Source organism: Streptomyces sp. NPDC001606, from assembly GCF_053596835.1.
In genome coordinates, this window is the sequence record NZ_JBSFHC010000022.1 from 55,978 (window position 1) to 110,428 (window position 54,451).

Annotated in this window: 56 protein-coding genes and 1 pseudogene (2 of these 57 running past the window's edge); 34 read left to right on the forward strand and 23 right to left on the reverse strand. The window is 71.5% G+C overall.

Going from position 1 to position 54,451, the window contains the following annotated elements; translation table 11 throughout:
* Positions 1 to 136: the end of a hypothetical protein gene (locus ACWCV9_RS31505; RefSeq protein ID WP_450791673.1), read on the forward strand. Its footprint begins 413 nt before the window's first position; the window shows 136 of its 549 coding nt (coding positions 414-549); its start codon lies off the left edge, out of view; the stop codon is at positions 134 to 136.
* Positions 137 to 187: 51 nt separating this feature from the next.
* Here the strand turns inward: ACWCV9_RS31505 and ACWCV9_RS31510 are convergent, their stop codons facing one another.
* Both ACWCV9_RS31510 and ACWCV9_RS31515 read right to left on the reverse strand, forming a co-directional pair.
* On the reverse strand, positions 188 to 682 hold the full coding sequence (locus ACWCV9_RS31510; protein ID WP_450791674.1) for a hypothetical protein: 495 nt from the start codon (positions 680 to 682) through the stop codon (positions 188 to 190).
* A gap of 95 nt (positions 683 to 777) precedes the next feature.
* Entirely contained in the window at positions 778 to 2,502 is a 1,725-nt protein-coding gene (locus ACWCV9_RS31515) for a chitinase (RefSeq protein WP_450791676.1), read from the reverse strand.
* 332 nt (positions 2,503 to 2,834) lie between these two features.
* Between ACWCV9_RS31515 and ACWCV9_RS31520 the strand changes: the two genes are divergently transcribed.
* The 14 genes from ACWCV9_RS31520 to ACWCV9_RS31585 all read left to right on the forward strand — a co-directional run bounded on the left by ACWCV9_RS31520 (position 2,835) and on the right by ACWCV9_RS31585 (position 14,277).
* Positions 2,835 to 3,704: a hypothetical protein gene (locus ACWCV9_RS31520; RefSeq protein WP_450791792.1), complete on the forward strand. Its 870-nt coding sequence runs from the start codon at positions 2,835 to 2,837 to the stop codon at positions 3,702 to 3,704.
* Between the two features lie 45 nt (positions 3,705 to 3,749).
* Complete coding sequence (gene cpaB, locus ACWCV9_RS31525) at positions 3,750 to 4,457, forward strand: Flp pilus assembly protein CpaB (protein WP_450791678.1); 708 nt, start codon at positions 3,750 to 3,752, stop codon at positions 4,455 to 4,457.
* A gap of 12 nt (positions 4,458 to 4,469) precedes the next feature.
* Positions 4,470 to 5,705 (forward strand): AAA family ATPase, encoded by a 1,236-nt coding sequence (locus ACWCV9_RS31530; RefSeq protein WP_450791680.1) that lies wholly within the window; start codon positions 4,470 to 4,472, stop codon positions 5,703 to 5,705.
* A 7-nt stretch (positions 5,706 to 5,712) separates the two neighbouring features.
* A complete protein-coding gene (locus tag ACWCV9_RS31535) occupies positions 5,713 to 6,090 on the forward strand; it encodes a TadE family protein (protein WP_385840292.1) in 378 nt (125 codons plus the stop codon).
* Position 6,091: 1 nt separating this feature from the next.
* The gene (locus ACWCV9_RS31540) at positions 6,092 to 6,439 is read left to right on the forward strand and encodes a TadE/TadG family type IV pilus assembly protein (protein ID WP_450791681.1); all 348 of its coding nucleotides are present in this window, start codon (positions 6,092 to 6,094) and stop codon (positions 6,437 to 6,439) included.
* 18 nt (positions 6,440 to 6,457) lie between these two features.
* Positions 6,458 to 7,795: a CpaF family protein gene (locus ACWCV9_RS31545; protein ID WP_450791683.1), complete on the forward strand. Its 1,338-nt coding sequence runs from the start codon at positions 6,458 to 6,460 to the stop codon at positions 7,793 to 7,795.
* A 6-nt stretch (positions 7,796 to 7,801) separates the two neighbouring features.
* Positions 7,802 to 8,749: a type II secretion system F family protein gene (locus tag ACWCV9_RS31550; RefSeq protein ID WP_450791685.1), complete on the forward strand. Its 948-nt coding sequence runs from the start codon at positions 7,802 to 7,804 to the stop codon at positions 8,747 to 8,749.
* Between the two features lie 10 nt (positions 8,750 to 8,759).
* Entirely contained in the window at positions 8,760 to 9,647 is an 888-nt protein-coding gene (locus ACWCV9_RS31555) for a DUF5936 domain-containing protein (RefSeq protein WP_450791686.1), read from the forward strand.
* 381 nt (positions 9,648 to 10,028) lie between these two features.
* Complete coding sequence (locus ACWCV9_RS31560) at positions 10,029 to 11,228, forward strand: sensor histidine kinase (RefSeq protein WP_450791793.1); 1,200 nt, start codon at positions 10,029 to 10,031, stop codon at positions 11,226 to 11,228.
* Between the two features lie 14 nt (positions 11,229 to 11,242).
* Positions 11,243 to 11,986 carry a response regulator gene (locus ACWCV9_RS31565; protein WP_450791688.1) on the forward strand — a complete coding sequence of 248 codons (744 nt, stop codon included), beginning with the start codon at positions 11,243 to 11,245 and terminating at the stop codon, positions 11,984 to 11,986.
* A gap of 115 nt (positions 11,987 to 12,101) precedes the next feature.
* Positions 12,102 to 12,293, forward strand: a complete 192-nt coding sequence (locus tag ACWCV9_RS31570; RefSeq protein ID WP_450791689.1) for a Flp family type IVb pilin — start codon at positions 12,102 to 12,104, stop codon at positions 12,291 to 12,293.
* Positions 12,290 to 13,015 carry a pilus assembly protein TadG-related protein gene (locus tag ACWCV9_RS31575; protein ID WP_450791794.1) on the forward strand — a complete coding sequence of 242 codons (726 nt, stop codon included), beginning with the start codon at positions 12,290 to 12,292 and terminating at the stop codon, positions 13,013 to 13,015. Before ACWCV9_RS31570 ends, ACWCV9_RS31575 begins: the two co-directional genes overlap by 4 nt.
* Before the next feature lie 37 nt (positions 13,016 to 13,052).
* Positions 13,053 to 13,643: a hypothetical protein gene (locus tag ACWCV9_RS31580; RefSeq protein ID WP_450791691.1), complete on the forward strand. Its 591-nt coding sequence runs from the start codon at positions 13,053 to 13,055 to the stop codon at positions 13,641 to 13,643.
* A 7-nt stretch (positions 13,644 to 13,650) separates the two neighbouring features.
* Entirely contained in the window at positions 13,651 to 14,277 is a 627-nt protein-coding gene (locus ACWCV9_RS31585) for an OmpA family protein (RefSeq protein WP_450791693.1), read from the forward strand.
* 20 nt (positions 14,278 to 14,297) lie between these two features.
* Here the strand turns inward: ACWCV9_RS31585 and ACWCV9_RS31590 are convergent, their stop codons facing one another.
* Positions 14,298 to 14,690 (reverse strand): DUF192 domain-containing protein, encoded by a 393-nt coding sequence (locus tag ACWCV9_RS31590; RefSeq protein ID WP_450791694.1) that lies wholly within the window; start codon positions 14,688 to 14,690, stop codon positions 14,298 to 14,300.
* A gap of 97 nt (positions 14,691 to 14,787) precedes the next feature.
* Between ACWCV9_RS31590 and ACWCV9_RS31595 the strand changes: the two genes are divergently transcribed.
* The 6 genes from ACWCV9_RS31595 (at position 14,788) to ACWCV9_RS31620 (ending at position 21,841) form a co-directional block, all read left to right on the forward strand.
* Positions 14,788 to 15,279, forward strand: a complete 492-nt coding sequence (locus tag ACWCV9_RS31595) for a GNAT family N-acetyltransferase (protein WP_450791696.1) — start codon at positions 14,788 to 14,790, stop codon at positions 15,277 to 15,279.
* Positions 15,280 to 15,306: 27 nt separating this feature from the next.
* A complete protein-coding gene (locus ACWCV9_RS31600) occupies positions 15,307 to 16,122 on the forward strand; it encodes a class I SAM-dependent methyltransferase (protein WP_450791697.1) in 816 nt (271 codons plus the stop codon).
* Between the two features lie 657 nt (positions 16,123 to 16,779).
* On the forward strand, positions 16,780 to 17,553 hold the full coding sequence (locus ACWCV9_RS31605; protein ID WP_450791699.1) for an isoprenyl transferase: 774 nt from the start codon (positions 16,780 to 16,782) through the stop codon (positions 17,551 to 17,553).
* A gap of 358 nt (positions 17,554 to 17,911) precedes the next feature.
* Positions 17,912 to 19,237 (forward strand): PhoH family protein, encoded by a 1,326-nt coding sequence (locus ACWCV9_RS31610; RefSeq protein ID WP_450791701.1) that lies wholly within the window; start codon positions 17,912 to 17,914, stop codon positions 19,235 to 19,237.
* Between the two features lie 418 nt (positions 19,238 to 19,655).
* Positions 19,656 to 20,357: an aggregation-promoting factor C-terminal-like domain-containing protein gene (locus ACWCV9_RS31615; RefSeq protein ID WP_450791703.1), complete on the forward strand. Its 702-nt coding sequence runs from the start codon at positions 19,656 to 19,658 to the stop codon at positions 20,355 to 20,357.
* 137 nt (positions 20,358 to 20,494) lie between these two features.
* Positions 20,495 to 21,841: an AI-2E family transporter gene (locus tag ACWCV9_RS31620; protein ID WP_450791704.1), complete on the forward strand. Its 1,347-nt coding sequence runs from the start codon at positions 20,495 to 20,497 to the stop codon at positions 21,839 to 21,841.
* Positions 21,842 to 21,866: 25 nt separating this feature from the next.
* On the opposite strand, the gene ACWCV9_RS31625 is transcribed toward ACWCV9_RS31620, so the two are convergent.
* A complete protein-coding gene (locus tag ACWCV9_RS31625; RefSeq protein WP_385840269.1) occupies positions 21,867 to 22,400 on the reverse strand; it encodes an alkyl hydroperoxide reductase in 534 nt (177 codons plus the stop codon).
* Between the two features lie 3 nt (positions 22,401 to 22,403).
* A complete protein-coding gene (locus tag ACWCV9_RS31630; RefSeq protein ID WP_055704786.1) occupies positions 22,404 to 22,958 on the reverse strand; it encodes a peroxiredoxin in 555 nt (184 codons plus the stop codon).
* A gap of 140 nt (positions 22,959 to 23,098) precedes the next feature.
* Here ACWCV9_RS31630 and ACWCV9_RS31635 point away from each other — a divergent pair, with 140 nt between their 5' ends.
* The gene (locus tag ACWCV9_RS31635) at positions 23,099 to 24,037 is read left to right on the forward strand and encodes a LysR substrate-binding domain-containing protein (protein WP_450791706.1); all 939 of its coding nucleotides are present in this window, start codon (positions 23,099 to 23,101) and stop codon (positions 24,035 to 24,037) included.
* Positions 24,038 to 24,043: 6 nt separating this feature from the next.
* Here ACWCV9_RS31635 and ACWCV9_RS31640 read toward each other — a convergent pair whose 3' ends face one another.
* The 5 genes from ACWCV9_RS31640 to ACWCV9_RS31660 form a co-directional block, all read right to left on the reverse strand.
* Positions 24,044 to 26,386: an FtsX-like permease family protein gene (locus tag ACWCV9_RS31640; RefSeq protein ID WP_450791708.1), complete on the reverse strand. Its 2,343-nt coding sequence runs from the start codon at positions 26,384 to 26,386 to the stop codon at positions 24,044 to 24,046.
* A complete protein-coding gene (locus ACWCV9_RS31645) occupies positions 26,383 to 27,072 on the reverse strand; it encodes an ABC transporter ATP-binding protein (protein WP_385840265.1) in 690 nt (229 codons plus the stop codon). The genes ACWCV9_RS31640 and ACWCV9_RS31645 overlap by 4 nt, the downstream gene beginning before the upstream one ends.
* On the reverse strand, positions 27,069 to 27,593 hold the full coding sequence (locus ACWCV9_RS31650; RefSeq protein ID WP_450791710.1) for a PadR family transcriptional regulator: 525 nt from the start codon (positions 27,591 to 27,593) through the stop codon (positions 27,069 to 27,071). The genes ACWCV9_RS31645 and ACWCV9_RS31650 overlap by 4 nt, the downstream gene beginning before the upstream one ends.
* An 88-nt stretch (positions 27,594 to 27,681) precedes the next feature.
* Complete coding sequence (locus ACWCV9_RS31655; protein WP_450791711.1) at positions 27,682 to 27,969, reverse strand: hypothetical protein; 288 nt, start codon at positions 27,967 to 27,969, stop codon at positions 27,682 to 27,684.
* On the reverse strand, positions 27,915 to 28,841 hold the full coding sequence (locus tag ACWCV9_RS31660) for an SPFH domain-containing protein (protein ID WP_450791712.1): 927 nt from the start codon (positions 28,839 to 28,841) through the stop codon (positions 27,915 to 27,917). The genes ACWCV9_RS31655 and ACWCV9_RS31660 overlap by 55 nt, the downstream gene beginning before the upstream one ends.
* Before the next feature lie 242 nt (positions 28,842 to 29,083).
* Between ACWCV9_RS31660 and ACWCV9_RS31665 the strand changes: the two genes are divergently transcribed.
* Positions 29,084 to 31,375: a transglycosylase domain-containing protein gene (locus tag ACWCV9_RS31665; RefSeq protein ID WP_450791714.1), complete on the forward strand. Its 2,292-nt coding sequence runs from the start codon at positions 29,084 to 29,086 to the stop codon at positions 31,373 to 31,375.
* 71 nt (positions 31,376 to 31,446) lie between these two features.
* Here ACWCV9_RS31665 and ACWCV9_RS31670 read toward each other — a convergent pair whose 3' ends face one another.
* From ACWCV9_RS31670 to ACWCV9_RS31680, 3 genes are all read right to left on the reverse strand, one after another.
* A complete protein-coding gene (locus tag ACWCV9_RS31670; RefSeq protein ID WP_450791716.1) occupies positions 31,447 to 33,531 on the reverse strand; it encodes a SpoIIE family protein phosphatase in 2,085 nt (694 codons plus the stop codon).
* A gap of 295 nt (positions 33,532 to 33,826) precedes the next feature.
* Positions 33,827 to 34,516 (reverse strand): cytidylyl-2-hydroxypropylphosphonate hydrolase, encoded by a 690-nt coding sequence (fomD, locus tag ACWCV9_RS31675; protein WP_450791718.1) that lies wholly within the window; start codon positions 34,514 to 34,516, stop codon positions 33,827 to 33,829.
* Between the two features lie 106 nt (positions 34,517 to 34,622).
* On the reverse strand, positions 34,623 to 36,008 hold the full coding sequence (locus ACWCV9_RS31680; RefSeq protein WP_450791719.1) for a class II fumarate hydratase: 1,386 nt from the start codon (positions 36,006 to 36,008) through the stop codon (positions 34,623 to 34,625).
* 83 nt (positions 36,009 to 36,091) lie between these two features.
* Between ACWCV9_RS31680 and ACWCV9_RS31685 the strand changes: the two genes are divergently transcribed.
* Positions 36,092 to 36,796, forward strand: a complete 705-nt coding sequence (locus tag ACWCV9_RS31685; protein ID WP_450791721.1) for a nucleotidyltransferase domain-containing protein — start codon at positions 36,092 to 36,094, stop codon at positions 36,794 to 36,796.
* Between the two features lie 70 nt (positions 36,797 to 36,866).
* On the opposite strand, the gene ACWCV9_RS31690 is transcribed toward ACWCV9_RS31685, so the two are convergent.
* A complete protein-coding gene (locus tag ACWCV9_RS31690; RefSeq protein WP_450791722.1) occupies positions 36,867 to 38,537 on the reverse strand; it encodes a fumarate hydratase in 1,671 nt (556 codons plus the stop codon).
* A 168-nt stretch (positions 38,538 to 38,705) separates the two neighbouring features.
* Between ACWCV9_RS31690 and ACWCV9_RS31695 the strand changes: the two genes are divergently transcribed.
* Together ACWCV9_RS31695 and ACWCV9_RS31700 are read left to right on the forward strand one after the other, a co-directional pair.
* Positions 38,706 to 39,473 carry a DUF1707 SHOCT-like domain-containing protein gene (locus ACWCV9_RS31695; RefSeq protein ID WP_450791724.1) on the forward strand — a complete coding sequence of 256 codons (768 nt, stop codon included), beginning with the start codon at positions 38,706 to 38,708 and terminating at the stop codon, positions 39,471 to 39,473.
* 186 nt (positions 39,474 to 39,659) lie between these two features.
* The gene (locus ACWCV9_RS31700) at positions 39,660 to 40,052 is read left to right on the forward strand and encodes a WhiB family transcriptional regulator (RefSeq protein ID WP_385840251.1); all 393 of its coding nucleotides are present in this window, start codon (positions 39,660 to 39,662) and stop codon (positions 40,050 to 40,052) included.
* Between the two features lie 92 nt (positions 40,053 to 40,144).
* On the opposite strand, the gene glpX is transcribed toward ACWCV9_RS31700, so the two are convergent.
* On the reverse strand, positions 40,145 to 41,179 hold the full coding sequence (glpX, locus tag ACWCV9_RS31705; RefSeq protein ID WP_385840250.1) for a class II fructose-bisphosphatase: 1,035 nt from the start codon (positions 41,177 to 41,179) through the stop codon (positions 40,145 to 40,147).
* A 127-nt stretch (positions 41,180 to 41,306) separates the two neighbouring features.
* Between glpX and ACWCV9_RS31710 the strand changes: the two genes are divergently transcribed.
* Positions 41,307 to 41,834, forward strand: a complete 528-nt coding sequence (locus ACWCV9_RS31710; RefSeq protein WP_450791725.1) for a DUF4245 domain-containing protein — start codon at positions 41,307 to 41,309, stop codon at positions 41,832 to 41,834.
* A 79-nt stretch (positions 41,835 to 41,913) separates the two neighbouring features.
* Here ACWCV9_RS31710 and ACWCV9_RS31715 read toward each other — a convergent pair whose 3' ends face one another.
* From ACWCV9_RS31715 to ACWCV9_RS31730, 4 genes are all read right to left on the reverse strand, one after another.
* Positions 41,914 to 42,504, reverse strand: coding sequence for a malonic semialdehyde reductase (locus ACWCV9_RS31715; protein WP_450791727.1), 591 nt, complete (start codon positions 42,502 to 42,504; stop codon positions 41,914 to 41,916).
* Between the two features lie 139 nt (positions 42,505 to 42,643).
* Complete coding sequence (locus tag ACWCV9_RS31720; protein WP_450791728.1) at positions 42,644 to 42,859, reverse strand: exodeoxyribonuclease VII small subunit; 216 nt, start codon at positions 42,857 to 42,859, stop codon at positions 42,644 to 42,646.
* Positions 42,856 to 44,064: an exodeoxyribonuclease VII large subunit gene (gene xseA / locus ACWCV9_RS31725; protein WP_450791729.1), complete on the reverse strand. Its 1,209-nt coding sequence runs from the start codon at positions 44,062 to 44,064 to the stop codon at positions 42,856 to 42,858. The genes ACWCV9_RS31720 and xseA overlap by 4 nt, the downstream gene beginning before the upstream one ends.
* Before the next feature lie 229 nt (positions 44,065 to 44,293).
* On the reverse strand, positions 44,294 to 45,664 hold the full coding sequence (locus ACWCV9_RS31730; protein ID WP_450791731.1) for an APC family permease: 1,371 nt from the start codon (positions 45,662 to 45,664) through the stop codon (positions 44,294 to 44,296).
* Between the two features lie 91 nt (positions 45,665 to 45,755).
* On the opposite strand from ACWCV9_RS31730, the gene ACWCV9_RS31735 reads away from it, so the two are divergent.
* Positions 45,756 to 46,772, forward strand: a complete 1,017-nt coding sequence (locus ACWCV9_RS31735) for a 4-hydroxy-3-methylbut-2-enyl diphosphate reductase (RefSeq protein ID WP_450791732.1) — start codon at positions 45,756 to 45,758, stop codon at positions 46,770 to 46,772.
* A gap of 59 nt (positions 46,773 to 46,831) precedes the next feature.
* Positions 46,832 to 47,578: a polyphosphate--glucose phosphotransferase gene (gene ppgK / locus ACWCV9_RS31740; protein ID WP_450791734.1), complete on the forward strand. Its 747-nt coding sequence runs from the start codon at positions 46,832 to 46,834 to the stop codon at positions 47,576 to 47,578.
* 28 nt (positions 47,579 to 47,606) lie between these two features.
* Here the strand turns inward: ppgK and ACWCV9_RS31745 are convergent, their stop codons facing one another.
* Positions 47,607 to 48,170: a DUF6542 domain-containing protein gene (locus tag ACWCV9_RS31745; RefSeq protein ID WP_450791736.1), complete on the reverse strand. Its 564-nt coding sequence runs from the start codon at positions 48,168 to 48,170 to the stop codon at positions 47,607 to 47,609.
* 190 nt (positions 48,171 to 48,360) lie between these two features.
* Between ACWCV9_RS31745 and ychF the strand changes: the two genes are divergently transcribed.
* Positions 48,361 to 49,449: a redox-regulated ATPase YchF gene (ychF, locus tag ACWCV9_RS31750; protein WP_450791738.1), complete on the forward strand. Its 1,089-nt coding sequence runs from the start codon at positions 48,361 to 48,363 to the stop codon at positions 49,447 to 49,449.
* A gap of 335 nt (positions 49,450 to 49,784) precedes the next feature.
* Positions 49,785 to 50,210, forward strand: coding sequence for a hypothetical protein (locus ACWCV9_RS31755; protein WP_450791740.1), 426 nt, complete (start codon positions 49,785 to 49,787; stop codon positions 50,208 to 50,210).
* A 166-nt stretch (positions 50,211 to 50,376) separates the two neighbouring features.
* Here the strand turns inward: ACWCV9_RS31755 and ACWCV9_RS31760 are convergent, their stop codons facing one another.
* The 3 genes and pseudogenes from ACWCV9_RS31760 to ACWCV9_RS31770 form a co-directional block, all read right to left on the reverse strand.
* Entirely contained in the window at positions 50,377 to 50,880 is a 504-nt protein-coding gene (locus ACWCV9_RS31760; protein ID WP_450791796.1) for a hypothetical protein, read from the reverse strand.
* A pseudogene (locus tag ACWCV9_RS31765) lies at positions 50,873 to 51,178 on the reverse strand (aminoglycoside phosphotransferase family protein); the annotation flags it as partial. The gene ACWCV9_RS31760 and the pseudogene ACWCV9_RS31765, both read right to left, overlap by 8 nt.
* Before the next feature lie 76 nt (positions 51,179 to 51,254).
* Positions 51,255 to 52,004, reverse strand: a complete 750-nt coding sequence (locus ACWCV9_RS31770) for a hypothetical protein (RefSeq protein ID WP_450791741.1) — start codon at positions 52,002 to 52,004, stop codon at positions 51,255 to 51,257.
* 223 nt (positions 52,005 to 52,227) lie between these two features.
* Between ACWCV9_RS31770 and ACWCV9_RS31775 the strand changes: the two genes are divergently transcribed.
* The 3 genes in view from ACWCV9_RS31775 to ACWCV9_RS31785 are tightly spaced (at most 1 nt apart) and all read left to right on the forward strand, a layout consistent with a single transcriptional unit that may run on beyond the window.
* Positions 52,228 to 53,583, forward strand: a complete 1,356-nt coding sequence (locus ACWCV9_RS31775) for a tetratricopeptide repeat protein (protein ID WP_450791742.1) — start codon at positions 52,228 to 52,230, stop codon at positions 53,581 to 53,583.
* Between the two features lies 1 nt (position 53,584).
* Positions 53,585 to 54,121 carry an NUDIX domain-containing protein gene (locus ACWCV9_RS31780; protein ID WP_450791744.1) on the forward strand — a complete coding sequence of 179 codons (537 nt, stop codon included), beginning with the start codon at positions 53,585 to 53,587 and terminating at the stop codon, positions 54,119 to 54,121.
* Positions 54,118 to 54,451, forward strand: partial view of a hypothetical protein gene (locus tag ACWCV9_RS31785; RefSeq protein WP_450791745.1) — the 5' portion only. Its footprint extends 128 nt past the window's final position; the window shows 334 of its 462 coding nt (coding positions 1-334); it begins with the start codon at positions 54,118 to 54,120; the stop codon falls past the right edge of the window. Before ACWCV9_RS31780 ends, ACWCV9_RS31785 begins: the two co-directional genes overlap by 4 nt.

Consider the following 54,451-nt stretch of genomic DNA (forward strand, 5'->3'; position numbering starts at 1 on the left):
CTTCACGATCACCGTGCACACCCCCGACCGCCGCTGGTACCCCATCGAGATCGAGGCCCCGGCCCGCTCCCGCTTCGCGGAGTGGGACCAGCAGCTGGACGCGGTCCTGGACGCGTACTTCGAGGACGGCGACTGAGACCGGGCCCGTCCCGGGGGCTGCTCCTCGTCCGGTGGCCGGCCTCTGCCCCTACCGCGCGGCGGCGTGCAGCAGTTCGGTGATCTTCGCGAGGGCCTTGTCGGCAGGGTGTTGCCTGATGAGGCCCTCGCGGGCCGCCGCGCGGAGGTCGACCAGGGCGCCCTCGGTGTCCGCGGTCACCACCGCGGTGACGACGGCCGGGTTCATGCCGCCGATGCCGACGCCGATGACGGCGCGTACGGTGACGCCGCCGTCGGCGTGCGCCTCCGCCCCGGTCAGGGTGCCTGCGCCGGCCAGCGTCCGGTGGACCAGGTGGGACGCGGCCGCCACCGGTCCGGGAAGTCTCAGTTGCCCGGTGCCGACATCCTTCTTCGTCCATCTGAAGCCCCGGGCGGCGCCCCGCGCCCCGCCGCGTGCGCCGGCTCCGCCCGTGCCGTGGACGCCGGTGAGCGCGCCGCCGGCCGTGGCGCCCAGCCGGCCGCCCCTCGCGCCGAGTTGCATCATCGCCGCGAGCAGCAGCTCGTCCTCACCGGCCTCGTCGAACACGTCTGTCTCCTCGCTGGCGACCGCATATGGGGGGACAGTCATACCACCGGCGCCCGGACCTCCCAGAGGGCCGGGCGCCGATGATTCACCGGGTGCTAGGGAAGGGCGTGGACATGGGGGGCCACCGTGTTGGACCATGCGTTGCCCGACGCCGCGTCCCAGTTGGTCGACCAGGTCATCGCGCCCCGCAGGCCGGGGTAGGTCTGCGCGGGTTTGAAGGTGCCGCAGTTGGTGCCGGCCGTCAGGCAGTCCAGGGCGTTGTCCACCACGGAGGGCGAGACGTAGCCGCTGCCCGCCGCCCTCGTGGAGGCCGGCAGGCCGAGGCCGACCTGGGAGGGGGCGAGGCCGCTCTGGAGCTGGATGCAGGCGAGGGCGGTCAGGAAGTCCACCGAGCCCTGGCTGTAGACCTTGCCGTCGCAGCCCAGCATGGAACCGCTGTTGTAGTACTGGGTGTTGACGACCGTCAGGATGTCCTTCAGGTTCAGCGCGGTCTGGAAGTAGGCGGTCGAGGTCGACTGCATGTCGATCGTCTGGGGCGCCATGGTGATGACCAGGGACGGGCCCGCCTTGGCCGACAGGGCGCGCAGCGCCTGGGTCATGTAGGTCGCGTTGAGGCCGTTCTCCAGGTCGATGTCGACGCCGTCGAAGCCGTACGTCTGCATCAGCGAGTAGACCGAGTCGGCGAAGTGGGCCGCCGACGCGGAGTCGCTCACCGACACCGTGCCGTTCTGCCCGCCGACCGAGATGATCACCTTCTTGCCGGCCGCGTGCTTGGCGGCGATGTCGGCCTTGAACTGGTCGGCCGTGTAGCCGCCGAGACCGGCCGAGTCCAGGGTGAAGGAGACCGCTCCCGGCGTCGAGGTGGCGTCGGCGAAGGCCACCGCGATGATGTCGTACGACGACGGGACGTCCGACAGCTTCTGCACGGTCGCGCCGTTGTTGAAGTTCTGCCAGTAGCCGGTCACCGCGTGCTTGGGCAGGGAGCCGCCGGTGCCGCCCCCGCCCGTGCCGGAGGAGGCCGTGGTCGCCGTCACCGACGCCGACTTCGCCGACTCGCCCGCCGCGTTGGTCGCCGTCACCTGGAAGCTGTACGACGTCGACGCCGACAGGCCGGTCACCGTCGCGGAGGTGCCGGTCGACGTCGTCACCCTGGTGCCGTTCTCGTAGACGTTGTAGCCGGTCGCGCCGGTGGCGCCGGTCCAGGACAGGGACACGGAGGAGGAGGTCGTACCGGAGACCGTGAGGCCGGTGGGGGCGGCCGGGACGGTCGGGGCCGGGTCGCCGCCTCCGCCGCCGTCGGGGCCGTAGACCGAGATGTCGTCGGCGTAGTAGGCCGCCTGGCCGTACCACCCGTGCGTGTAGACCGTGACGGAGGTGGTTGACGCGCCGGTGGTGAAGGTGGTCGTGAGCTGCTTCCAGCTCGCGGTGTCGGGGGTCCAGGTGGACACGTCGGTCGTGCCGGTGCCGGTGACGCCCAGGTAGGAGTAGCCGCCCTGGACCCAGGCGCTCAGCGTGTACGTCGCGTTGGGCCGGACCGCGACGGACTGGGTGCACTGGGCGTCGTCCTGGCCGGCCGGGGTCGCCTTGAGGGCGGCGGTGCCGGAGTGGACCGGGGAGGAGACGGTCGTACCGCTGCCCGCCGTACAGGTCCAGCCGGAGAGGCCGGACTCGAAGCCGGCGTTGCGGACGTTGTTCACGTCCGCCGCGGACGCCGGTGCGGCGGTGGCGAGTCCGGCGAGGGAGAGGGCCAGGGCGGTGGTGGCGGCCCAGGCCGCACATCGCCGTCCACGGGGTCTGGGTATGCCTGGAGCGCGGTCCACTGGGGCCTCCGGTGGGGGAGTCGACGGGGAGAGGGGGTGCTCGGGCGGTGGCCGCCGTTGGAGGAACAAGTTGGTCCAGACCAATTCCCCTGTCAAGAGGTCCAGACCAAATGGGGAAACGGTTCGCGGAGCAACCTGTCCTGGTTTGAGGACAGTTGTGGCAGGGGAGTTCTACGCGAGCTTCACCAACGCTGTTCTTTGGTCATACGGCCGTGGATACAGTGCTCACGTAGTCACGCAGTGAAGTCGTCCTGGCGCATTGGAGTGACCGTGACACCGGTGGGCCGGCGGCTGTGGAGAGCGGGGAGCTGCGCGTGCCAACTGCCATTGCCGTGACCGGCGCCGACCTGGCACTGCCGGCCCAGGACGAACGCACCATGCCCGCCGTCGTGCTGCACGACCTGGACCGCCGGCCGATCGAGCAGACCCTCACCGAACTCCACGCGCTGACCGAGCAGTACGGCTATGCCGTGGTCGTCTGCTCACCCGTCACCCCCGAGCCGGTCCTGCGCCGGCTGCACACCCTGCGCGCCCTGCTGGAGAGCGACCGCATCGCCTTCTTACGGCCGGAACTGCCCCCGCTGGGCGTCGCCGTACTGGCCCGGCAGCTGCGCCAGCTCGCCTCCTGCGATCTGAGCCCCGGCGTGATCGCCTCGGCGGGGCGGCTGCTCAGCCACTACATCCACGCCGGAGCCGTCCTCGGCTCCGTCGCCCGGCTGGACCGGGTGCCGGTCGGGCTCACCGCCCACGCCAGATCCTGGGTCCCGGGCAGCCAGTTCGCCGTCCTCGCCCACCCCGAGCCGCAGCTCGTCAGGGTCGCCCCCGGGGTCACCCTCAAGGGGCCCGACTTCAACACCTGGCTGCTCGTCGCGAAGAACCAGGCACACGGGCAGGCACAGAGCGACTGGGTCACCGAGCTGGGCGCCCGGTGGGGCGTGCACGGACTGCGCGAGACCCCGCTGCCCGCCGAGTCACCGCTGTGGTGGGGGACCGGCCGGCTGGTCGAGTTCTGCGCCTATCTCGCCGACCTCTCCGTGCTCTACCAGCTCGTCACCTCCGTACGGCAGACCGGCTGCCACTGGTGCGGCCTCGACGTCATCGGCGACCGCTGCGTCTTCTGCTCCGCCGGCCCACCCGTCCCCGAACTCGCCGCGCCCCGCGCACTGGAACAGCGCACCCCCGCCCGATCCGCCCGCTCGTGACCCACGTCCCGCTCGGCCGACTCCCCCAATGAGGTTGCACGGTTCATGAACTCCCGTCAGCGCCGCGGCGTGATACTGCTGATCCTCTCGGTCCTGTGCGCTCTCGGCGCGTTCGCCGGCGTGCTGTCCGTCGTCCACGACGTCAATTCCAAGGTCGGACCCGAGGTCACCGCCTACCGGGTGCGGTCCGACGTCCAGCCGTACACCGCCCTGGACTCCGGGCAGTTCGAGAAGATCGAGATGCCCCGGCGGTGGCTGTCCGGCACCGCCGTCACCGACCTCCGGCAGATCCAGGGCAAGATCGCCGTCACCACGCTGCGCGCCGGGTCCCTGCTCCAGACCGACATGATCGTCGACCAGCCGGCCCTCCAGCCCGGGCAGCAGGAGGTCGCCATCATGATCGACGCGGCGACGGGCGTGGCCGGGAAGATCACCCCCGGCTCGCGGGTCAACGTGTACGCCACCTTCGCGGGCAAGAAGGACGGCGACCCGGACCAGTCGAAGATCATCGTCACCGACGCCCGGGTCCTCGACGTCGGCCGCATCACCGCCCTGGACCCCGACAGCACCAAGAACCAGCAGCAGCCCACCGAGGCCGTCCCCATCACCTTCGCGCTGTCCACCCTGGACGCCCAGCGCATCACCTACGCCGAGTCCTTCGCCCAGCGCGTCCGCCTCGCGCTGGTGGCACCCGGCGGCGACACCGGTGTCCCCGACAAGGACCGCACCTACGAACTCGCCACGGACAAGTGAGAGGCGGCCCGCATGCCCACCAGGATCCTTCCGGCGGGAGCCGACCCGGACGCCGTACGCTCCCTCGTCACCCTGCTCAGCCAGCTGCCGGACGCCGAACCCCAGCTGCCGGTCGCCGACTCCACCCAGCTGGTCGACGGCCTCGCCCGGCTCGCCGCCGAGTCCGTGGAAGAACTCCCCGAAGTGGTCGTCGTCCACGAGCGGATCGGCCCGGTCCCCGCGCTGGAGCTGATCCGCGAGGTCGCGCTGCGCTTCCCGGCCGTCGGCGTCATCCTCGTCACCACCGACGCGAGCCCCGGCCTGTTCGCCGCAGCCATGGACTCCGGCGCGCGCGGCCTGGTCGCGCTCCCGCTGTCGTACGAGGAACTCGCCAGCCGCGTCCAGGCCGTCGCCCAGTGGTCCACCGGCGTACGGCGCCATCTCGGGCACGGCGCCGAGGCGATCGGCGGAGCCGGCGGCACGGTCGTCACGGTCAGCGGGGCCAAGGGCGGCGTCGGCGCGACGCTGACCGCCGTCCAGCTGGCCCTCGCCGCACAGGCCTCCGGGCGGCCCACCGCCCTGGTCGACCTCGACCTCCAGACCGGCGACATCGCCTCCTACCTGGACATCCAGTTCCGCCGTTCGGTGGCCGACCTCGCCGCCATCACCGACATCTCGCCCCGGGTCCTCGCCGACGCCGTCTTCCGCCACGACACCGGGCTCGCCCTGCTGCTCGCCCCTGCCGAGGGCGAACGCGGCGAGGAGGTCACCGACCGCGCCGCCCGCCAGATCGTCAGCGCCCTGCGCTCCCGCTACGAGGTCGTCGTCGTGGACTGCGGCGCCCAGCTCGGCGGGGCCGGCGCGGCGGCCGTCGAGATGGCCGACACCGCGCTGCTGCTCGTCACCCCGGACGTCATCGCCGTACGCGCCGCCAAGCGGACCGTGCGGATGTGGGACCGGCTCCAGATCCGCAAGGCCGAGGAGACGACCGTCGTCGTCAACCGGCACACCCGCAGCACGGAGATCCAGCCCGCGCTGGTGCAGCGCATCACCGGGACCGCGCTGGCCCGCACCCCGATCCCGGCCGGCTTCAAGGAGCTGCAAGGCGTCGTGGACGCCGGGCGGCTGCACGAACTGGACGGCAGGAGCGCGGTGAAGCAGGCGCTGTGGGCGCTCGCCGGGGAACTGGGGCTCGCCAGACCGGCCGAGGGCGCCGCCCATCGGGGCGGGGGACGGGGCATGGCCGGCTTCCGGCGGCGGAAGGAGTGAACGGCCCATGAGAAGGGGTGGGGATCGCGGCCAGGTCAGCATCGAGTTCCTGGGGATGGCCCCGCTGATCATCCTGACGCTGGTGCTGATGTGGCAGGCCGTGCTCGTGGGGTACGCCTACACCCTCGCGGGGAATGCTGCGGACGAAGGGGTGCGGGCGGGCACGGCGGCGCCCCGGGGGGAGCGGCGAGCGGTGTGCGAGCAGGCGGCGCTGGGGCATCTGTCGGACGCGTGGCGCAAGGGCGCCGCCGTGGACGACTGCGGCGGCACCGGCTATGTGACCGCGGACGTGTCCGTCAAGGTCCCCGTCCTCTTCCCCGGCTCGATCGACTTCCCGGTCACGGTGCACGGCCACGCCGGCGCCGTGGAGGAGGTGAAGCACTGACATGCCGTACCGCCGCAAGACCCGCGGGGACCGCGGCCAGGTGGCCATCGAGTACCTGGGGTTCGTACCGGTCCTGCTGATCGTCGGGCTGGCCGGCTTCCAGCTCGGGGCCGTCGCCTACGCCGCCGAACAGGCCGGCACCGCCGCCCGGGCCGGGGCACGGGCCGCGTCGCTGCGGCAGTCCGCCGCGCAGGCCTGCGCCGACGCGGTGAGCGGCGGGATCACGGTGAGCTGCTCGTCCGCCGAGGACGGCACCACCGTGACCGTCACCGCGACCGTCCGCATCCCCGAGATCGTCTGGGACCTCGGCACCGCCACCAAGACCGCCACCATGCCGCTCGACCACTGACCGAGGAGCAGCCGACCCATGAGCCTGCGGGCACGCATCAGCACTCCGGAGGAGCACGCGAGCCGGGGCGAGGACGGGCACCTGGTCGCCTCCTACCGGGCCAAGCTGCTGGAGGAGATCGACCTCGCGGAGATGAGTTCGCTGGCCGCCGCCGAGCGCCGGGCCCGCCTCGAACGCGTCCTCGGACACATCATCAGCCGCGAGGGCCCGGTGCTGTCCACCGTCGAGCGCTCCCAGCTGATCCGCCGGGTGGTGGACGAGGCGCTGGGCCTCGGCATCCTGGAACCCTTGCTGGAGGACGCCTCCATCACCGAGATCATGGTCAACGGACCGGACGCGATCTTCGTCGAACGCGGCGGCCGGGTCGAGCAGCTGCCGCTGCGGTTCGTCTCCGCCGACCAGCTGATGCAGACCATCGAGCGGATCGTGTCGACGGTCAACCGCCGGGTGGACGAGTCCAATCCGATGGTCGACGCCCGGCTGCCGTCCGGCGAGCGGGTCAACGTCATCATCCCGCCGCTCTCCCTGACCGGCCCGATCCTCACCATCCGCCGCTTCCCGCGCTCCTTCACCCTCCAGGAGCTGGTCTCCTTCGGCTCGCTGGACGAGCACATGGTGTACCTGCTGGCCGGCCTGGTGCAGGCCAAGTTCAACATCATCGTCTCGGGCGCCACCGGCACCGGGAAGACCACCCTGCTCAACGCCCTGTCCGGACTGATCCCGGCGCACGAGCGCATCATCACCATCGAGGACTCCGCCGAACTCCAGCTCCAGCAGACGCACGTCGTCCGGCTGGAGTCGCGGCCGCCGAACGTCGAGGGCAAGGGCCAGATCACCATCCGCGACCTGGTCCGCAACTCGCTGCGCATGCGGCCCGACCGGATCGTGGTCGGCGAGGTCCGCGGCGGCGAGTCCCTGGACATGCTCCAGGCGATGTCCACCGGCCACGACGGCTCGCTGGCCACCGTGCACGCCAACAGCGCCGAGGACGCGCTCACCCGGCTCCAGACGCTCGCCTCCATGTCCGACGTCGAGGTGCCCTTCATCGCCCTGCACGACCAGATCAACAGCGCGGTCGACGTCCTCGTCCAGCTCACCCGGTTCGCCGACGGCGCCCGCCGCATCACCGAGATCGCCCTGCTCGACAGCCACGGCGGAGAGCCGTACCGGCTGGCCACCGCCGCCCGCTTCGAGGCCCGGCCGATGACCGCCGACGGCCGTGTGCACGGCACCTTCCGGTACTTCCCGCTGCCCCGCCGCACCGCCGACCGCCTCTACATGGCGAGCCAGCCGGTCCCCCAGGCCTTCGGGGTCGCCCGCTCCGCCGACCAGCTCGCCACCCGAGAAGCCAGGTAGCCGCCCATGGAACTGCACACCCTCACCCTGCTGACCACCGGCGCCGCCCTGCTGACCTGCGTCCTGGCCGTCGCCGGGGTGCACGTCTACGCGGCCGGCCGGGCCCGGCGCGCCGCCCTGGTCGACCGGCTCGCGCACACCGGCCCGCCGTCCGCCCGGACCGGCCGCCGGCGCCGCTTCCGCGACCTGGACCGGCGACTGCGCCGCATCCGCCTGGGCCGCTGGCTGGAACACCGGCTCGCCACCACCGGCCTGGACGTCACCCCGGGAGAGTTCTTCGTCGCCATGCTCGGCACGGTCGCCGCGCTCTGGCTGATCGGCCAGGCCGCCCTCGCCCCCTTCTTCGGGCCTATCGCCGGGCTGCTGGGCGTCTGGGCGGCGGTGCAGTTCCTCAACTGGCAGCGGCAGAAACGCATCGAGCGGTTCATCAACCAGCTCCCCGAACTCGCCCGCATCCTCGCCAACGCCACCCAGGCCGGACTCGCGCTGCGCACCGCCATCGGCATGGCCGCGGAGGAGCTGGAGGCCCCGGCCGGCGAGGAGCTGTCCAAGGTCGCCGACCAGCTGGCCATCGGCCACTCCCTGGACGACGCGCTCGGCGAACTCGCCGACCGCCTCCCCTCCCGCGAACTGGTCGTCCTGGTCACCACCCTGGTGCTGTCCAACCGGGCCGGCGGCCAGGTGGTGTCGGCCCTGCGCAACCTCACCGAGACCCTGGAGGAGCGCAAGGAGACCCGGCGCGAGATCCGCACCCAGCTCTCCCAGGTGACCATGACGTCGTACGCCGTCCCCGTCCTCGGCGTCGGCGCGCTGTTCCTGATGAACGGCGTCAGGGACGGCGCACTGGCCCGGATGACCGGCTCACCGGTCGGCCAGGGGTGCGTGCTCGTGGCGTTCGTGCTGTACGCCGTCGGCTTCGTCCTCATCCGGCGGATGAGCCGGATCGACGTGTGAGGGGCATGCCATGGCTTTACTGCTCGCCCTGCTGACGGCCCTCGGCGTCGGCGGCGCCCTCGCCGGCATCCGCATCTACCGGGCGGACGCCAAGCTCCCCGGCGATCTCGCCGTCGCCCTGGAGGTCGGCGCCACCCGCACCGGCGCGGTGGACTCGGTCATCGACCGCATGGGCATGCGCTACGCCCCCGCCGTGCTCCGCCTGATGGGCCCCCGCCTGGTGGCCAGGGTCCGCCGCAGGATCGACCTCGCGGGCAACCCCGGCGGCCTGACCATCGACCGCTACGCGGCCCGCCGCGCGGTGTACGGCGCGCTGGGCGCCGTGGGCTGCCTGGTCTTCCTGCTCCGCGGCCAGTGGTTCGTGGCCCTGCTACTGCTCCTGTTCGGCGCGTTCTGGACGGAGGTCGGCATCTGGTCGGCGATCCGGGTCCGCAAGGACGTCATCGAGCGCACGCTGCCGGACTTCCTGGACGTGCTGGCGGTCGTCGTCAGCGCCGGGCTCGGCTTCCGCCAGGCCCTGGACCGCGTGGCCACCCGCTACGAGGGCCCGTGGGCCGACGAACTCCGCATCACCCTGCGCCAGATGGACCTGGGCATGAGCCGCCGCCAGGCCTTCGCCGAGCTGCGCCGGCGCAACGACTCCGAACAGGTCGCCATGTTCGTCACAGCCCTCCAGCAGGGCGAGGAACTGGGCGCGCCGATCGTGGACACCCTGGTCTCCCTGGCCAAGGACATGCGCCGCACCGACGCCCAGAACGCCCGCCGCAAGGCCGCCCGCGCGGTGCCCAAGGCCACGCTGCTGATCACCACCTTCATGGTCCCGGCGACGATGCTGCTGCTGGGCGCGGGCCTGATCCTGGGCTCCGGGGTGGACTTCGGCTCCCTCACGGGGAAGTAGGGGCGGGCCATGACGGTGCCGGGGCTGACGGTGCGCCGGGGCGGGGCAGCGGCCCTGCGGGGGCGGGTGGGGGCGTGGGCGGGTGGGTTGGTGTTGTGGGCGGGCGGGTTGTTGTCCTGGGTGGGGCGGCTGTTGTCCCGGGCGGGGCGGCCGCGGTCCTGGGCGGGAGGGTTCTCGTCCTGGGCCGGGCGACCGCTGTCGTGGGCGGGACGGCTGTCGTCCTGGGCCGGGCGGCCGCGGTCCTGGGCGGGACGGCTACTGCCGTGGGCGGGGCGGCTGTTCTCCCGGGGCAGGTGGCCGCTGCCGTGGGCCGGGCCGCTGAGGGAGCGGGACGGGACGCCCGAGCCCTCCGAGAAACTTCAGGTGCGGGCGCTCCAGGCCATGTGCCGGCAGGTCTTCGGCTTCCGGCTGGCGATGATCGTCCTGGCCGCCCCCGCCGCCCTGCTGAACGCCCGCCCCGGCCTCGGGGTCCGCCTGGTCGGCGCGGCGGTGGTCGTCACCTTCATGGTGTCCTACGTCCTCTTCCGCGACTGGGCCCGCTTCGGCCCCCTCCTGCTGCGCCACCCCGCACTGCTCGCCGCCGACACCCTCTTCGGCTCACTCCTCCTCGTCTCGGCGGGCCCGGACACCACCCTCGCCTACGTCAGCGTCTGCACCCCGCTGCTGGCCGGGCTCGTCTACGGCTGGCGGGGCGCGGCCTGCTTCGCCTCGCTCCAGTCCCTGATCCTGCTGCTGGTCCACGCCACCCTGAAGGCCGGCCGGCACGCCCCGGTGGCCGAGGCGCTGCTGCTGCCGGGCCTGTGCGTGATCGCCGGAGCCATGGGCTCCACCCTGCGCAACCTGATGCTCCGCTTCGGCGCGGCGACCCAGGCGCTCACGGCGGTCCAGGCCCGGCTCGCGGCGACGGAGGCGGTCGGCGCGGAACGGGCCCGGCTCGCCCGCGAGATGCACGACTCGGTGGCCAAGACCCTGTACGGCGTGGCCCTCGCCGCCGACGGCCTGGCGGCCACGGCCCGGGCCGACGCGCCCGATCCGGCCCGGGTACGGCAGCAGGCGGAACTCGTCTCCCGCTCGGCCCGCAGGGCGGCGGCGCAGTCCCGGGAACTCCTGGCGGACCTGCGCAGGGAGGGCGGATCGGACGCCGTACACCTCTGGCCCGAACTCCAGGCGCAGGCCGCCGACTTCGCCGCCCGCACCGGCCTCCCCTCAACCTTCCGCCACACCGGTGACTCCCCCCTCCCGCCCGTCGCCGACCCCCCGGCCCGGCATCTGCTGGCCATCGCGGCGGAGGCGATGGAGAACGCGCACCGCCATGCGGCCGCGAGCCGTCTGGAGATCACCGCCGGGGTGCACGGCGGCCTGCTCCGCCTCACGGTGTACGACGACGGCAAGGGGCTGCCCCCCGACAGCACCCTCGAACACCTCCGCCGCTCCGGCCACTTCGGCCTGCTCGGCATGGTCGAGCGCGCGGCCGCGGCGGGCGCCCGCATCCGGATCGGCCGGGGCACGCACGAACGCGGCACCGAGGTACGCGTGGACCTGCCCCTGCCCCTCGTCACCACCGACACCGACGCCCCCTGAGAGGAGGCCCCCCGATGCACCACCCCGACCTGCTGCCGTCCGCACCCGCGGCCCCCCTGCGCCTGGTCGTGGCCGACGACAACCCGGTGGTCCGCGCGGGCCTGACGGCCCTGCTGTCCGGCCGTACGGACACCACGGTGGTGGCCGAGGCGGCGGACGGCCGCGAGGCGTACGAGGCGACGCTGCGGCACCGGCCGGACGTCGTCCTCCTCGACGTCCGCATGCCCGGCGTCGACGGAATCGCGGCATTGCCCCACCTGGTGCGGCTGGCCCCCGTCATGATGCTCACCTACAGCCACGAGCCGGAGACCGTACGGGAGGCGCTGCGGCTGGGGGCGGGGGGATACCTGGTGCACGGCGAGTTCACGACGGAGCAGCTGGTACGGGCGGTGCGGGACGTGCGGGAGGGGCGGCCGCATGTGACGCCGGGCGCGACAAGGGCCTTACTACCTACCCCTCTTCCTTATGCACCCGCACATAGCGAACCCCAATCCCCAGATCCTGAAGGTAAATTCCCGCCCTATCCTCTTTCGCATATGCAACCACCCGTGGGACAGTCGTTCCGCTCTCGGTTCCGGCTGAGTACCAGGGAGGCGGAGATCATGGACCTCATCGCGTCCGGCATGAGCAACCAGGAGATCGCCGCCACCTGCTTCATCAGCGAGAAGACGGTCAAGAACCACATCAACCGCATCTTCGCCAAGCTGCACTCCACCACCAGGTCCCAGGCGACGGCGAAATGGCTGGGGGTGGCCTGAATGCCCGCCCCCACCACCCCGGAATGGGCCCGCGATTGGGCCCTGGGACCCTCCACCCCGACCCGCTCCGGCGCCTACCGTTCCGGGATCCGCAGCGCAGCCGGAGGGGAGCACCATGAGCGACTGGATGCTGAAGTTGCTGGTGGCCATGGAACGCCGCACCGACGACAGGGGCCAGACCGCCGTCGAGTACCTCGGCATCATCGCGGTGGTGGTGGCGATCGTATTGGCGATCACGGGCACGAGCATCGGGCAGACGATCTACGACGCGATCACCAACAAGATCGCCGAGGTCACCGGCGGCTGATCACCCCGTACGGGCACGGCGACACAGGGCAGGCCTTCCCTCTCTACCTGACGGTGGTGGCGGGCCTGCTCTTCCTTGCGCTCGCCTATCTGGCGGTCGGCCAGGCCGCGGTGAACCGCGGTGGCGCCCAGACGGCGGCCGACGCGGCGGCGCTGGCGGCGGCCCAGAAGACCCGGGACCAGCTCGCGGGCGTGTGGGCGGAAGACGTGCTCGACCCGACCAAGTGGCAGGACGTCTTCGCCGGAGTCGGGGCCGGTGACTTCTGCTGGCGGGCTGATCAGCTCGCCGCGGCGAACCATGCTCAGGTGCAGGGCTGTGCGCAGGACCTGTTGTCGTACACGGTCGACGTCCGGACGGACGAGCCGGTCGGGGACTCCGTGATCCCGGGCACCGAGAACACCAGGTCGAGGGCGACCGCGCGGGCGGTCATCGAGCCGCTCTGCACGTTCCAGCTCCCGGGCGGGGACACCGGAAGCGGCGGAAACGGCGGGACTGGCGGGGACACCGGGGGCACTGGAAACGGCGGGACCGGCGGGGGCGCCGGAAAGGCCGGAGACGGCGGAGACGGCGGAAAGGCCGGGGACGGCAAAGACGGCAAAGACTCCGGGGACAAGACGCTGCCGACGCTCACCTGCAAGGACCGGGACTGGCAACTGGATCCGAAACACCTCACGGATCTGCCGGGCCCCCAGGACCTCTTCGACGTCCACCTGGCCGGCTGACAGCCGACGACGAACCAGAGAAGGAAGAAGCGGAGCCATGAGCATGCGGTTCACTCGGAACGCCGGCAGGGTGACAGCCGCCGTGGCGGTCGCGGCGGGCCTGGCGCTCGGTGCGGCCGGCTGCGGGGGGAGCGGGGACGACGGCGGCGGCAGACACGGGAGTTCGCCCGCCGCGTCCGCCTCCCGGACCGGCGGATCCGCCCCCAGCGCCCAGGAAGGGCAGTCGGACCGGCCGCTGGCCGAGCTGAAGGGTTCCGGCGGCCTGCTTCTGCGGATCACCTCCGCCCAGCGGGACGCGGGCGGGTTCGTCACGGTCAACGGCACACTGAAGAACGACGGCGCCGAAAGCCTCGTGATCCCCTCCGCGTTGAGCGGCAACGAGACCGAGATCGTGCGCAACGGCAGGTCCCTGGGCGGCGCCACACTGGTCGACCCGCAGGGCAAGAAGCGGTACTACGTCCTCCGCGACACCGAGGGCCGCCCCCTGACCACCACGGGCTTCTCGACCCTGAAGGCGGGAGCCGACCTCGCGGTCTTCATGCAGTTCCCGGCGCCGCCCGCGAACACCAACGAGGTGGAGCTCCAGGTGCCGACCCTCTCGACGGCCACCATCCAGATCTCCGGGTGAGGCCCCCGTGACCACCACACCCCGCCTCGCACTGCCCCTCACCACCGCCACCCTCCTCCTCACCCTCGCCCTCCCCGGCACCGTCCACGCCGACGGCACCGGCCCCAGTGAGCCCCCCGGTACCGCGCCGTCCGCCGCCGCGCCGGTGAAGATCGACCCCACCGATCCGGACCTGAAGCTGCCCGAAGGGGCCACGCTCGCCGCGCCCAAGGTGCTGGACATCAAGTCGGTCGTGGAGGACCAGAGCGGGGACGAGCGCCGGGAGGACACCAACGCCGACGTGACCTTCGCCCTCCAGGCCGAGGTGCTGTTCGGCAAGGACAGCGCCAGGCTCGGCGACGACGCGAAGGCCCGCATCGCCACCATCGCCGAGGAGATCAGGAAGCAGCACGCGACCCAGGTCCGCGTCTTCGGCTTCACCGACGACCTCGGCTCCGCCGCCCACGGCGACATCCTGTCCCGGCAGCGCGCCAACGCCGTCCAGGCCGTCCTGGACCAGGACCTCGACGACCCGGGCATCACCTTCGAGGTCCGCGGCTACGGCGAACAGTTCCCCATCGCCGACAACTCCACCGAGGAGGGCCGCAAGAAGAACCGAAGGGTCGAGGTCTCCTTCCCCCGCACCCAGAACTGAACCCCGGCGACCCAGGAGACCTACGGCCGCTCCGGCCGCCCGTCCTCCACCCGGACCTCCACCCCGGCCCGCAGCCCCCACCCCGCCATGGCCCCCGCCTCCGCCTCCAGCACATGCCGGGCCCGCAACCGGGGCAGGCCCAGTCGGCCGGGGCGCATGGTGCGGACGGCGATGACGGTCAGGCGCCGGTCCAGATAGGCCACGTCGATCGGGATCCGCATGCCGAACGTGTGCACCCCGCTCGCCGGCGACAGCAGCATCGCCCCGTCGACCGAGTCCCGCCCCAGCAACCCCTTCGTACGGGCCCGGTACGACGCCGCGATCTCCAGCGGCACCCCCACCGGCTCACCCCCGCCGGGCCCCCGTACCACCAGCCGTCCCCGCCCGTCCCGCAGTCGCCGTCCCCAGCCCATGCCCGCCCTCCGTCCGTCGGCCCGTCACTGTCTCTCGCTCACCAACTCACCCCGCCGGTAAACGCCGTTGTCAGTGCCGCCTGCCACACTCCGTGCCATGACAGACGTGTGGCTGCGCGAGGTCGACGAGGCCGACCTGGAGGCGTTCCTCGCCTACGAGCACGACCCCGAGGCCGTCCGCCGGTCGCGGTTCGCCCCGCGCCCGCGCGACGCCTTCCTCGCGCACTGGCGGACCGGCATCCTCGGCGTCCCGGACGTGCTCGTGCGCACGGTCGTGGTGGCGGGGGAGCCGGCGGGGCACGTCGTCTCCTGGACGGTGGCGGACGGGCGGCGGTTCCTCGGGTACTGGCTGGGCCGGCCGTACTGGGGGCGGGGCGTCGGCAGTCGCGCCCTCGTCCTCTTCCTCCGCGAGGAACCCGTCCGGCCCCTGTACGCCGACCCGTTCGCCGGCAACACCGCCTCCGTCCGCCTGCTGGAGCGCCACGGCTTCCGGCGCACCGGCACGGTCCGGCACGGCACGGACACCCACCTCCTGCTCGCCCTTCACCCAGCGGAGGAGACGGAAGCGGCAGAAATCGGCAGGACGTGACGGTCCGCCCCTGGGACGATGACTGCCATGGCAACGCAGCACCACCACCCCCACACCTCCCCTCACCGCTCCTTCGACGACCTGGTCGCCGAGGGGGTCGCCGTGCCCACCGAGGGGTGGGACTTCTCGTGGTTCGAGGGGCGGGCCACCGAGGCGCGGCCCTCGTGGCGGTACGCCGAGTCGGCGGGGCGGCGGCTGGCCGGCGCCGAGGCCGCGCTGGACATCCAGACCGGCGGCGGAGAGGTGCTGGACTTCGCGCTGGGCCGGGCCGAGCCCGCCCGGCCGCTGCTGGCCGCCGCCACCGAGGGCTGGCCGCCCAACGTGGCCAAGGCCACCGCGCTGCTGCGGCCGCGCGGGGTCGTGGTGGTCGCCGCCCCGGACGACGCGCCGCTGCCCTTCGCCGACGCGGCCTTCGACCTGGTGCTCAGCCGGCACCCGGTGCGCCCGTACTGGGACGAGATCGCCCGGGTGCTGCGGCCCGGCGGGACCTACTTCGCCCAGCACGTCGGGCCGGCGAGCGTGTTCGAGCTGGTCGAGTACTTCCTCGGGCCGCAGCCGGAGGAGGTGCGCTCCGGCCGGGACCCCGAGCGGGAGCGGGCCGAGGCGGAGGCGGCCGGCCTGGAGGTGGCCGGGCTGCGGGCGGAGCGGCTGCGGATGGAGTTCCACGACATCGCCGCGGTCGTGCATTTCCTGCGCAAGGTCGTCTGGATGGTCCCCGGCTTCACGGTGGAGGCGTACGAGCCCCAACTCCGGGCCCTGCACGAGCGGATCGAGCGGGAGGGGCCGTTCGTGGCGCACAGCTCCCGGCATCTCTTCGAGGTCCGCAAGCCGCGTAAGGGCTGAAAACAGACGTCGTTCATCTGTCGTTCGTCCGCAGTTTCCACATTGTTATGCGCTGCGGTTCACACAGGTCTCACCTGTCACGTAAGTTCAGACCAAGGTAATTCGCGTCAGCAAAGCTGCGCGGGCGGTACCGCGCAGTGGAGGGGGCTGCGCGGTGCCGTGAGACCGGGCGGGGCGGGTGCGGGGCCGTACCGGAACCGTCAAGTCACCGTTCGCGGGCCGGGTCCCCCATCGGAGGGACCCTCGGACAACGCGCCGAAGAGTTCATAAGGCGCCGCAAAGCCTTCGAATGCCTCCGAATGTGTCTGTATCCGACCGGATTCTCCTGGGAATCGGCGGGGAATCGGCCATCAGAGGCCCCTGAATCTGGCATTCCGGGTCCCTCGGGGCGTCGCCGGATGATTTCGGAGAGTAGTTGTCTCGCGCCGATGCACCCATCAGCCCTTACGAAGGGTTATGGTGGAAACCCCCCCTCGGGCCGGTCCGTCTCCCCCCCACGGACCGGCCCGTTTTTTTGCCGGCCCGCCAGGAACGTTTCCGCGGCCCCGGATCCCGAGCCCGGGCGGCAGGCCGAGCCCCGGACCCGGACCGGGCCCCGGGCAGCGGTAGGCTCAACACCCCCCGAACCCGTACCCCGTGCCAACCCCGGAGGGCCACGTGAACCTGCGTGACAAGCTGCGCAGCCTGCTCGTCAGGCTCTACGCACGCCGGGTGGAAGGACACCTGGACCACGACCAGGTGCCCAAGCACATCGGCGTCATCATGGACGGCAACCGCCGCTGGGCGAAGGCGTCCGGCTCCACCACCGTCCACGGCCACCGGGCCGGCGCCGAGAAGATCGAGGAGTTCCTCGGCTGGTGCGCGGAGACCGACGTCGAGGTCGTCACCCTCTGGCTGCTGTCCACGGACAACTTCGACCGCCCGCAGGAGGAACTCGGCCCCCTGCTCGGCATCATCGAGGGCGTCGTCCGCACCCTCGCCGCCGACGGCCGCTGGCGCGTGCACCACGTCGGCACCCCCGACCTGCTGCCCGCGCCGATGCAGACGGCGCTGAAGGAGGCCGAGGAGGCCACCCGGCACATCGACGGGATAGTCGTCAACGTGGCCATCGGCTACGGCGGCCGGCAGGAGATCGCCGACGCCGTGCGCTCGATGCTGCTGGACGCCCACGACCGAGGGGTCTCCATGGAGGACCTCGCCGAGTCCGTGGACATCGACATGATCGGCCGTCACCTCTACACCGGTGACCAGCCCGACCCGGACCTCGTCATCCGCACCAGCGGCGAACAGCGGCTGTCCGGATTCATGCTGTGGCAGACCGCGCACTCCGAGTACTACTTCTGCGAGGTCTTCTGGCCGTCCTTCCGGAAGGTCGACTTCCTGCGCGCCCTGCGCGACTACGCCGCACGTCACCGCCGCTACGGCGGCTGACCCCGGCCACCGCGCCCCTCCGCCCCGTCGCCACCCGGCGCCGGGGCGGTTCCGTATACCCCGATTCGCGGACCCGTAACAAGGAGTTCACCGGCGCGCTGTTGGCCGCTTTTGCATGGCGGCGACAGTTCGAGGGCATAAGCCAAGCAGGTCGACACCCGAACCACGGGCGTCGGTTCTCAGCGGGCGGCACGGGGCCGTCCCGCCCGGGAGGCCCTTTGCACCAGCCCGACCGTCCGGTCACGGCGCGGAAAGAGCCGCGGAGGGCCGGTCCACGGCCCGCCGTACGCGGGGGCCAGACACCGGTCCAGCTCCACTTCGTCGCTCCCCGACCTCATCCGAGGGGGTACGTCCTTCCGTGGTGACCAGCACAAAGCGCCACAAGCCCGACCGGCGCACCTATGTTCTCGACACCAGCGTCCTGCTGGCCGACCCGAACGCCCTGGCCCGCTTCGAGGAGCACGAGGTCGTGCTCCCCATCGTGGTGGTCACGGAGCTGGAGGCCAAGCGGCACCATCCGGAACTCGGCTACTTCGCCCGGCAGGCCCTGCGCCTGCTCGACGACTACCGGGTCCGGCACGGCCGTCTCGACGCCCCCATCCCGATCGGGGACCTCGGCGGCACCATCCGTGTCGAGCTCAATCACTCGGACCCCAGCGTGCTGCCCACCGGCTACCGCCTGGGGGACAACGACTCCCGCATCCTCGCGGTGGCCCGGAACCTCCAGGCGGAGGGGTTCGACGTCACCGTCGTATCGAAGGACCTGCCTCTGCGGATCAAGGCGTCCTCGGTCGGTCTCCTCGCCGAGGAGTACCGCGCCGAGCTCGCCATCACGGAGAACTCCGGCTGGACCGGGATGAGCGAACTCACCCTCCCGGCCGAGCAGGTGGACATCCTCTTCGAGGAAGGTCACCTGTACGTCCCGGAGGCCGCCGACCTGCCCGTGCACACCGGTCTGACCATCCACTCCGAGCGGGGCAAGGCGCTCGGCCGGGTCTCCGCCGAGGGCAACGTCCGGCTGGTGCGCGGCGACCGGGAGGCGTTCGGCATCAAGGGCCGCAGCGCCGAACAGCGCATCGCGCTCGACCTGCTGCTCGACCCGGACATCGGGATCGTGTCGATGGGCGGGCGGGCCGGCACCGGCAAGTCGGCGCTGGCGCTGTGCGCCGGCCTGGAGGCGGTCCTGGAGCGCCGTCAGCACCAGAAGGTGATGGTCTTCCGGCCGCTGTACGCGGTCGGCGGGCAGGAGTTGGGCTATCTGCCCGGCACCGAGGCGGAGAAGATGAGCCCGTGGGCCCAGGCCGTCTTCGACACGCTGTCGGCGGTCACCAGCCGCGAGGTCATCGAGGAGGTCACCGCGCGCGGGATGCTGGAGGTGCTGCCGCTGACCCACATCCGCGGCCGCTCCCTGCACGACGCGTTCGTGATCGTGGACGAGGCGCAGTCACTGGAGAAGAACGTCCTGCTGACCGTGTTGTCCCGGATCGGCGCCAACTCCCGGGTGGTTCTCACCCATGACGTGGCACAGCGGGACAATCTGCGCGTCGGACGCTACGACGGTGTGGTGGCCGTCGTGGAGAAGCTGAAGGGGCATCCCCTCTTCGCGCATGTCACCCTGACCCGGTCCGAAAGGTCCCAGATCGCCGCGCTTGTCACCGAAATGCTGGAGGACGGACACATCTGACATGGATGGACGTCATCTGACATAGCGGTACGGCCTGTTGGCGCCGTCCGGCAAAGGCGAAGAGCCTAGCCGGGCGGCGCCTTGGTGCGCGGAGGTTTCCGGAAATCCCCAGGGCCAAACGGGATGTGAGCTTTCACACGCAACACAGAATTGCCACCCGGCGTCCGGTTACGGCAGAGTCTCAGTCCTGTCAGGCCCCGCATACGACACAGCCGTACCCCCAGCGGTACGGCACCTCAGAAGCATCACCAACTCCATAGACCCGTCGTATGCCGCCCGCGCACCACGCGGCGCTCCCTCCAGGGGAGTTGCCCACCGGGCCCGTGCCTCCCGTGACCCAGAAGTTGGGAGGCCAGTGTCAGGGGCACGATTGCGTCCGCCAGGGTCACCGAAGCGGGCGATGCTGGAAGGAACCCGTGTGAGCCGGATTTCGGTCCGGGGACTCGCAGTGGCCTCGGCCACCGCGGTCACCGCCGTCGGAAGCGTCGTCGGAGTTGCCTCGGGCAGCGTCGCGCAGAACAACAACGACGCCGAGGCGACGGCAGCCGATGCCACGCTCCTCGCCGACATACCCGCAGGTCAGCAGGCGCAGGTCCAGTCGGCGTCCCTGACGCACCAGGCCGACGCACAGGCCATCGCGGCCGACGCGAGCGCCAAGAAGGACGCCGAGGAGGCGGCCCGCAAGGCAGCCGCCGACACCGCGATCGCGAAGAAGGCGGCCGCGGAGAAGGCTGCCAAGGAGGCCAAGGAGCGCGCCGAGACGAAGGCCGCGGCGGCGAGCCGCGACGACGTCCGCGACTCCTCCAGCTTCCCGGTCCAGTCCAACTACACCGTCGCGCAGATCCAGGCGATGGCGCGCCAGATGGTGGCCGGCGACCAGTTCCAGTGCTTCAGCAACATCGTGGACCACGAGTCCAGCTGGAACTACCACGCCGTGAACGCCTCCTCGGGTGCCTACGGCCTCTTCCAGGCGCTGCCCGCGGGCAAGTACGCCTCCGCCGGTGCCGACTGGCAGACCAACCCGGCCACCCAGATCAAGTGGGGCCTCAACTACATGAACAGCCGCTACGGCAGCCCCTGCCAGGCCTGGTCCTTCTGGGCGGCCAACCACTGGTACTAGGCCGCCCGGCCCTTGTTCGACTTCGCGCAGCCCCTCCCCGTCCTCGGGGCAGGGGCTTTCGCCCTGTACGGTCGTAACCGACGACTCCAGGGGGGAGTGGTGGCGAGCGCGCGGGGCGCGGGGGAAGAGGACGGATCATGTCGCGAGTGCCAGGGTGGCTCGGCCGGCTCGGCGCCGGGCTCAGCGAGATGAGCGAACGCCTGGAGGAGCTGCGCGCCGAGGTGGAGCAGGAGCGCGAGGCGGACGACGAGCCCACCGGCCCCGTCAAACCCGCCGCCGCCGTGCCCGGCCAGGCCGCCGCCGTGTCCGAACAGGCCGCCGACACCGATCGCCCCGCCCGGCCGGTGGCGCCCGCGCCGTCGGCCGGTCCGCGCCCCGATCCCGCCGAGGCCGTGCCCTGGGGTGTCCGGGTCGCGGCGGAGGCCGGCTGGCGGCTGCTCGTCCTCGCCGGCACCGTGTGGGTGCTGATGCGGGTCATCAGCGCCATCCAGCTGGTGGTGTTCGCGTTCGTCATCGCCCTGCTGATCACCGCGCTGCTCCAGCCGACGGTCGCCCGGCTCACCCGCTGGGGGGTGCCCCGAGGACCGGCGACCGCGCTCACCGCCATCTCCGGCTTCGCGGTCATCGGCCTGATGGGCTGGTTCGTGAGCTGGCAGGTGATGGAGAACATCGACACCCTCTCCACCCAGATCCAGTCCGGCATCGACGACCTGCGCAACTGGCTGCTGAAGAGCCCCTTCCACGTCACCGACAAGCAGATCAACAAGATCGCCCAGAACCTCCGTGAGGCGATCGGCGCCAACGCCGACCAGATAACGTCCGCCGGGCTGGAGGGCGTTCAGGTCATCGTCGAGGGCCTCACGAGCATCCTGCTGGTGTTCTTCTCGACGCTCTTCCTGCTCTACGACGGCAAGCGGATCTGGCAGTGGTTCCTGAAGCTGGTGCCCTCCGCCGCCCGTCCGGGCGTGGCCGGCGCCGGCCCGCGCGCCTGGCGCACCCTGACCGCCTACGTCCGTGGCACGGTCCTGGTCGCGCTCATCGACGCCATCTTCATCGGCATCGGCATCTACTTCCTCAATGTGCCGATGGCCGTCCCGCTGGCCGTGTTCATCTTCCTGTTCTCCTTCATCCCGCTGGTCGGCGCGGTCGCCTCCGGAGCGCTGGCGGTGATCGTGGCGCTGGTGACCCAGGGTGTGTTCACGGCCGTCATGACCCTCGTCGTCGTCCTCGCGGTCCAGCAGATCGAGGGGCATGTGCTCCAGCCGTTCATCCTCGGCCGCGCGGTCCGCGTCCACCCGCTGGCGGTCGTGCTGACCGTGGCGGCCGGCGGCATGGTGGCCGGCATCGGCGGCGCGGTGGTGGCCGTACCGCTGGTGGCGGTGGCGAACACGGTGGTGGGGTATCTGCGGACGTACGCCGCTCAGGCGGGACAGGTCCGTCCGGCGCCGGACAACGCAGAGGACCCCGCCCCCCAGGAAGGGTGAGCGGGGTCCTCGGACGGACGTCTGCCTACTCGGCGATGACCGCCTCGGCCTCCAGCGTGACGGCGACGGCCTGGACCACGGAGGCGATCTTGAACGCCTCCTGGACCACGTCGCGCTCCACACCGGCCTTGCGCAGCACCTGCTCGTGCGAGTCCAGGCACATGCCGCAGCCGTTGATCGCGGACACCGCGAACGACCACAGCTCGAAGTCGACCTTCTCCACGCCCGGGTTGCCGATGACGTTCATCCGCAGACCGGCGCGCAGGGTGCCGTACTCGTGGTCGGACAGCAGGTGGCGCGTCCGGTAGAAGACGTTGTTCATCGCCATGATGGCGGCGGCCGACTTGGCGGCCGTGTACGCCTCCGGCGACAGGTTCGCCTTCGCCTCCGGCTCCAGCTCACGCAGCACGATCGGGGACCGGGAGGCGATGGCGGTCGCCAGCACGGTGCCCCACAGCTGCTGCGCGGGGAGGTCGGAGTTGCCGATGACCGAGCCCAGGTTGAGCTTGAGGTCCTTGGCGTAGTCCGGGACGCGGGACTTCAGGGAGTCGAGCGACATGGGTCACTCACCGGCCAGCAGCGCGACCGGGTCCAGCGTGTCCTCGCCCTTGGTCCAGTTGCACGGGCACAGCTCGTCCGTCTGGAGGGCGTCGAGGACCCGCAGGACCTCCTTGGGGTTACGGCCCACGGAACCGGCGGTGACCATGGTGAACTGGATCTCGCGGTTCGGGTCGACGATGAAGACGGCGCGCTGCGCGAAGCCGTCCTCGCCCTCGATGCCGAGGTCGCGCATCAGCTCGTGCTTGGAGTCGGCCATCATCGGGAACGGCAGGTCGGTCAGGTCCGGGTGGTCCTTGCGCCAGGCGTGGTGGACGAACTCGGAGTCACCGGAGAAGCCGAGGATCTGGGCGTCGCGGTCGGCGAACTCGTCGTTCAGCTTCCCGAACGCGGCGATCTCGGTCGGGCAGACGAAGGTGAAGTCCTTCGGCCATGCGAACACGACCAGCCACTTGCCCTCGTAGGACTTGTGGTGGATCTGCTCGAACTCCTTGCCCTTCTCCAGCGAGACGCAGGCGGTCAGTTCGAACTCGGGGAACTTGTCACCGACAGTGAGCACGCGCTCTCCTTGCAGCTAGGGACACCCTTTGTGAGGGTCTTGACCCCTTGGGTTGGACGTCGTCGATGGTGGCACAGGGTGCATTGATTAGTGAAATAGCTACACTCGGTCGTGTTGATCGGAGGTAGTTATCAGTGACCATGGGTAACGGAAAGCGGAGGCAGCCGAGCCTCGCACAGCTGCGCGCCTTCGCCGCCGTCGCCGAGCATCTGCACTTCCGGGACGCGGCGGCCGCCATCGGGATGAGCCAGCCCGCCCTCTCCGGCGCGGTCTCGGCGCTGGAGGAGGCCCTCGGGGTGACCCTCCTCGAGCGTACGACCCGCAAGGTGCTGCTCTCGCCCGCGGGGGAGCGGCTGGCCGTCCGGGCGAAGGCGGTGCTGGACGCGGTCGGCGCGCTGCTGGAGGAGGCCGAGGCGGTCCGGGCCCCCTTCACCGGCGCGCTGCGCCTCGGGGTGATCCCCACGGTGGCGCCGTACCTGCTGCCCACCGTGCTGCGGCTGGTCCACGAGCGCTATCCGCAGCTCGACCTCCAGGTGCACGAGGAGCAGACGGCCAGCCTGATCGACGGTCTGCACTCCGGCCGGCTCGACCTGCTGCTGCTCGCCGTCCCGCTCGGTGTGCCGGGTGTGGTGGAACTCCCCCTGTACGACGAGGACTTCGTCCTGCTCACCCCGCTCGACCACTGGCTCGGCGGGCGCGAGGGCATTCCGCGCGAGGCGCTGAAGGAGCTGAACCTGCTCCTCCTGGACGAGGGGCACTGCCTGCGCGACCAGGCCCTCGACATCTGCCGGGAGGCCGGCCGCGCGGACGCCCCGGTGACCACGACGGCCGCCGGCCTCTCCACGCTGGTGCAGCTGGTGGCGGGCGGGCTGGGCTGCACGCTGCTGCCGCGCACCGCCCTGAAGCTGGAGACCGCCCGCAGCAGCCAGCTGCTCACCGGGTACTTCGCCGACCCGGCCCCGAGCCGCCGGGTCGCGCTCGCCATGCGGGCCGGCGCGGCGCGCTCCGCGGAGTACGAGGAGCTGGCGGCGGCGCTGCGGGAGGCGATGCGGGCGCTGCCGGTGCGGGTGGTGGCCTGAGCCCGGTTACTCGGTGCGCAGGCCCTCCGGCCGCATCAGCCGCAGCAGCGGCGGCAGGCTCAGCAGGGTGACCGTGAGGATCACCGCCGCCCCCGCGCCGGTCATCGACAGCACGCCCGGCCAGTCCACGGACACCGTCGCGCCGACCATGCGCAGCAGGACCGCGCCCAGCGTCAGCCCGGCCGCCGCGGCGAGGAGCAGGCCGAGGGCGATGGGGATCGCCGTCTGCCACAGCACCGACATGCCCAGGGTGCGCTTACGGGTGCCGAAGGCGGCCAGCGACGACAGCAGCTTCCGGCGCTCGCGCAGCTGCTCCAGCTGGGAGACCAGCAGGCTCACCCCGATCAGCGCCAGCACACAGACGGCGCCGGCGAACGTACCGGTGCGGATCGAGGAGAACTGCGCGGACCGCTCGGTGGCCGCCAGCACCATCGTGTCGGCCAGCGGATCGATCCGTGCCGCGGTGTTGCGGACGTACTCGTGCACGTCCGGCCGCTTCTCGTCGAGCTTGAGGTACACCGCGCCGACCAGCGTGCGGCCCATCCGCGCGGACATCGCGCGCGGGGTGGCCAGCACCTCGCTCTCCGCGAGCCCGTCCGGGCCCTTGAGCGCGCGGCCCTTCTTCAGCCCGGCCGGCACCGTCCACGTCGTGTCGGGAAGGTGGGGCCGGCCGCTGCCCGGGTTCAGGTGCAGGGTGCGGCCGGGCCGGGCGAGCCTCGCTACATCGGCGTCCCGGTCCCCGCCGGTCACGGCGAAGACGTCCCCGTCGCGGCAGGAGGGCAGCTCGGCCACCGTGCGCAGCGCGGTGCAGGTGCCGACGGTGAGACCGACGGTGTGCTGCGGCCCCTGCTCGGAACTGAAGGTCCCGTCGCCCAGCTCGGTGCTGCCCAGCGAGGTGGCCTTCCGTACGCCCTCGGTCCGGGTGAACTGCGCGGTGGCCGGGAGGAAGGGAACGCCGCGGGAGAGGTTGACCTGCATCTGGGCCTGGTCGGTGTCCCGTCCGGTGGACTTGGTGAAGTCGTCCTGGATGCCCGCGAACAGCATCTGGAGCGCGATCGCCCCGGCGACCGCGACCGCGATGCCGTTCACCATGCGGGCCGCGGATCCGCTGTTCAACTGGAGCCGCCGTACGGCCAGTTGCCAGGCCACCCCGCCCCGTCCGAGCCGGGCCACGGCCGCCTCGACGGCCCACGGCAGCAGGGCGGTGACACCGAGGAGCAGCAGCAGGATGCCGGCGACCACCAGATAGCGGTTGAAGTCGCCGTTGCCGCGGATGTCTCCGATCAGCGGCGCCAGACACGCCAGTCCGGCCAGCGGCAGCAGCAGCCGCCACCACAGCCGGCGGCGCGCCGGCCGGGCCGTACGGACCACGCCCAGCGGCTCGATGACCACCCCGCGCAGCGCGAACAGCGTCACCAGCACCGCCGCCGCCGGAACGGCGAGGGCGACGAGGGCGGCCAGCGCCGGGGAGGGGTTGAGATAGCTGGGGAACACGCTGATGCCCACGATCTCGACGGAGCCCGCGACCTGCCGCCCGAGCAGGAAGAACGCGGTGCCGAAGACCAGTCCGACCAGGGAGCCGGCGAGCGCCTCGCCCGCGGCGATCCGCCGGGTCATCCGGCCGTCGGCGCCGACCAGCCGCAGCGCGGCCAGTCTGCGGTCGCGCCGCTCGCCGCCGAACCGTACGGCCGTGGCGATGAACACGGCGACCGGCGTCAGCAGCACCACGAAGGCGACCAGCACGAGCAGCAGCAGGACCGGGTCCGTCGGGTCGGGCTGCGTCTGCTCCTCCGGCCCGAAGTGGGTGATCCGGGCCGTCCGCCATCCGTCGAGCTGCCGGTCCAGGTCCTTCGCCCCGGCGTAGTAGGCGAGGTCGTGCGAGCCGATGAGCCCGGGCTCGGTGATCGTGCCGACGATCCGGTACGGCAGCCGCTCGCGCAGCAGCTTGCCGTCCGCCGAGCCGAGGAGGTCGCGCAGCGCGGGGGAGACGATCATCTCGCCCGGCGCGGGATACCGGGTCAGCCCCGGGGGAAGCGGTGCCCGCGGCCCCTCGGGCTGCACCAGCCGGCCGCGGACGTCACTGCCGCGGAAGTTGCTGTCGGCGTCGGAGATCACCAGGGTGTCCGACGCCTTCGGCCGGTAGGGGCCATAGGTGTGGTCCTCGCGGGCCTGGCCTCGCTGGTCCCGTACCGCCAGCGCGTTCGGGATCGCGGTCGTCAGCAGCAGCAGCGCCACGCCGAGTCCGACCCCGACCGCCGTCAGCAGCACCCGGATCCAGCCCTCGCGCCCGCCGGTGAACGCGAACCTGACCCCCATGCCCAGATCGCGGCTCCACTGCCGGATGCTCATACGGTGCGCTCCATGTCCCGCGACTTCCCGTCCCGTACGACGATCTCCCGGTCGGAGTAGGCGGCCACCCGGGCCTCGTGCGTGACCAGCACGACGGCCGCGTTGGTGGAGCGGGCCGCGTCGGTCAGCAGCTCCATCACGCGTTCGCCGTTGAGTGAGTCGAGCGCGCCGGTCGGCTCGTCGGCGAAGACCACCCGGGGGCTGGTGACCAGGGCCCGCGCCACCGCGACCCGCTGCCCCTGGCCGCCGGAGACCTCGCCGGGCCGCTTGCCCGCGAGATCGTCCACCTCCAGGCGTTCCAGCCAGCCCAGCGCCGTCCTCTCGGCGGCCTTGCGGGAGGCGCCGTTCAGCCGCAGCGGCAGTGCCACGTTCTCCACACAGGTCAGCTCGGGCACCAGTTGGCCGAACTGGAAGACGAACCCGAACTCGGAGCGGCGCAGCGCGCTGCGCTCGGCGTCGCCCATCCCGGCCAGTTCGCGGCCGTTGTAGCGGATCGACCCGGAGTCCGGCGGCACGATGCCGGCGAGGCAGTGCAGCAGCGTGGACTTGCCCGAGCCGGACGGGCCCATCACGGCGACGACCTCGCCGGGGTGGATGGAGAACTCGGCGCCGTCGAGCGCGACGGTCGGGCCGTAGCTCTTGCGCAGGTCGTCGGCGACGAGCAGGGAGCCGGCGGGAGCGTTCACCGGGCCACCGCCTCGCGCAGCCGGTCCAGCCGGGCCGCGGTCAGCTCCAGCCAGCGCAGGTCGGCCTCCAGGTGGAACAGGGCGTGGTCGCAGATCAGCTGGTCGGCGAGGTCGCCCTTGCGCTTGCGGTCGGTGAGGATCCGCATGCTGCGCAGATGCTCGGCGCGCTGGGTGTCGAGGACGACCCCCGCGTCGCGGTGGGTGAGCAGGGCGAGGACGACCTTGGTGTAGAGGGTCGACTGGAGGTACTCCTCGGGCTTCTCCGGCGTGCCGAGCCAGCGCTCGACGTCGGTGATGCCCGCGTCGGTGATGGCGTACCGCTTGCGCTCGGGGCCCTCGCCGGCCTCGATGCCGTCGACCTCGACGAGGCCGTGCTTGAGCAGCCGGGACATCGTCGAGTAGACCTGGCCGTAGTGCAGCGGCCGGTCCTGACCGAACTTCTCGTCGAAGGTCCGCTTGAGGTCGTAGCCGTGCCGCGGGCCGGACTCCAGGAGACCCAGAAGGGTGTGACCGATGGACATGCGGAGCACTCTACACACCGTGTATACGCAGTATGTATAGAACCCGGGTATACCCGCGAAGTCGCAGGTCACCCGGGTTGTCGGCCGGTCAGGAGGTGCCGGGGGGCCGTCCGCGGCGGGGCAGCGGCCCAGTGTCCTTCGGCAGTCGCCCCGCCTCCGCCAGCGCCTTGCGCAGCAGGAACTCGATCTGCGCGTTGGCGGACCGCAGCTCGTCCCCGGCCCACCGGGCGAGCGCGTCGTACACCGCCGGGTCGAGCCTCAGCAGCACCTGTTTGCGCTGCTGAGGCCGGCGCCGCGGGGCCGCACCCTCGGCCGGGTCGGTCACTGGTAGAGCGTCCCGGTGTTGAGGACCGGCTGCGGGGCGCGGTCCCCGCACAGCACCACCATCAGGTTCGACACCATCGCCGCCTTCCGCTCCTCGTCCAGCTCCACGATGTCCGCCTCGGAGATCCGGGCGAGCGCCGCCTCCACCATGCCGACCGCGCCGTCCACGATCTCCCGGCGGGCCGCCACGACCGCTCCCGCCTGCTGCCGCTGGAGCATCGCGGAGGCGATCTCCGGAGCGTACGCGAGATGCGTGAAGCGCGACTCGACGATCTGCACACCGGCCGCCTCGACCCGGGCCTGGAGCTCCACGGCCAGCTTCTCGGTGATCTCCTCGGCGTTGCCGCGCAGCGAGAGGCCGTCCGCGTCGTGCGCGTCGTAGGGGTACTCGATCGCGATGTGCCGTACGGCCGTCTCGGTCTGCGTGGCGACGAACTCGGCGAAGTCGTCCACCTCGAACACGGCCTGGGCGGTGTCCTGCACCTTCCAGACCACGACCGCGGCCAGCTCGATCGGGTTGCCGTAGGCGTCGTTGACCTTCAGTACGGCGGTCTCGTGGTTGCGCACCCGGGTGGAGATCCGGGTCCGCGAGGTGAAGGGGTTCACCCAGCGCAGGCCGTCCTGCCGGATGGTGCCCCGGTAGCGGCCGAAGAGCTGCACCACCCGGGCCTCGCCGGGCGCGACCGTGTTCAGACCGCGCAGCGAGATGACCGCGGCCAGGAAGACGACGATCCCGGCGATGATCAGCCCCGCCTTGGGACCCGCCGCGGAGACGTTCGCGGCGGCGGCCAGCAGCGCCGCGGTGCCGCCGAGCCCCAGCAGGCCGAGCAGCAGGGCGAGCCCGCCGCCGATGCTGTGCGCGGAGAACTCCCGCACCCGCGGGGCGGGCATCTCGGGTACGTCGGCGGTGGTGTGCGTGGACATGGTCGTGTCCCCCGTTCCTGGTCGTGCTCGACGGCACCCGTCGGGGCGCCTGGTGTGTGACTAGCTAAGTGATATCACTTTTCCCTGTCAAGCAACCCTGCAACCGTCACAGCCGTCGGTTCCGTTGGGGCGGGTGCTGATTGTCACGTCCGTAAAAGTGCGGATCGGACGCCCTTTGTCATAGAGGCGGGTGTTAGCTTTCGGAGCTGACCATCCAGAGACGGAAGCGAGCGTAGGGACTCATGGGACGAGCGGAAGAGAGACGAGCGCGGCAGCGCGGTGGCCGCCGCGCGGCGCCCCAGCCGCGCCGCTCCGGGCCCGAGACCGGCCGCAGGCCGCTCATACGCCGGCTGTTCACCTGGAAGAAGGTCCTCGGCACCTTCTTCGGGCTGTGCCTGCTGCTGATCGGCGGCTTCATCGCGCTCTACCTGTCCGTCGACATCCCCCAGGCGAACGCGGCCGCCCAGCAGCAGAGCAACGTCTACAAGTTCAGCGACGGCACGGTGCTGGCCCGCGACGGCAAGACCAACCGCGAGATCGTCGACCTGTCGAAGGTGCCCCGCAAGGTCCAGCTGACCTTCGTGGCCGCCGAGAACAAGAGCTTCTACAACGACGTCGGCATCGACTTCAAGGGCACTGCCCGCGCCATGCTCAACACGCTGACCGGCAAGGGCAAGCAGGGCGGCTCGACCATCACCCAGCAGTACGTCAAGAACTACTACCTCAACCAGGACCAGACCGTCACCCGCAAGCTGAGGGAACTGGTCATCTCGTTGAAGGTGGACCGCGAGAAGACCAAGGACCAGATCCTCGCCGGCTACATCAACACCAGCTACTACGGCCGTGGCGCCTACGGCATCCAGGCCGCGGCCCAGGCGTACTACCACATCGACGCCAAGAAGCTCAGTGTCCAGCAGGGCGCCTATCTCGCCGCCCTGCTCCAGGCGCCCAGCCAGTACGACTGGGCCGTCGCGAGCGACACCGGCAAGCGGCTGGTCAAGGAGCGCTGGAACTACGTCCTCGACAACATGGTCAAGCAGCACTGGCTGGACCCCGCCGCGCGGCAGGCCATGCACTTCCCCAAGCCCAGGGCCCCCAAGGGCGCCCCGGGCCTCGACGGGCAGAAGGGCTATCTGGTCGAGCTCGCCAACCAGCAGCTCGAACAGCGGCTCATGCAGACCGACGGGCTGACCCAGGCCCAGGCGGAGACCGCGGTCGAACGCAAGGGCTGGACCATCACGCTCAGCGTCGACCGCAAGAAGCAGGCCGCGCTGGAACAGGCCGTCAAGACCCAGCTGACCGGCAAGCTCGAGCCCAAGCAGCGCAAGGTCGACCGCAACGTCCAGGCCGGAGCCGTCTCGGTCAACCCACGGAACGGCCAGATCGTCGCGCTCTACGGCGGCCAGGACTACTACAAGCACTACATCGACAACGCCACCCGGCGGGACTACCAGCCGGCCTCGACGTTCAAGCCCGTCATCCTCGCCGCCGCGCTCCAGAACGGCGCCACCACCCAGGACGGGACCCCGATCAGCGCCGACACCGTCTACGACGGCACCAGCGGCCGCCCGGTCGTGGACCACGGCAGCAAGGCCGGCTTCGCACCGCCCAACGAGGACGACGTCGACTACGGGCCCATCACCGTCCAGCAGGCGATGAACAACTCGGTCAACTCGGTCTTCGCGCAGATGGGCGTGGACGTCGGGATGACCCGGGTGATGGACACCGCCAAGCAGCTCGGCATGGACACCAAGGGCATGCAGGCCGTGCCCGCCCAGACCCTGGGCTCCATGGGCGCGAGCCCGCTGGAGATGGCCGGCATCTACGCCACCTTCGCCAACCACGGCGACCGGGTCACCCCGTCGATCATCAAGTCGGCCGAGCTGAACGGCCGTACCGTCAAGCCGGACTCGCTCGGCGCGTCCGTGCTCAGCCGGAGCGCCGCCGACACCGTCACCTCGGTGCTCACCGGCGTGGTCGACGACGGTACGGCGAAGGAGCACGTGGCCGACAACCCGCTGCGCGCCGGCCAGCAGGTGGCCGGCAAGACCGGCACCTCCGACGAGGACAAGTCCGCCTGGTTCACCGGCTACACGCCCGACCTGGTCACCTCCGTCGGCCTGTTCGGCGAGGAGAAGGGCACCGGCCGCCATGTCTCCCTGACGGGCGCGACCGGACAACTGCCCGGCTCGGGCCGCGTCAACGGCGGCACCTACCCGGCACAGATCTGGGCCCAGTACACCTTCGGCGTGACCCACGCCGCCACGTTCGAGCTGGACACCACCCAGGGCGCCGCCGTCGCCCCGACCCCGCCGCCGACGGTCAGCCACACCCCGACCCGGACGCCCTCGCAGACGCCCACCAGCAAGGCACCGACGTCGTCCGCGCCGCCGTCCCGGACCCCCACGCAGACGCCGACCAGCGCGCCGCCGTCCCGGACGCCCACCCAGACCCCGCCGACCCAGACGCCGACCAGCCAGGAGCCGACGGACCCGATCACCCCGGAGGACCCGCTGGACCCGGCCAACCAGTAGCGGCCGGCAGGGAGCGGACACACGAAGGGCGCCCGGTGCACACCGGGCGCCCTTGTGCATGTGTACGGCCGTCAGCTCCGGTTCAGCTCGAACCAGACCACCTTGCCCACGCTCAGCCGGGTCGCGCCCCAGCGCCGGGCCAGCCGGTTCACCAGGTACAGGCCGCGCCCGCCCTCGTCCGTGGCCCGCGCCTGCCGCAGCCGCGGCAACTGCGGCACATCGTCGCCGACCTCGCAGCGCAGCACGTCCGTGCGCAGCAGCCGCAGCGTCACCGGCCGGGACGCGTACCGTACGGCGTTCGTCACGACCTCGCTGACCAGCAGCTCCACCGAGTCCGTCAGCTCCTCCAGGTCCCAGCGGGCGAGCGCACGCCGGGCCAGCCGACGGGCCTGGCCCGGCGCCGAGTCCTCCGGAGCCAGCGTCCAGTACGCCACATCGCTCGGCGCGATCCCGTCGAAGCGGGCCGCGAGCAGCGCGATGTCGTCGTCCCGGTCGCCCGGACCGAGCATGTCGAGGACCTCGTCACACAGCGCCTCCAGCGGCGGCGGATGGTCCGGGCCGGTCAACTGGGCGGTCGCGGCCAGCCGTTCCCGCAGCTGCTCTATGCCGGTCCACACGTCCCGCAGCCGGGACTCCACCAGCCCGTCGGTGTACAGCAGCAGCGTGGCCCCGGCGGGCGCGTCCAGCTCCACCGCCTCGAAATCCACCCCGCCCACGCCGATCGGCGCGCCCGGCGGCACCCGCAGCACCTCGGCCCGCCCGCCCAGATGCAGCAGCACGGGCGGCGGATGGCCGGCGTTGGCGATGGTGATGCGGTGCGTCACCGGGTCGTAGACCGCGTACAGGCAGGTCGCCATGCGGTCGGTGCCCAGCCGCTGCGCCTGCTCGTCCAGGTGGTGCAGCACCTCCTGCGGCGGCAGGTCCAGCCCGGCCAGGGTCTGCGCGGTGGTGCGCAGCTGCCCCATGATCGCCGCCGAGGTCATCGAGTGCCCCATGACATCTCCGACGACCAGCGCCACCCGGCTGCCGGGCAGCGGGATCGCGTCGTACCAGTCGCCGCCCACCCGGGCCGTCTCGGCGGCCGGGAGGTACCGGGACGCGAGCCGCACACCGGTCGGCCGGGGCAGCGTCTCGGGCAGCATGGTGCGCTGCAACTCGTCGGCGATGTAGGCCTCCCGGCCGTACAGCACCGCCTTGTCGATGCCGAGCGCGCTGTGCGTGGCCAGCTGCGCGGCCACCAGCAGGTCGTCCGCCTCGAAGGCGAGCCGCTCCGGGCGGCGCAGGAACAGCGCCGCGCCGATCACCCGGCGCCGGCCGCGCAGCGGCGCGAGGATCGCGTGCTGCCCGGAGGGCACCAGCGCCTCGCCGTCCTCGCCGAGCAGCTCGGGCAGCGCGGCCCGGGCGGCGGGCGCGTCCGCGAAGACCGGGCGCACCCCGCGCAGCACCTCGTTCAGCGCACCGCCGGGCAGCACCTCGCACAGCTCGGTGGTCAGCGCCGACAGATCGGCCAGCGGGGAGGGATCCGGTTCCGGCTCGAAGGCCGGCGGCAGCAGCACACCGTCGGTGTCCCGCTCCTCCGGGATCCGGTCGGTGCGGCGCAGCCGCAGCATCACCGGGCCGGTGGGCCGCTCGTCGCCGACCGGCAGCGGGTCGCGCAGATAGACGAGGATCGCGTCCGAGAAGGTCGGCACCGTGGCCCGGCACAGGCCCATCACGATCTCGTCCAGGTCGAGGCCGCGGGCGATCCGCCGGGTGGCCGCGCCGACGAACCTGAGCCGGTCGCCGTCGCGCCGCATCGGCATCGGCCGCCCCGGCGGCAGTCCCCGCCCGGTACGGCGCTCCGTGGCGCCCGGTGTCCGGTCCTGCTCGGCACCGGGCTGCGGCGGAATCCCCTCCGTCGCGGGACGCGGGCGGTGCGCGCCGGGTTCGGCGGTGGCCGGCTGGGAGTGCTCTGGACCGTTGACTGAGGGCTCCTTCCCCTGGTCACCCGGGCCGCGGGACGTGGCCGTCCCGGGGCCGGAGGGCGTCCCGTCGGACCGGGCCTGGACCGGTAAGGCGGGCATGCCGAGCTGGGTCGGGGTACGCAAGAGCGCCCCGCGGGCCTCCGCGGGGTCGGCGCCCTGAGGGCGCTCGAAGGAGGTGGGCTGCTCCGTCACGCGTGTCGCATCCATCCGTCCGGGGCTGCGCGCCGGGCGCGCAGTTGGTCCCGCAGAAGTCCCGATACCCGCAATACGTGCCCCAGGAACGGAATTTCCGCGTGCTGAGCGGTTGTCGCCGTGCCACCGGCGGGGCCCGCACGGCCGGTGATGGTGCCCTGGTACCCCTCGTTCACGTGCTGACGCCCCTCGGTGACGATCGGTCAGGCCCGGTGCTTGCTCCGGTAGTTGCTGCTGTTGTACGCCCTTGCGGAGGACGATCCTACGTTTCTTGCCCGGGGGCGCATCAAGGGTCTCATGAGGACACGTGCGCGGGGGTGCGGTCCCAGTCCTCGGGGAGTGACGGTACCGCCCAGGAGGGGTCCGGGCGCCAGTGCTGCCAGCCGTCGGAGAACGGCGCCCCCCACGCCTCGATCACCCCGATCGCCTCCCGCCCGGCCGCCCGGACCCGCTCGGCGGTCGCCGCGTCCATCAGCCCGTCCCGCTGGGCCTGGGCGAACTCGTCCTCGTCGCGCCAGTGCCAGCTGCGGTCCGGATCGACCGTGATGTCCAGGAAGTGATCCTCGGAGTCCACCCCGCCCGCCCAACGGGCCAGCGGTTCCTCGAGGTTGACGTACCAGTTCTTGAACTGCCAGCCCGCCTCCCAGAACAGCCACACCGACCAGGGCCGGCCGGGCTGGGCCAGCTTCAGCACACCGGTGCCGAACCAGCGGCCCCGCTGCACCGCGCGGGGCTTGGTGTAGCGGGACTCCAGCGGCTCCTGGTGGACCGGGGTGCCGTCGGCCAGCACCGGCTTGACGCACTCGGTGCCGGGGGCCATCCAGACGGCGAGCAGCTCGGCGTCGTCGCGGACGACGGTGACGGGCCGTGCGATGTGGAAGTGCGCACCGGAGTTCTCCCGGTACCGCCACAGGATCGGTGTCCCCGGGGCCCAGTAGGTCAGGGGTCCGGCTGCCATCTGTGTCATCGCTCCGTCGTCCGTCATGGACAGATATTAGGTGTCCCGGGACCGTGTCGCTGCGGTGCGGGTCACGGTCCCCGGCGGTGGCCGGAAACGTTCGCCGCCGGGGACGTGCCGGGTCACCGGGCCGTCACGGGCGGGTCATCCGCAGGACGTCCAGCGCCTCGTCCAGCTGCTGCGCCGTCAGTTCGCCCCGCTCGACGTATCCGCCCTCCAGCACCACCTCGCGGATCGTCTTCCGCTCGGCGAGCGACTTCTTGGCGACCTTCGCGGCCTCCTCGTACCCGATGTACTTGTTCAGCGGGGTGACGACGGACGGGGACGACTCGGCGTACTCCCGGGCGCGTTCACGGTCGGCGGTGATGCCGTCGACGGTCCGGTCGGCCAGCAGCCGCGAGACGTTGGCGAGCAGCCGGACCGACTCCAGCACGTTCTTGGCGATGACCGGCAGCATGACGTTGAGTTCGAAGTTGCCGGCGGCACCGGCGGTCGCGATGGTGGCGTCGTTGCCGATCACCTGCGCGGCGACCATCAGCACCGCCTCCGGTACGACCGGATTCACCTTGCCCGGCATGATGGACGACCCCGGCTGGAGATCGGGCAGCCGGATCTCCGCGAGCCCGGTCCGCGGCCCCGACGACATCCACCGCAGATCGTTGGCGATCTTCGTCAGGCCGACCGCGATGGTCCTGAGCTGGCCGCTGGTCTCCACGATCCCGTCCCGGGCACCCTGCGCCTCGAAGTGGTCGCGGGCCTCGGTCAGCGGCAGCCCGGTGACCCGGGCGACCTCCTCGATCACGGCGGCCGAGAACCCGGGCGGGGTGTTGATCCCGGTCCCGACCGCGGTCCCGCCGAGCGGCAGTTCGGCGAGCCGGGGAAGGGACGCCCGCAGCCGCTCGACGCCGTACCGCACCTGGGCCGCGTACCCCCCGAACTCCTGCCCCAGGGTCACCGGGGTGGCGTCCATCAGGTGCGTCCGCCCGGACTTGACGACGTCGGCGAACTCGTCGGCCTTGCGGGAGAGGGCGGCGGCGAGGTGGTCGAGGGCCGGGATCAGGTCGTGGGTCACGGCGGCGGTGGCCGCGATGTGGATGCTGGACGGGAAGACGTCGTTGGACGACTGCGAGGCGTTGACGTGGTCGTTGGGGTGCACGTCCCGGCCGAGCCGCTCGCTCGCCAGGGTGGCGATGACCTCGTTGGTGTTCATGTTGGACGAGGTCCCCGAGCCGGTCTGGAACACGTCCACCGGGAAGTGCTCGTCCCACGTCCCCTCGGCGACCTCCCGGGCCGCCTCCTGGATCGCCTCGGCGATGTCCTTGTCCACCACTCCCAGCTCGGCGTTCACCTTGGCGGCGGCGCCCTTGATCCGGGCCAGCGCCTCGATGTGGGCGCGTTCCAGCCGCTGCCCCGAGACCGGGAAGTTCTCGACGGCACGCTGGGTCTGCGCCCGCCACTTCGCGTGTGCCGGAACCCTGACCTCGCCCATGGAGTCGTGCTCGATGCGGTAGTCGCTCATGCCGGGTACAGCGATCGGACGGACGCGTATGTTCCGAGGGCTGGGCCGGTCGGGTACGGGCCGCGGTCCGCCACACTGGGCCGATGGATCATGTGACGATCGCACGGGACCTGGTGCACGCCCGCTTCCCCGACGCGCGCGCCGCGTTCCTCGCCGGAAGCGTGCTGACCGAGCGCCGTACCCCCACCTCGGACCTGGACATCGTCGTGCTGCTGGCCGGGCCGCCCGCGCCCTTCCGGGAGAGCCTGGTGCACCGGGGCTGGCCGGTGGAGCTGTTCGTCCAGACGGAGGCCGACTGGCGGGCCTTCGCGGAGCGGGAGACGGCCGGGCGCAGCTCACCGCTGCTGCACATGTGCGCGCACGGCATGCTGCTGGCCGACGCGGACGGCCTCGGCGCGGCCCTGCGCACCGAGGCCCGGGAACGCCTCGCCGCGGGCCCGCCGCCCGTCCCGGCCGCCGAGCTGGCGGACCGGCGGTACGCGCTCACCGACACCCTGGACGACTTCCGCGGCTGCACCGACCCGCTGGAGCGCACCTATCTGGTGGCCGACCTGCTCCGGCGCGCCTCCGAGCTGGTGCTGCTCACGGGGGGCCACTGGCTGGGCGGCGGCAAGTGGCTCTCCCGCCGTCTGGCCATGGCCGACCCCGGCCTGCACGGCCGGCTGACGGCGGCCGCGGCGGCGGCGGTCGCCGGTACGGCCGAGGGGGCCGACGCTTTCACGGCGGCGGTCCAGGAGGCCCTGGACCTGGCAGGCGGCCCCCTGTGGGCGGGCTACCGCCGGGGCTGACGGCGCCTCCCTGGGAGGGGACGGGTAGGGGCGGCGGGGGCGAGATCCGTCCCCCGCCGCACCCGAGGTACTACGCCAGCCCGGGCCCGCGAACCGGAATCGACGTGAACGTCGGCGCCGGGGCCGGGTCCTGGAAGAAGTCGTTGCCCTTGTCGTCCACCACGATGAACGCCGGGAAGTCCTCGACCTCGATCTTCCACACGGCCTCCATGCCCAGCTCCTCGTACTCCAGGACCTCCACCTTCTTGATGCAGTCCTGGGCGAGACGGGCGGCGGGGCCGCCGATGGAGCCGAGGTAGAAGCCGCCGTGCGCGGCACACGCGTCGGTGACCTGCTTGGACCGGTTGCCCTTCGCCAGCATCACCTTGGAGCCGCCCGCCGCCTGGAACTGCTCGACGTAGGAGTCCATCCGGCCGGCCGTCGTCGGGCCGAAGGAACCGGAGGCGTACCCCTCGGGCGTCTTCGCCGGGCCCGCGTAGTACACCGGGTGGTCCTTCAGGTACTGCGGCATCTCCTCGCCCGCGTCCAGCCGCTCCTTGATCTTGGCGTGGGCGATGTCACGGGCCACGACCAGCGGACCGGTCAGCGAGAGACGGGTCTTGACCGGGTACTTGGTCAGCTCCGCGAGGATCGTGTCCATCGGCTGGTTGAGGTCGATCTTGACGACGTCCGAGGACTCGTCGAGGTGCTCGTCCGTGGTCTCCGGCAGGAACCGCGCCGGGTCGGTCTCCAGCTGCTCCAGGAAGACGCCCTCGGCGGTGATCTTCGCGACGGCCTGGCGGTCGGCCGAGCAGGAGACGGCGATGGCGACCGGGCAGGACGCGCCGTGCCGCGGCAGCCGGATCACCCGCACGTCGTGGCAGAAGTACTTGCCGCCGAACTGCGCGCCGATGCCGATCTTCTGGGTCAGCTCGAAGACCTTCTCCTCCAGCTCCTTGTCGCGGAAGCCGTGGCCCAGCTCCGAGCCCTCCGCCGGGATCTCGTCCAGGTAGTGCGCGGAGGCGTACTTCGCGGTCTTCAGCGCGTACTCCGCGCTGGTGCCGCCGACGACGATCGCCAGGTGGTACGGCGGGCAGGCGGCCGTACCCAGCGAACGGATCTTCTCCTCCAGGAACTTCATCATGGAGGCCTCGTTCAGGACGGCCTTCGTCTCCTGGTAGAGGAAGGACTTGTTGGCGGAGCCGCCGCCCTTCGCCATGAACAGGAACTTGTAGGCGCCGCCGTCCGTGGCGTACAGCTCGATCTGGGCCGGCAGGTTGGAGCCGGTGTTCTTCTCCTCCCACATGGTGAGCGGAGCCATCTGCGAGTAGCGCAGGTTGAGCTTGGTGTAGGCGTCGTAGATGCCGTGGGAGAGGTGCTTCTCGTCCTCGCCGGACGTGAGCACGTTCTGCCCGCGCTTGCCCATGACGATCGCCGTGCCGGTGTCCTGGCACATGGGCAGCATGCCGGCCGCCGCGATGTTCGCGTTCTTCAGCAGGTCCAGCGCGACGAACTTGTCGTTGCCGGACGCCTCCGGGTCGTCGATGATCCGGCGCAGCTGGGCGAGGTGGGCGGGGCGCAGATAGTGCTGGATGTCGTGGATGGCCTCGGCGGCCAGCGTGCGCAGCGCCTCCGGCTCCACCTTGAGGAACGTCCGCCCGTCCGGGCCCTCGACGGTGGAGACGCCCTCGGACGTCACCAGCCGGTACGGGGTGGTGTCCTCTCCCTGGGGGAGCAGATCGGTGTACGCGAACTCAGGCATCTCAGCCCATTCCTCACTCTGACGGACGGCCGCCCGCCGACGCTGGCGGGCCTCACCAGCCTAGAACCTGCCGCCGACACGGAACCTGTGAGGTAAGGCTCAGTTCGACACGCCGGGGTTTTCCACAGCCCCTAGTCGCGATCTATCGCGTTTCGGTACGCTGCTGCCGTGGACCTTCAGAAGCCCGCCCGAACCCCCGACACGACCGACGCGACCGCCGCCCCGAGCGCCCTGGGTGTCCCGGGCCCCGGCGGGCTGCGCGCCTCGGACGCCGACCGTGACCGGGTCGCCGACATCCTCCGTGAGGCCCTCGCCGAGGGCCGGCTGACCGCCGACGAGCACGCCGAGCGCGTGGACGGCGTGCTGCGCGCCAAGACCGTGGGTGAACTGGAGGTCTTCCTCCAGGACCTGCCCGGCGCCCACCAGCGGCCGGCCGCCTCCGCCTACACCGCGGCCGCGCCACGCCCCGCCCCGGACGCGCTGCCCGCCGAGGCCGACGCCAGCGTGGTCGCGGTCTTCAGCAGCGCCGTCCGCCGCGGCCGCTGGCGCGCCGGGCGCCGGCTGCACGCGTATTCGGTCTTCGGCAGCGTCGAGATAGACCTGAGCGAGGCGATCTTCGAGTACCAGCAGGTCGTCATCAAGGCCGTGTCGGTCTTCGGCGACGTCCAGATCCGGGTGCCGGAGAACGTGTCGCTGCGCGGCACCGGCGGCGGCGTCCTCGGCAACTTCGAGGTGGACACGCTGGACTCGGTCGACGCGAACGCGCCGGTCGTCTACGTCGACGGCTGGGCCGTGCTCGGCAATGTGGAGGCGCGGGCCAAGCGCGGCCGGCGGGTGGCGGACATCCTGGAGCGGGTGCAGAGCAAGGTCGACCGGAAGCTGGAGCGCACCCAGGACAAGGTCGACCGGAAGCTGCGCAAGCACCTGGGGCGTTGACGGCCGCGCATCGCCCGCCGGGCGGACGGCCGGACCGCCGGGGGCGCTGCGCCGGTGGCGCTGTACCGGGGGCGCGAACGAGCCGCCGTGCGCCTGCGCTTGGGAACGCTGTGCATAGGCCCGCGCACAGCGGGTAGGCCTTGCTGCATCGTGTCTCGCCCGCGAAGCCGTCGTCAGGAGTAGACCGTGCTGCAACCGCCGCATTCGTCCCTGCATGTAGCTGCCGTTCCGGCCCAGCGGATGCCGGCACAGGACAGGGATCGAGGCAGGGACCGGGACCAGGACGCCCCGTGGCACACCGAGGCGGTGTGCCGGCGTGACGAGGCGGGGCTGTTCTTCGCCCCGTCGAAGGAGCCGACCGCGGCCCGGCTGTCCCGTGAGGAAGCGGCCAAACGCGTCTGCGCCCGCTGCCCGGTCATGGTCGAGTGCCGCGAACACGCCCTCCTCCAGCCCGAGCCCTACGGCGTCTGGGGCGGCCTGACGGCGGCGGAGCGCCGCGTGGTGCTGGCGAGGCGCCGCCGGCGGGACCTGGAGCTGAAGAAGGCGGCGCGGGCGACCACCAACCGCATAGCGGGATGAGCCCGGCCGCGTAGCCGCAGGGAGAGCCGCCGCCGGGCCGGATGAGATCAGCGCCCCCTCCGCACAGGGGGCGCCGCACGTCCCGGCAGGTGCTACTTGGCCCGGTCGAAGTCGATCGCGCTGTAGGCCCGCAGCTTCCTCAGCCGGTGCTCGGAGTCGATCCTGCGCACCGTCCCCGACTTCGACCGCATCACGATCGACTCGGTCAGCGCGGTCTCCGACCGGTACCGCACGCCCCGCAGCAGCTCACCGTCGGTGATGCCGGTCGCGACGAAGAAGACGTTCTCGCCGGACACCAGGTCGTCGGTGGTCAGCACCCGGTCCAAGTCGTGCCCGGCGTCGATGGCCCGCTGCCGCTCCTCGTCGTCCTTGGGCCACAGCTTGCCCTGGATGGTGCCGCCGAGGCACTTCACGGCGCAGGCCGAGATGATTCCCTCGGGGGTGCCGCCGATGCCGAGCAGCAGATCGACGCCGGTGCCCTCGCGCAGCGCGTAGATGGAGCCGGCGACATCGCCGTCGGAGATCAGCTTGATGCGCGCGCCGGCCTCCCGGACCTCGCGGATCAGACCCTCGTGCCGCGGCCGGTCGAGGATGACGACGGTGACGTCCTCCGGCGCGGACCGCTTGGCCTTGGCGATGCGCTTGATGTTCACGGCCACGGGCGCGTCGATGTCGACGAACTCGGCCGCCTCGGGGCCGGTGACCAGCTTGTCCATGTAGAACACGGCGGACGGGTCGAACATCGCGCCGCGCTCGGCGGCGGCCAGGACGGCGATCGCGTTCGGCATGCCCTTGGCGGTCAGCGTGGTGCCGTCGATCGGGTCGACGGCGATGTCGACCTCGGGGCCGGTGCCGTCGCCCACGTGCTCCCCGTTGAAGAGCATCGGGGCCTCGTCCTTCTCGCCCTCACCGATGACGACGACGCCGTTCATCGAGACGGTGGAGACGAGGGTCCGCATGGCGCGCACCGCGGCACCGTCGGCGCCGTTCTTGTCGCCGCGCCCCACCCAGCGGCCCGCGGCCATCGCCGCGGCTTCGGTCACCCGGACCAGTTCCAGGGCGAGGTTGCGGTCGGGAGCCTCGGAGGGAACGTCAAGCTCGGACGGCAGATGATGATTTTCGGTCATCGGAGCGCACCTTTCTGATACGACGACGGCCGGATGAGGGTAGTGCCCCTGACTCTATCGTTAGGCAGACAAAATGAGCAGGGGACCCCACGGATGAGCGCTTGGGGCACCTGCGACGATAGAGGGCGTGGCAGGTTCGAAAGGCAAGCAGAAGACGGCCCGGGACATGGTTCTCTCCCTGGCCCTGATCGCCGTCGTGGCGGTCGGCATCTGGTTCGTCGGCGTCCCGCACGACGATCACGCTCCGGAGCTCAAGCGGGTCGACTACCGGGTCGAGCTGCTCACGGCCCGCCGGGCCGCGGGCTACCCGGTCGCGGCACCCGAGGGCCTGCCGAGTACCTGGAAAGCGACCTCCGTAAGCTTCCAGGAGGACGGCGGCGACCACTGGCACCTGGGCTTCCAGACCCCGGACGGGCAGTACGTCCAGGTCGAGCAGTCCACGCAGAAGCGCGCCGGGTTCATCGACGACGCCAGCCAGGGCGCCTCGGCGACCCAGCGGACCGAGCAGATCGCCGGCCGCACCTGGACCCGCTACACCGGCGGCCGCTACGACGCCCTCGTCCTGGAGAAGACGCCCGGCTCCACCACGGTGGTGGCCGGCACCGCGTCCTTCACCGAGCTGACGAAGATGGCGGCGGCGCTGAAGACCGGCTGACCTGCCCGCCGGCGCACGCGAACACACGAGAAGAGGCCCCCGGCGGTGCTGGGGGCCTCTTCTGGTGTGCCGTAGTGGCTCAGACGGTCGTGACGACGTCCTCGTAGGCCAGTCGCGGCGAGCGCGGGTACCAGGCGCCGGGGCCCGGCTTGCCGATGTTGACGATCATCAGCGGGGTGTGGTCCTCGTCCAGGAACTCCTTGCGGACGCCCTCGAAGTCGAACCCGGTCATCGGGCCGGCGGCCAGACCCGCGGCGCGCACGCCGACGATGAAGTAGGCGGCCTGGAGCGCGGCGTTGAGCGCGGCGGCGCCCTCCCGGGCCGGACGCTCGGCGAAGAAGAGGTCCTTGGCCTGCGGGAAGGCCGGGAAGAGGGCCGGCAGCTCCTCGTGGAACTCGTTGTCCGCGGAGAGGATCGCGACCAGCGGGGCGGCGGCGGTCTTCGGCTGGTTGCCCTCGGCCATGTGCTTCACCAGGCGCTCACGGGCCTCGGGGGAGCGGACCAGGGTGATGCGCAGCGGGGTCTGGTTGAAGGCGGTGGGGCCGTACTTGACCAGGTCGTAGATCGCCTGGACCTGCTCCTCGGTCACCGGCTCGTCGGTGAAGGTGTTCGCGGTGCGGGCCTCGCGGAACAGCAGGTCCTGGGCGGCGGGGTCAAGAACGAGAGACATGCGTGCCTTCCTCGGATGCGCGTCCGGTCCAGGGGTGCGGACCGGCTGACGGGTACGACCCTACGTCAATGAGGTTTAACCTTCAACCAACCTCTGGCCGGGGTGACCCGCCTCACGCGGACCGAGTCCCGCCGGCGCCCTACTCGGTCTCCTCCTCCTCGGCCAGCGCCGCGTCCAGCCGGGCCCGCGCGCCCTCCAGCCAGCGCCGGCACACCTTGGCCAGCTCCTCGCCGCGCTCCCACAGAGCGAGGGACTCCTCCAGCGTCGTACCGCCCGCCTCCAGCCGCCGTACCACCTCGATCAGCTCGTCCCGCGCCCGCTCGTACGACAGCGCCTCGTCCACCTTGCTCGTCATTCGCCCACCTTCACTGTGAATTCACCGTCGGCGACGCGGGCCCGCAGCGCCTCGCCGCCCGTCACCTCGGCCGGATCGCGCACCACATGCCCGTCGGCCTTTTGCAGCACCGCGTAGCCGCGCCGGAGCGTGGCCGCGGGGGAGAGCGCCACCACACGCGCGTGCGTGTGCGACAGCTCCGAGTCCGCGCGGTCGAGGAGATGACCGAGGGTGCGCCGGCCCCGCTCCGCCAGGGCGGCCACCTGATCGGCGCGCTCGTCCAGCATCCGGTGCGGATCCTCCATGCACGGCCGGGCCAGCGCATGGGCCAGCCCCCGCTCCTCCCGCTCCACGAATGCCCGCGCACAGCGCCGGGCGCGGTCCCGGAGCATCAGCACCCGCTCGAGCTCCTCACCGACGTCCGGTACGACCTTCTTGGCCGCGTCCGTCGGCGTCGAGGCACGCAGATCGGCGACGTGATCGAGCAGCGGGCTGTCCGGTTCGTGCCCGATCGCCGACACCACGGGCGTACGGCACTCCGCCACCGCCCGGACGAGCTGCTCGTCGGAGAACGGCAGCAGGTCCTCCACGCTGCCGCCGCCCCGCGCGACGATGATGACGTCCACGTCCTCCAGGGCGTCCAGCTCCTTCACCGCCTGCACGACCTGCGGCACCGCGTGCACGCCCTGCACGGCGACGTTGCGCACCTCGAAGCGGACGGCGGGCCAGCGGTGCCGGGCGTTCTCCAGCACGTCCCGCTCCGCGGCGGAGGCGCGTCCGCAGACCAGCCCGATCAGCTGCGGCAGGAACGGCAGCGGCTTCTTCCGCTCCGGGGCGAACAGCCCCTCGGCCGCGAGCGCCTTCTTCAGCTGCTCCAGCCGGGCCAGCAGCTCGCCGACGCCGACCGGCCTTATCTCGGCGGCCCGCAGCGACAGCTGCCCCCGCGGCGCGTACCACTCGGGCTTCGCCAGGACGACGACCCGGGCGCCCTCCCCGACGACGTCCGCGACCGCGTCGAACACCTGCCGGTAGCAGGTCACGCTCACGGAGATGTCGTGCGACGGGTCGCGCAGCGTCAGGAACACGACCCCGGCACCGGGCCGCCGCGACAACTGTGTGATCTGCCCCTCGACCCAGACGGCGCCGAGCCGGTCGATCCAGCCCCCGATCATCCGGGAGACCTCTCCGACGGGAAGCGGGGCTTCGGGGGACGTGTTCACAGCCATGCGCCGAGCGTAACGGTCCCCTGTGACACCGGGTCCCTCCCATGGTGGGGGCTCGCTGCCGTCCGAGGAGTGCGGCTCCGTCGTGGCCGCTCGCGCAGTTCCCCGCGCCCCTAAGGGGCGCAGCCCCGCGCCGTCGGTCTCTCGGGCACCGGGTCCTTGCCACCGTGGGGCTCGCTGCCGTCCGAGGTGCGCGGCTCCGTCGTGGCCGGTCGCGCAGTTCCCCGCGCCCCTAAGGGGCGCCGCTCCCGCGCCGCTGCGCCACCAGCACCCCCACCCCGCACACCAGCCACACCGCCCCCACCACCTGCGCCGCCCTGCTCGCCTCCGCGATCACCGCCATCGTGACCCCCGCGCCCACCACCGGCACCACCCCGTGCCGCCACCAGCTCCACCCCGCCCTGCGCCGCCCGAAATACCCCACCACGCTCGCGTGCAGCAGCGTGAACGCGGTCAGTGCCCCGATGTCGACCACCGACACCAGCTTGTCCAGCCCGTCCCCCCGCCGCGCCGCCCACACCGCCGCCCCCATGGTGATGACCGCCGAGACCAGCAACGCGACCCGCGGAACCCCCGCATCCGTGCGCGCCAGCGCCCGCGGCAGCCGCCGGTCCCGGCCCATCGCGAACAGCAGCCGGCCGGCCGCCGCCTGCCCCGCCAGCGCGGCGAACGCCGCCCCGACCGCCTTGCTCGCGGCCACCAGATCACGCAGCCAGCCACCGACCGACGCGTCCACGGCGTCGTAGAAGGCCGACCCCTGCCGCACCGGCTCGGCCGCCAGCCGCGCGGACGTCGTCGGCTCCAGCAGCGCCACCAGATAGGTCTGCGCCACGAACAGCACCCCGGCCAGCGCCAGACAGCACAGCAGCGCCCGAGCCACCTTCGCCGAGCCCCCGCCGACCTCCTCCGCGAAGGTCGCGATCGCGTCGAAGCCCAGATACGACAGCACCGCCACCGACACCGCCCCGACCACCGCCGACGGCGCGAACGCGCCCTGGCTGCCGTCCCCGGACAGCGGCGACCACAGCCCCCGCTGCGCCCCGTCCCGCGCCAGCACCACGACCGCCGACACCACGAACACCAGTAGGACCACGACCTCCAGGACCAGCACGAGGAACCCGACCAGCGCGGCGGCCCGCACCCCCCACAGGTTCAGCAGCGTCGTGACCACCACGGCCAGCGCGGTCCACGCCCACCGGGACACCCCGGGGACCAGCGCGTGCAGGGCGATCCCGGAGAAGAGATAGGCCACCGCCGGGATCAGCACGTAGTCCAGCATCGCCATCCACCCCGCGATGAACCCCGCGCCCGGGCCGAGCCCCGCGCGCGCGTAGGCGAACACCGACCCGGCCTGCGGCACCACCCGCACCATCTGCGCATAGCTGAACGCGGTGAACGCCATGGCGACCGTGGCCACCAGGTACACCAGCGCGACCGCGCCGTGCGACCTGGCGTCCAGCGTGCCGAACACGCCGACCGGCGCCATGGGCGCGATGAACAGCAGCCCGTAGACCACCAGGTCGCGGAAGCCGAGGCTGCGCCGCAGTCGGTGGTGTTCGTCGGCGGGGGACGGCGTCGGCGTCGTATGCGTGCCGGCGAACATGCGCACCTCCCGGTCGGCGTACCCCTCCTAGTCTTTCCGCCGGTACCCCGCGACGCGATCTCTGTGCGGCCGATCGCGGGCGGCCCTTACGATGGGGCGCATGACCGCTTCCTCTGGCCGCCGTGTCCTGCTCGCCGCCCCCCGGGGCTACTGCGCCGGTGTGGACCGCGCCGTGATCGCCGTCGAGAAGGCCCTGGAGCAGTACGGGGCCCCGATCTACGTCCGGCACGAGATCGTCCACAACAAGTACGTCGTGCAGACCCTGGAGAAGAAGGGCGCGATCTTCGTCGAGCGCACGGAGGAGGTGCCGCCCGGCAACATCGTCATGTTCTCCGCCCACGGTGTCGCGCCGGCCGTGCACGAGGAGGCCAGGCAGGGCCGCCTCGCCACCATCGACGCCACCTGCCCGCTGGTCACCAAGGTCCACAAGGAAGCCGTCCGGTACGCCAACGAGGACTACGACATCCTGCTGATCGGCCACGAGGGCCACGAGGAGGTCATCGGCACCTCCGGCGAGGCCCCCGACCACATCCAGCTGGTGGACGGCCCCGAGGACGTCGCCAAGGTCGAGGTCCGCGACCCGTCGAAGGTCGTCTGGCTCTCGCAGACCACCCTCTCCGTGGACGAGACCATGGAGACCGTCGACGCCCTGAAGACCAAGTTCCCCGGGCTGGTCTCGCCGCCCAGCGACGACATCTGCTACGCCACCCAGAACCGTCAGCTCGCCGTGAAGCAGATGGGCTCCGAGGCCGAGCTGGTCATCGTGGTCGGCTCGCGCAACTCCTCCAACTCCAAGCGCCTGGTCGAGGTCGCCAAGCTGGCCGGCGCCCGCGAGGCCTACCTGGTGGACTTCGCCGGCGAGATCGACGAGGCCTGGCTGGAGGGCGTGACGACCGTCGGTGTCACCTCCGGCGCCTCCGTCCCGGAGGTCCTGGTCGAGGAGGTCCTCCAGTGGCTCGCCGAGCGCGGCTACGGCGATGTGGAGATCGTCAAGGCGGCCGAGGAGTCCATCACCTTCTCGCTGCCCAAGGAGCTCCGCCGCGACCTGCGCGAGGAGGCCGCCGCCCTGGTGGCCGCGCGCGGCGGAAGCGGTACCGCCGAGGCCTGAGCCGACGCTCGCGGACCGATCGGGGCGTGACTGTCAGTCGTCCGTCGTAACGTAGGGCCATGCAGATCTTCGGCGTGGACATCGGCGGATCCGGGATCAAGGGCGCCCCTGTGGACCTGGACAGGGGCGAGCTGGCCCAGGAGCGCTGCAAGGTGCTCACCCCGCACCCGGCGACGCCCGACGGCGTGGCCGACGGGGTCAAGCAGGTGATCGACCACTTCGGCTGGACCGGCCCGGTCGGGCTGACCTTCCCCGGAGTGGTCACCGGCGGGTCCACGGTGCGTACGGCGGCGAACGTCGACAAGAGCTGGATCGACACGGACGCGCGCGCGTTGTTCAGCTCCCGGCTGGGCGGGCTGCCGGTGACCGTGGTCAACGACGCGGACGCGGCCGGCGTCGCCGAGATGCAGTTCGGCGCCGGCCGGGACAGACGGGGCACGGTCGTCCTGCTCACCTTCGGCACCGGCATCGGCAGCGCCGTCTTCGTGGACGGCGTCCTGCTTCCCAACACCGAGCTGGGCCACCTGGAGCTGCATGGCCACGACGCCGAGAAGCGGGCCTCCAGCAAGGCCAAGGAGGACCACGACCTCAGCTGGGAGCAGTGGGCGCGCCGGGTCCAGAAGTACCTGGCCCATGTCGAGATGCTGTTCTCGCCGGAGCTGTTCGTCATCGGCGGCGGGGTGAGCCGCAAGGCGGCCAAGTTCCTGCACTACATCGAGGGCGTCAAGGCCGAGATCGTGCCCGCCCAGCTCCAGAACAACGCGGGGATCGTGGGAGCGGCGATGAGAGCCGCCCAGGAGTGCTGAGCCGGGAGCCGTGAGCCGGACCGGCGGTTCAGCCGGTCCGGCGCTGCCGTTGCCGTTGTCGCACCCAGCCCACCCGTCGTACGAGCACGATCGCCCCCGCGATCAGCGTCCCCCCGTACAGCCAGCCCGCCTGTGTGGCCAGGCCGGTGACCAGCCCCATCAGCCGGCCGAGCAGCCCCCCGCCGCCGTCGGCGACGGTCAGCAGCCCGGCGGCGAAGCCGATCGGCACCACCACGGGCGCGGTCAGCACATCCCCGGCGCGCACCCACAGCGCGGTCAGCACGCACACCGGCAGGAACAGCACGCCGTACACCGCCGGCACGCCGTCGAACAGCAGCTGGTCCAGGCAGCCGAGCAGGACCATCGCGGCCAGGCAGAACAGCCCGGTGCCGAGCCCGGTGAGCCGGGGGTTCGGCAGCCGCCGCACCGGCGGCGCCGGGCGCGCCACCCTCACCCGTCGTATGTCCCGGTCCGCGTCCGGTCCCGGCCTGCGCTCACCGGCCGCCCCGCGCCGGCCCTGCGGCGGCAGCGGGGTGGGCGGCGTGCCGCGTCGCCGTCCGTCGTTCGGGGGTCGCGTCCTGTGTTGCTCCACTGGACCAACTTAGGTCGGCTTATGTGCCGAATCGCCCATCAGACACGCCGGTGGGCAGGGCTTGGCCGGGCGTTCGACGCTCTCGGGAGGCACTCGCCGGGGACGCCGTAGACTGGGGGATCGGCGAGTGCCCTCCTCGGCCCTGGCACCCCCGCAGCTCTTGGCCCTCTCATCCACGGGAAGTCGCAACGTGTCGCTCACGATCGGAATCGTCGGCCTGCCCAATGTCGGCAAGTCGACCCTGTTCAACGCCCTGACCAAGAACGACGTGCTGGCGGCCAACTACCCGTTCGCCACGATCGAGCCCAACGTCGGCGTGGTCGGTGTCCCCGACGGCCGGCTGGCCAAGCTTGCCTCGATCTTCGGCTCCGAGCGCATCCTTCCGGCCACCGTCGACTTCGTCGACATCGCGGGCATCGTGCGCGGCGCCTCCGAGGGTGAGGGCCTGGGCAACAAGTTCCTCGCGAACATCCGTGAGTCCGACGCGATCTGCCAGGTCATCCGCGCCTTCAAGGACGAGAACGTCGTCCACGTCGACGGCAAGGTCTCGCCGAAGGACGACATCGAGACGATCAACACCGAGCTGATCCTCGCCGACCTCCAGACCATCGAGAAGGTCCTTCCGCGCCTCCAGAAGGAGTCGCGGATCAAGAAGGACGTGGCTCCCAAGGTCAAGGCGGTCGAGGAGGCGAAGGAGATCCTGGAGAAGGGCGACACGCTCTTCGCGCACGGCGTCGTCCAGGGTTCGGAGCGCGCCGAGCTCCTCCACGACCTGCACCTGCTCACCACGAAGCCCTTCCTCTACGTCTTCAACGTGGACGAGGACGAGCTGACCGACGAGGACTTCAAGAACGAGCAGCGCGCCCTGGTCGCCCCCGCCGAGGCGATCTTCCTCAACGCCAAGCTCGAGGCCGACCTCGCCGAGCTGGACGAGGAGGAGGCCCTGGAGCTCCTCCAGTCGGTCGGCCAGAACGAGCCCGGCCTCGCCACCCTGGCCCGCGTCGGCTTCGACACCCTCGGCCTCCAGACCTACCTCACGGCCGGCCCCAAGGAGTCCCGCGCCTGGACCATCAAGAAGGGCGCCACGGCCCCCGAGGCGGCCGGTGTGATCCACACCGACTTCCAGAAGGGCTTCATCAAGGCCGAGGTCATCTCCTTCGACGACCTGGTCGCCACCGGCTCCGTCGCCGAAGCCCGCGCCAAGGGCAAGGCCCGCATGGAGGGCAAGGACTACGTCATGCAGGACGGGGACGTGGTGGAGTTCCGCTTCAACGTCTAATACGTTCGGCGAAAGGCCGTCTGACCTGCTGCGGAGCGGGTTGGGCGGCCTTTGCGGTCCGCACAGAGTCCGCAGCGTGCTGACTTCGGTCAGCGCGCGGGGGAGTCCATGGCGGGCGATGAGTACCGCGACTACGTACTGGCCGGCGGCCCCGCAACGACACCTGACGACCGGCCGTGGCCCACTCCGCAGTCGTCGGCCGCCAGGTCGGCGACCTCGTAGACGTTCAGCGGGACCCGTTATCCAGCCCTCGCGTGGGCACCGGAAGCCGTCGCCGGAGGCGATCGCTGAGTTCACGGCTTTTCGCGTTCTCAGGTGTCTCTAGAGGGGCGACTATGGCGGTCAAGGCCGAAGCCGATTCCGGAGTCGCCGGACGGGACGAGTGGTCCTATGCGCCGGCTGTCGGCGTGGGACCGCTCCGGTTCGGTATGACCGTCGACGAAGTGGTCGAGGCGGCTGAGACACTCGGCCAGACGAGGGTCAGCGATTGTGCACCGGACCACGCAATCTTCTCGCCGACCTGGACGGTCGAGGTCCGCCGTCACGGGGCGGCTCCATCTCCATCTGCCGTCACAGCCTATGTGAGTCAAGCTGTGGGCCTCTTCTGCATTGCTGTCGACGCCGTGTACGGTCCCCAGGTCGCATATGACGGAATCCCGCTGGTCGGGCGAGACCTGTCGGAGCTGGAGAGGGCAACTAGTCGGGCCGGTCCTCTGATCGCGCCCGTTGTTCATGGTGCCGCGCGACGGCGCGAATACTGAATGGGACTCGATGCCCTCCGAGGAGTACCGCCGTAACGGGTCGACGGCCTGACGTGGCGTGACAGAGGAGGCCTGAATGAGCCAGCCCACCAGTCGAGGTCGCGTTCGGGCCGCCCGTTCCGCACCCTGATGCCCTCGCTGTCCGCGGCAGCGAGGGCGCCAGTCGTCAGGCGGCTCGGGCTACGGGTAACTGCGCGACCCACGTCGTGACCTCAGCCAGGTGCTCGGGCTGCAGCCCGAGGTGCGGGTCGGGTTGAACGAGGAGAGTCGGCCTTCCCTTGGCGGTGCGCTCCGCCGCCCAGGCGAGGTCAAGACCGGTGAAGTCGTCGTCGATCCAGACGGCGGGCGCGTCGCCGAGCCAGGCGTCGACGTGGTCGCGTTTCCAGAGGTAGCCGTTGGGGTGGCTGGTGGTGATCTGGGGGCGCGGCAGGTCGACGTACGGCAGCACCGGAAGGCCAAGAAGGGGGCCGATGATGGTGGTGGCGTCCTGCCGCCAGCTGGTGCACCAGACGGGGGTGACCAGGCCGGTGCGGATCACGTCCATGAGCAGGCGGCCGTGGGCAGGGTGGAGCCAGATGGTGACCGGGTTGTCGGCGCTGCGGCCGGTTGGGACGACGTCGTGGCGGGCGTGTGTGGCCGGGGTCGAGCCGTGCTCGTCGGGGAAGGGTATGAGCCTCGCGGACGGACGGTCCGAGGTCCTCCATGAGCATGCCGAGCCAGCCGTCCAGGACGGCGGAGGCGTGGACCTGGGGGACGGGTGCGCCGAGGGTGTGGGCCAGGCGGAGGGTCTGGTCCTCGCTGTCGAAGGGCTTCTTGGCGTACTTGAAGATGGCCGTGGAGCCGTCGGGGAAGGCCACGCGCTCGACGCCGGACATGGACCACACGCGCACCTCCTCCCGTACGGCGGTGGTCTGGCCGGTCGCGGTGAGCAGGTTGTCGAGGAGTTCGGCGCTGGGGTTCGTGGTCACAGGAGGGCTCCGGGGAGATGGTGGCGTCCGGGGCGGGCGAGAGATACCGGCCCGTCCCGGAGCCTGATCGGGTGGGTTACGCGGCGGGGTTCACTCGGTGGGCGTAGACCTGCTCGATCCAGCCCGCCTTGAAGGCCGCGAGGTCGTCACGGAAGTTCGCCATCGAGGCACCGTAGGGCGCGACCACGCCGCCGGACTGGTCCGGCACGGACTGGCACCCATGCACGAGCCGGCCGCCGAGCGCCGCGTGGGCCTTGATGGACTCGATCCGGCGGTGCTCGTTGAACCAGCCGCCGTGGTAGACCTCGTCGAGCATCCCGCCCATCTCGTCGTCCAGGTCGAAGACGACGGACGTAGCGGCGGGGAAGAACCAGCACGGGCCGACGTTGGAGATGTGCCCGTCCAGCTCGACCTTGTTGAGCGCCATGAGCGTGGCCGCCTCGCGGAGCATCCGCAGGTGGTCGGCGGTGATCTGCGGCAGGCCGAGGCTGGCCAGGTGCTCCTCGCGGAAGAGGTACGCGTACACCTCGTACGCGGTGGCCAGGACGCGGGACGCGTCGGACGTGGACTTGCTGTGCTGCTTGATGAAGTCGAGCGCGAGCTGCTCGACCGCGCTCTCGGCCGTCTCGTCCACGTCCAGGAGCTGGGACTTGACCAGCTCCCAGTCGGCGACGAGCCAGGTGTTCGACTCGAAGCGGAAGAAGTACTCGGCCGGGTCGATGGTGATGCGCCGGCCGTCGACCTGGATGCCGGGCAGGCGGCTCCAGCGCGGGTCGAACGCCTCGGGCAGCTCGACCGTGATGGCCGTGGTGTCGATGGTGGTCACCGTGTCTCCGTCTCTGATTGGCCGGTCTCGGGCACAGGAATGCCCGAGCCTGGTGTGGGCGTACGGAACTTTGGGGTGCCGCCTGGACCAAGGGGGAGCCTGGATCACGGTCGCGCCGTTCCGGGCGGCTACTGATAAGTGAACCGATGGTCACGCTCAGTGGGTACGGTGGAAGGCAGTTGAAGCGGTATACGTGGTTTACAGCTCCAGGGCGGAGGCGATCGTGACGGCGCAGAGAGAACCCAACTCCCGTCTGCGCGACGCCATTGAGGCGGTCGGCTGCACCTACGAGGCTTTCGCCAGAGACGTGCGGCGCATCGCCGCCGAGAACGGCGAGATCCTCCAGACCAATAAGTCGGCCATCTCGCACTGGGTGAACGGCACCCGTGCCCCTTCGGGCCGGGTAGGCCAGTACCTGGCCGAGGCGCTATCCCGCAGAGCGGGGCGCACGGTCACCCAGACCGAGATCGGCCTCCAGGCCGGTGATGACGAAGAGCCAGCGGAATCCGACCCTGTCCTCGCGGTCACCGACCTGGGCCGCGCCGACGTCGAGCGCCGCCGCTTCCTCGCCATCGCGGCCTTCACCACCGCCGGCGTCGCCATGCCGCTCGGCTACGACCACGAAGCCACCGCCCGCATGCTCCGCGCCCGCACCGGCACGTCCATGGTCGGGGCAGAGGACGTGGACGTCGTACGGCAGATCACGGCGGCCTTCAGCGCCGCCGACGAGCGCCTCGGCGGCGGGCACGGCCTGACCGCCGTCACCGCGTACCTCGCCGACACCGCCGCCCCCATGCTGCGCGGACGCTTCCCCAGCGAAGGCTTACGCCGGGCCGCCTTCGGCGCCGTCGCCGAACTCGCCTACCTCGCTGGGTGGAAGCACCACGACCTCGGCCAGGAAGGCGCCGCACAGCGCTACTACCAGGTCGGCTACAAGCTCGCCTGCGAAGCCGACCCCCACGGCCACGCCGCCGGGATGATGCGCGCCCTCGCCCACCAAGCACTGAGCCTCAAACAGCCCCACCACTGCGTCGACCTCGTCGAAGGCGCCCTACGCACAGGTCTCGGCCACGTCGACGGCCGGACCGAGGCCCTCCTCCACATCACCCACGCCCGCGCCTTCGCCGCCATCGACGAGAACTCGTCGGCCGCACGCGCCCTGCTCGCCGCCGAGGACGCCCTCCTACGGGACGACGGTCCCCAGCCCAGCTACTCCCGCGTAAGCGGCCCGGCCGCCGGCACTGTGGCCAGCCACACCGCCCGCACCCTGACCGACCTTGCCGACCACATCGGCACCGAACAGCAGCACCGGGACGCCCTCACCCGCTGGGACCCTGTGAAGTACAAGCGCGTCCACGCCCTTACCCACGCCGACCTCGGCGACAGCCTCGCCGCCCAGGCCCGCGCCGACGAGGCCGTCGCCGCCTGGACTCAGGCCCTGGTCCTGATGGAGGGCATGACCTCCGACCGCACCCGCAAGGCGATCACCTCAATCCGCTCCACTCTCGCGGTCTACCAGCGCCGCCGCGTTCCCGGTGCTGCCGATCTCGCACGCCGCGCCCGCGAGGCCCTCGCCTAACATGCCCAACAACCCGCCCGACGAAGGGAACACCGTGACCCAGCAGACCGACGACCAGTCGAAGGCCCTCAAGCCGGCGCTCGAATCGATGACCCTGCTGGTCGCCGCGGTCATCGTCCATGACAAGGCCACCAACCGCGTCGTCCTCCTCCAGCGCAGCGAGAACGCCAAGTTCGCCCAGGGAATGTGGGACCTCCCCGTCGGCAAGAGTGAACCGGGCGAACCGATCACCGAGACGGCCGTCCGCGAGCTCTACGAGGAGACCGGCCTCACGGTGAAGCCCGAGTCCCTCAAGGTCGCCCACATCATCCACGGTGCCTGGGGCGTCGAGGCCCCCAACGGCTTCCTCACGGTCGTCTTCGCCGCCCACGACTGGACCGGCGAGCCCGAGAACCGCGAACCGCGCAAGCACGCCCAGGTCCGCTGGGTCGACACCGACGCCATCCCTGAAGCCTTCGTTGACACCACCGCCAGTGCCCTCCACCACTACCTGAATGACGGCTCGGAGGTCTCGCTGGACGGCTGGTCGGCAGCGTGAGCATCACGCTGCTTCACCTCATACCCAAGGACCCGCACTTTTCGCCTGCACCGGCTGCGAGCGAGGCTGCGCAAGCCCGGCTACAGCAACTGGTTACTGAGGCGTTGGGCGGTTACGACGTTTGGGACATCCCTGGCACAGCCTTCATCGATCCCGGGGAGAACTGGTGTGGTGTTCGGTGCCCCGTATGCGGCTCCGATATCGAAGACTGGTGGGGCGACGCGATGGACACGGCAGTCCTTCCGGACGGCTATTTCGACGCACTTGCCGTAACGGTGCCCTGTTGCTCGGCCCAGACGGACTTGAACGCCCTCGACTACGTCGAGGCTG

Bases quoted from the DNA above. Each gene is read 5' to 3' on its own strand.
- ACWCV9_RS31555 (WP_450791686.1), top strand. From the start codon at position 8,760: ATGGCTTTACTGCTCGCCCTGCTGACGGCCCTCGGCGTCGGCGGCGCC.
- ACWCV9_RS31600 (WP_450791697.1), top strand. From the start codon at position 15,307: ATGGCAACGCAGCACCACCACCCCCACACCTCCCCTCACCGCTCCTTC.
- ACWCV9_RS31530 (WP_450791680.1), top strand. From the start codon at position 4,470: ATGCCCACCAGGATCCTTCCGGCGGGAGCCGACCCGGACGCCGTACGC.
- ACWCV9_RS31680 (WP_450791719.1), bottom strand. From the start codon at position 36,008: ATGAGCGACTACCGCATCGAGCACGACTCCATGGGCGAGGTCAGGGTT.
- ACWCV9_RS31590 (WP_450791694.1), bottom strand. From the start codon at position 14,690: ATGGGCTGGGGACGGCGACTGCGGGACGGGCGGGGACGGCTGGTGGTA.
- ACWCV9_RS31580 (WP_450791691.1), top strand. From the start codon at position 13,053: ATGAGCATGCGGTTCACTCGGAACGCCGGCAGGGTGACAGCCGCCGTG.
- ACWCV9_RS31665 (WP_450791714.1), top strand. From the start codon at position 29,084: ATGGGACGAGCGGAAGAGAGACGAGCGCGGCAGCGCGGTGGCCGCCGC.
- ACWCV9_RS31735 (WP_450791732.1), top strand. From the start codon at position 45,756: ATGGGGCGCATGACCGCTTCCTCTGGCCGCCGTGTCCTGCTCGCCGCC.
- ACWCV9_RS31690 (WP_450791722.1), bottom strand. From the start codon at position 38,537: ATGCCTGAGTTCGCGTACACCGATCTGCTCCCCCAGGGAGAGGACACC.
- ACWCV9_RS31660 (WP_450791712.1), bottom strand. From the start codon at position 28,841: ATGTCCACGCACACCACCGCCGACGTACCCGAGATGCCCGCCCCGCGG.
- ACWCV9_RS31540 (WP_450791681.1), top strand. From the start codon at position 6,092: ATGCCGTACCGCCGCAAGACCCGCGGGGACCGCGGCCAGGTGGCCATC.
- ACWCV9_RS31635 (WP_450791706.1), top strand. From the start codon at position 23,099: ATGGGTAACGGAAAGCGGAGGCAGCCGAGCCTCGCACAGCTGCGCGCC.
- ACWCV9_RS31535 (WP_385840292.1), top strand. From the start codon at position 5,713: ATGAGAAGGGGTGGGGATCGCGGCCAGGTCAGCATCGAGTTCCTGGGG.
- ppgK (WP_450791734.1), top strand. From the start codon at position 46,832: ATGCAGATCTTCGGCGTGGACATCGGCGGATCCGGGATCAAGGGCGCC.
- ACWCV9_RS31595 (WP_450791696.1), top strand. From the start codon at position 14,788: ATGACAGACGTGTGGCTGCGCGAGGTCGACGAGGCCGACCTGGAGGCG.
- ACWCV9_RS31685 (WP_450791721.1), top strand. From the start codon at position 36,092: ATGGATCATGTGACGATCGCACGGGACCTGGTGCACGCCCGCTTCCCC.
- ACWCV9_RS31560 (WP_450791793.1), top strand. From the start codon at position 10,029: ATGTGCCGGCAGGTCTTCGGCTTCCGGCTGGCGATGATCGTCCTGGCC.
- xseA (WP_450791729.1), bottom strand. From the start codon at position 44,064: ATGGCTGTGAACACGTCCCCCGAAGCCCCGCTTCCCGTCGGAGAGGTC.
- fomD (WP_450791718.1), bottom strand. From the start codon at position 34,516: ATGACGGACGACGGAGCGATGACACAGATGGCAGCCGGACCCCTGACC.
- ACWCV9_RS31730 (WP_450791731.1), bottom strand. From the start codon at position 45,664: ATGTTCGCCGGCACGCATACGACGCCGACGCCGTCCCCCGCCGACGAA.
- ACWCV9_RS31545 (WP_450791683.1), top strand. From the start codon at position 6,458: ATGAGCCTGCGGGCACGCATCAGCACTCCGGAGGAGCACGCGAGCCGG.
- ACWCV9_RS31640 (WP_450791708.1), bottom strand. From the start codon at position 26,386: ATGAGCATCCGGCAGTGGAGCCGCGATCTGGGCATGGGGGTCAGGTTC.
- ACWCV9_RS31625 (WP_385840269.1), bottom strand. From the start codon at position 22,400: ATGTCGCTCGACTCCCTGAAGTCCCGCGTCCCGGACTACGCCAAGGAC.
- ACWCV9_RS31780 (WP_450791744.1), top strand. From the start codon at position 53,585: ATGCCCAACAACCCGCCCGACGAAGGGAACACCGTGACCCAGCAGACC.
- ACWCV9_RS31620 (WP_450791704.1), top strand. From the start codon at position 20,495: ATGTCGCGAGTGCCAGGGTGGCTCGGCCGGCTCGGCGCCGGGCTCAGC.
- ACWCV9_RS31720 (WP_450791728.1), bottom strand. From the start codon at position 42,859: ATGACGAGCAAGGTGGACGAGGCGCTGTCGTACGAGCGGGCGCGGGAC.
- ACWCV9_RS31550 (WP_450791685.1), top strand. From the start codon at position 7,802: ATGGAACTGCACACCCTCACCCTGCTGACCACCGGCGCCGCCCTGCTG.
- glpX (WP_385840250.1), bottom strand. From the start codon at position 41,179: ATGACCGAAAATCATCATCTGCCGTCCGAGCTTGACGTTCCCTCCGAG.
- ACWCV9_RS31565 (WP_450791688.1), top strand. From the start codon at position 11,243: ATGCACCACCCCGACCTGCTGCCGTCCGCACCCGCGGCCCCCCTGCGC.
- ACWCV9_RS31570 (WP_450791689.1), top strand. From the start codon at position 12,102: ATGAGCGACTGGATGCTGAAGTTGCTGGTGGCCATGGAACGCCGCACC.
- ACWCV9_RS31755 (WP_450791740.1), top strand. From the start codon at position 49,785: ATGGCGGTCAAGGCCGAAGCCGATTCCGGAGTCGCCGGACGGGACGAG.
- ACWCV9_RS31650 (WP_450791710.1), bottom strand. From the start codon at position 27,593: ATGTCCATCGGTCACACCCTTCTGGGTCTCCTGGAGTCCGGCCCGCGG.
- ACWCV9_RS31715 (WP_450791727.1), bottom strand. From the start codon at position 42,504: ATGTCTCTCGTTCTTGACCCCGCCGCCCAGGACCTGCTGTTCCGCGAG.
- cpaB (WP_450791678.1), top strand. From the start codon at position 3,750: ATGAACTCCCGTCAGCGCCGCGGCGTGATACTGCTGATCCTCTCGGTC.